The organism is Streptomyces sp. NPDC058457 (genome assembly GCF_042720695.1).
Lineage (GTDB): Bacteria > Actinomycetota > Actinomycetes > Streptomycetales > Streptomycetaceae > Streptomyces.
This window is the reverse complement of the sequence record NZ_JBHXLU010000030.1, coordinates 57,302-110,448: the sequence shown is the minus strand read 5'-3', so window position 1 is coordinate 110,448 and position 53,147 is coordinate 57,302. Positions and strand designations below refer to the sequence as shown.

47 protein-coding genes, 1 pseudogene and 1 riboswitch (1 of these 49 cut by a window edge) are annotated in these 53,147 nt (G+C 72.0%); of the genes and pseudogenes, 23 read left to right on the top strand and 25 right to left on the bottom strand.

Features of this window, described 5'->3' with window-relative positions:
• Nucleotides 1-1,769 (bottom strand): annotated as a pseudogene (locus ACFWPS_RS24095) (hypothetical protein); the annotation flags it as partial.
• Nucleotides 1,770-1,779: 10 nt separating this feature from the next.
• A riboswitch (cyclic di-AMP (ydaO/yuaA leader) is annotated at nt 1,780-1,956 on the bottom strand.
• A gap of 417 nt (nt 1,957-2,373) precedes the next feature.
• Between ACFWPS_RS24095 and ACFWPS_RS24090 the strand changes: the two are divergent.
• From ACFWPS_RS24090 to ACFWPS_RS24070, 5 genes are all read left to right on the top strand, one after another.
• Entirely contained in the window at nt 2,374-4,329 is a 1,956-nt protein-coding gene (locus ACFWPS_RS24090) for a DUF1996 domain-containing protein (protein WP_383708216.1), read from the top strand.
• A gap of 292 nt (nt 4,330-4,621) precedes the next feature.
• Nucleotides 4,622-5,938, top strand: a complete 1,317-nt coding sequence (locus ACFWPS_RS24085) for a lipase family protein (RefSeq protein WP_383708212.1) — start codon at nt 4,622-4,624, stop codon at nt 5,936-5,938.
• Between the two features lie 53 nt (nt 5,939-5,991).
• Complete coding sequence (locus tag ACFWPS_RS24080) at nt 5,992-6,450, top strand: flavodoxin family protein (RefSeq protein WP_383708211.1); 459 nt, start codon at nt 5,992-5,994, stop codon at nt 6,448-6,450.
• A 102-nt stretch (nt 6,451-6,552) separates the two neighbouring features.
• Nucleotides 6,553-8,685, top strand: a complete 2,133-nt coding sequence (locus ACFWPS_RS24075; RefSeq protein WP_383708210.1) for a hypothetical protein — start codon at nt 6,553-6,555, stop codon at nt 8,683-8,685.
• 27 nt (nt 8,686-8,712) lie between these two features.
• Complete coding sequence (locus tag ACFWPS_RS24070; RefSeq protein WP_383708209.1) at nt 8,713-8,964, top strand: hypothetical protein; 252 nt, start codon at nt 8,713-8,715, stop codon at nt 8,962-8,964.
• 196 nt (nt 8,965-9,160) lie between these two features.
• Here ACFWPS_RS24070 and ACFWPS_RS24065 read toward each other — a convergent pair whose 3' ends face one another.
• A complete protein-coding gene (locus ACFWPS_RS24065; RefSeq protein WP_383708208.1) occupies nt 9,161-9,838 on the bottom strand; it encodes an ATP-binding protein in 678 nt (225 codons plus the stop codon).
• A gap of 327 nt (nt 9,839-10,165) precedes the next feature.
• Here ACFWPS_RS24065 and ACFWPS_RS24060 point away from each other — a divergent pair, with 327 nt between their 5' ends.
• The 4 genes from ACFWPS_RS24060 (at nt 10,166) to ACFWPS_RS24045 (ending at nt 12,430) form a co-directional block, all read left to right on the top strand.
• A complete protein-coding gene (locus tag ACFWPS_RS24060; RefSeq protein ID WP_383708207.1) occupies nt 10,166-11,041 on the top strand; it encodes a helix-turn-helix domain-containing protein in 876 nt (291 codons plus the stop codon).
• 1 nt (nt 11,042) lies between these two features.
• The gene (locus ACFWPS_RS24055; protein WP_174856016.1) at nt 11,043-11,279 is read left to right on the top strand and encodes a DUF397 domain-containing protein; all 237 of its coding nucleotides are present in this window, start codon (nt 11,043-11,045) and stop codon (nt 11,277-11,279) included.
• Between the two features lie 120 nt (nt 11,280-11,399).
• On the top strand, nt 11,400-12,215 hold the full coding sequence (locus ACFWPS_RS24050) for an SAM-dependent methyltransferase (protein ID WP_383708206.1): 816 nt from the start codon (nt 11,400-11,402) through the stop codon (nt 12,213-12,215).
• Between the two features lie 59 nt (nt 12,216-12,274).
• Nucleotides 12,275-12,430: a hypothetical protein gene (locus ACFWPS_RS24045; protein ID WP_383708205.1), complete on the top strand. Its 156-nt coding sequence runs from the start codon at nt 12,275-12,277 to the stop codon at nt 12,428-12,430.
• 1 nt (nt 12,431) lies between these two features.
• Here ACFWPS_RS24045 and ACFWPS_RS24040 read toward each other — a convergent pair whose 3' ends face one another.
• On the bottom strand, nt 12,432-13,217 hold the full coding sequence (locus ACFWPS_RS24040; protein ID WP_383708204.1) for an NPP1 family protein: 786 nt from the start codon (nt 13,215-13,217) through the stop codon (nt 12,432-12,434).
• Between the two features lie 232 nt (nt 13,218-13,449).
• Between ACFWPS_RS24040 and ACFWPS_RS24035 the strand changes: the two genes are divergently transcribed.
• Nucleotides 13,450-15,099: a carboxylesterase/lipase family protein gene (locus ACFWPS_RS24035; RefSeq protein WP_383708203.1), complete on the top strand. Its 1,650-nt coding sequence runs from the start codon at nt 13,450-13,452 to the stop codon at nt 15,097-15,099.
• A 6-nt stretch (nt 15,100-15,105) separates the two neighbouring features.
• On the opposite strand, the gene ACFWPS_RS24030 is transcribed toward ACFWPS_RS24035, so the two are convergent.
• Entirely contained in the window at nt 15,106-16,326 is a 1,221-nt protein-coding gene (locus ACFWPS_RS24030; protein ID WP_383708202.1) for a PP2C family protein-serine/threonine phosphatase, read from the bottom strand.
• Nucleotides 16,327-16,380: 54 nt separating this feature from the next.
• On the bottom strand, nt 16,381-17,370 hold the full coding sequence (locus ACFWPS_RS24025) for an aldo/keto reductase (protein ID WP_383708201.1): 990 nt from the start codon (nt 17,368-17,370) through the stop codon (nt 16,381-16,383).
• A gap of 148 nt (nt 17,371-17,518) precedes the next feature.
• Between ACFWPS_RS24025 and ACFWPS_RS24020 the strand changes: the two genes are divergently transcribed.
• Together ACFWPS_RS24020 and ACFWPS_RS24015 are read left to right on the top strand one after the other, a co-directional pair.
• Complete coding sequence (locus ACFWPS_RS24020; protein WP_383708200.1) at nt 17,519-18,454, top strand: LysR family transcriptional regulator; 936 nt, start codon at nt 17,519-17,521, stop codon at nt 18,452-18,454.
• A 105-nt stretch (nt 18,455-18,559) separates the two neighbouring features.
• On the top strand, nt 18,560-19,723 hold the full coding sequence (locus tag ACFWPS_RS24015; protein ID WP_383708199.1) for an NAD-dependent formate dehydrogenase: 1,164 nt from the start codon (nt 18,560-18,562) through the stop codon (nt 19,721-19,723).
• On the opposite strand, the gene ACFWPS_RS24010 is transcribed toward ACFWPS_RS24015, so the two are convergent.
• The 7 genes from ACFWPS_RS24010 to bla form a co-directional block, all read right to left on the bottom strand.
• Nucleotides 19,720-20,946, bottom strand: coding sequence for a cytochrome P450 (locus tag ACFWPS_RS24010; protein ID WP_383708198.1), 1,227 nt, complete (start codon nt 20,944-20,946; stop codon nt 19,720-19,722). The genes ACFWPS_RS24015 and ACFWPS_RS24010 overlap by 4 nt on opposite strands.
• A gap of 70 nt (nt 20,947-21,016) precedes the next feature.
• Nucleotides 21,017-22,225, bottom strand: a complete 1,209-nt coding sequence (locus ACFWPS_RS24005) for a cytochrome P450 (protein WP_383708197.1) — start codon at nt 22,223-22,225, stop codon at nt 21,017-21,019.
• Complete coding sequence (locus ACFWPS_RS24000; protein WP_383708196.1) at nt 22,222-22,848, bottom strand: ATP/GTP-binding protein; 627 nt, start codon at nt 22,846-22,848, stop codon at nt 22,222-22,224. The genes ACFWPS_RS24005 and ACFWPS_RS24000 overlap by 4 nt, the downstream gene beginning before the upstream one ends.
• Entirely contained in the window at nt 22,829-23,176 is a 348-nt protein-coding gene (locus ACFWPS_RS23995) for a DUF742 domain-containing protein (RefSeq protein WP_383708195.1), read from the bottom strand. Before ACFWPS_RS23995 ends, ACFWPS_RS24000 begins: the two co-directional genes overlap by 20 nt.
• Nucleotides 23,173-23,580, bottom strand: coding sequence for a roadblock/LC7 domain-containing protein (locus tag ACFWPS_RS23990; protein WP_089103557.1), 408 nt, complete (start codon nt 23,578-23,580; stop codon nt 23,173-23,175). The genes ACFWPS_RS23995 and ACFWPS_RS23990 overlap by 4 nt, the downstream gene beginning before the upstream one ends.
• On the bottom strand, nt 23,577-25,163 hold the full coding sequence (locus tag ACFWPS_RS23985) for an ATP-binding protein (protein WP_383708194.1): 1,587 nt from the start codon (nt 25,161-25,163) through the stop codon (nt 23,577-23,579). Before ACFWPS_RS23985 ends, ACFWPS_RS23990 begins: the two co-directional genes overlap by 4 nt.
• 180 nt (nt 25,164-25,343) lie before the next feature.
• Nucleotides 25,344-26,219 (bottom strand): class A beta-lactamase, encoded by an 876-nt coding sequence (bla, locus tag ACFWPS_RS23980; RefSeq protein ID WP_383708193.1) that lies wholly within the window; start codon nt 26,217-26,219, stop codon nt 25,344-25,346.
• Between the two features lie 228 nt (nt 26,220-26,447).
• Between bla and ACFWPS_RS23975 the strand changes: the two genes are divergently transcribed.
• Together ACFWPS_RS23975 and ACFWPS_RS23970 are read left to right on the top strand one after the other, a co-directional pair.
• Nucleotides 26,448-27,248 (top strand): hypothetical protein, encoded by an 801-nt coding sequence (locus tag ACFWPS_RS23975; RefSeq protein WP_383708192.1) that lies wholly within the window; start codon nt 26,448-26,450, stop codon nt 27,246-27,248.
• Between the two features lie 192 nt (nt 27,249-27,440).
• Nucleotides 27,441-30,815 carry a pyruvate carboxylase gene (locus ACFWPS_RS23970; protein ID WP_383708191.1) on the top strand — a complete coding sequence of 1,125 codons (3,375 nt, stop codon included), beginning with the start codon at nt 27,441-27,443 and terminating at the stop codon, nt 30,813-30,815.
• 52 nt (nt 30,816-30,867) lie between these two features.
• Here the strand turns inward: ACFWPS_RS23970 and ACFWPS_RS23965 are convergent, their stop codons facing one another.
• From ACFWPS_RS23965 to ACFWPS_RS23935, 7 genes are all read right to left on the bottom strand, one after another.
• On the bottom strand, nt 30,868-31,842 hold the full coding sequence (locus tag ACFWPS_RS23965; RefSeq protein WP_383708190.1) for a hypothetical protein: 975 nt from the start codon (nt 31,840-31,842) through the stop codon (nt 30,868-30,870).
• Between the two features lie 154 nt (nt 31,843-31,996).
• Complete coding sequence (locus ACFWPS_RS23960) at nt 31,997-32,452, bottom strand: hypothetical protein (RefSeq protein ID WP_383708189.1); 456 nt, start codon at nt 32,450-32,452, stop codon at nt 31,997-31,999.
• Between the two features lie 41 nt (nt 32,453-32,493).
• Complete coding sequence (locus ACFWPS_RS23955) at nt 32,494-33,291, bottom strand: DUF4389 domain-containing protein (protein ID WP_383708188.1); 798 nt, start codon at nt 33,289-33,291, stop codon at nt 32,494-32,496.
• 87 nt (nt 33,292-33,378) lie between these two features.
• A complete protein-coding gene (locus ACFWPS_RS23950) occupies nt 33,379-34,155 on the bottom strand; it encodes a polysaccharide lyase family 7 protein (protein WP_383708187.1) in 777 nt (258 codons plus the stop codon).
• Between the two features lie 129 nt (nt 34,156-34,284).
• Complete coding sequence (locus tag ACFWPS_RS23945) at nt 34,285-35,499, bottom strand: carbohydrate-binding protein (protein ID WP_383708186.1); 1,215 nt, start codon at nt 35,497-35,499, stop codon at nt 34,285-34,287.
• 116 nt (nt 35,500-35,615) lie between these two features.
• Nucleotides 35,616-36,359, bottom strand: coding sequence for a YqjF family protein (locus tag ACFWPS_RS23940; RefSeq protein WP_383708185.1), 744 nt, complete (start codon nt 36,357-36,359; stop codon nt 35,616-35,618).
• A 143-nt stretch (nt 36,360-36,502) separates the two neighbouring features.
• Nucleotides 36,503-36,832, bottom strand: a complete 330-nt coding sequence (locus ACFWPS_RS23935; protein WP_383708184.1) for a hypothetical protein — start codon at nt 36,830-36,832, stop codon at nt 36,503-36,505.
• A gap of 174 nt (nt 36,833-37,006) precedes the next feature.
• On the opposite strand from ACFWPS_RS23935, the gene ACFWPS_RS23930 reads away from it, so the two are divergent.
• From ACFWPS_RS23930 to ACFWPS_RS23910, 5 genes are all read left to right on the top strand, one after another.
• Nucleotides 37,007-37,684, top strand: coding sequence for a response regulator transcription factor (locus ACFWPS_RS23930; protein WP_383708183.1), 678 nt, complete (start codon nt 37,007-37,009; stop codon nt 37,682-37,684).
• 40 nt (nt 37,685-37,724) lie between these two features.
• A complete protein-coding gene (locus ACFWPS_RS23925; RefSeq protein ID WP_383708182.1) occupies nt 37,725-39,008 on the top strand; it encodes a sensor histidine kinase in 1,284 nt (427 codons plus the stop codon).
• Nucleotides 39,009-39,080: 72 nt separating this feature from the next.
• Nucleotides 39,081-39,950 carry an alpha/beta fold hydrolase gene (locus ACFWPS_RS23920; protein WP_383708181.1) on the top strand — a complete coding sequence of 290 codons (870 nt, stop codon included), beginning with the start codon at nt 39,081-39,083 and terminating at the stop codon, nt 39,948-39,950.
• A complete protein-coding gene (locus ACFWPS_RS23915) occupies nt 39,947-40,666 on the top strand; it encodes a hypothetical protein (RefSeq protein WP_383708180.1) in 720 nt (239 codons plus the stop codon). The genes ACFWPS_RS23920 and ACFWPS_RS23915 overlap by 4 nt, the downstream gene beginning before the upstream one ends.
• A 142-nt stretch (nt 40,667-40,808) precedes the next feature.
• Nucleotides 40,809-41,540 (top strand): GntR family transcriptional regulator, encoded by a 732-nt coding sequence (locus tag ACFWPS_RS23910; RefSeq protein WP_383708179.1) that lies wholly within the window; start codon nt 40,809-40,811, stop codon nt 41,538-41,540.
• Here the strand turns inward: ACFWPS_RS23910 and ACFWPS_RS23905 are convergent.
• The 6 genes from ACFWPS_RS23905 to ACFWPS_RS23880 all read right to left on the bottom strand — a co-directional run bounded on the left by ACFWPS_RS23905 (nt 41,530) and on the right by ACFWPS_RS23880 (nt 47,689).
• Nucleotides 41,530-41,853 carry an L-rhamnose mutarotase gene (locus ACFWPS_RS23905; protein ID WP_383708178.1) on the bottom strand — a complete coding sequence of 108 codons (324 nt, stop codon included), beginning with the start codon at nt 41,851-41,853 and terminating at the stop codon, nt 41,530-41,532. The two genes, ACFWPS_RS23910 and ACFWPS_RS23905, sit on opposite strands and share 11 nt — an antisense overlap.
• Complete coding sequence (locus ACFWPS_RS23900) at nt 41,850-43,373, bottom strand: sugar ABC transporter ATP-binding protein (protein ID WP_383708177.1); 1,524 nt, start codon at nt 43,371-43,373, stop codon at nt 41,850-41,852. The genes ACFWPS_RS23905 and ACFWPS_RS23900 overlap by 4 nt, the downstream gene beginning before the upstream one ends.
• Nucleotides 43,370-44,389, bottom strand: coding sequence for an ABC transporter permease (locus tag ACFWPS_RS23895; RefSeq protein ID WP_383708176.1), 1,020 nt, complete (start codon nt 44,387-44,389; stop codon nt 43,370-43,372). The genes ACFWPS_RS23900 and ACFWPS_RS23895 overlap by 4 nt, the downstream gene beginning before the upstream one ends.
• Complete coding sequence (locus tag ACFWPS_RS23890; RefSeq protein ID WP_383708175.1) at nt 44,386-45,450, bottom strand: ABC transporter permease; 1,065 nt, start codon at nt 45,448-45,450, stop codon at nt 44,386-44,388. The genes ACFWPS_RS23895 and ACFWPS_RS23890 overlap by 4 nt, the downstream gene beginning before the upstream one ends.
• Nucleotides 45,447-46,535, bottom strand: a complete 1,089-nt coding sequence (locus tag ACFWPS_RS23885) for a mandelate racemase/muconate lactonizing enzyme family protein (protein ID WP_383708174.1) — start codon at nt 46,533-46,535, stop codon at nt 45,447-45,449. The genes ACFWPS_RS23890 and ACFWPS_RS23885 overlap by 4 nt, the downstream gene beginning before the upstream one ends.
• A 62-nt stretch (nt 46,536-46,597) precedes the next feature.
• A complete protein-coding gene (locus ACFWPS_RS23880; protein WP_383708173.1) occupies nt 46,598-47,689 on the bottom strand; it encodes a sugar ABC transporter substrate-binding protein in 1,092 nt (363 codons plus the stop codon).
• Between the two features lie 386 nt (nt 47,690-48,075).
• Here ACFWPS_RS23880 and ACFWPS_RS23875 point away from each other — a divergent pair, with 386 nt between their 5' ends.
• The 4 genes from ACFWPS_RS23875 to ACFWPS_RS23860 form a co-directional block, all read left to right on the top strand.
• Entirely contained in the window at nt 48,076-49,887 is a 1,812-nt protein-coding gene (locus ACFWPS_RS23875) for an FAD-binding dehydrogenase (protein WP_383708172.1), read from the top strand.
• Between the two features lie 252 nt (nt 49,888-50,139).
• The gene (locus ACFWPS_RS23870; RefSeq protein ID WP_383708171.1) at nt 50,140-51,243 is read left to right on the top strand and encodes a GNAT family N-acetyltransferase; all 1,104 of its coding nucleotides are present in this window, start codon (nt 50,140-50,142) and stop codon (nt 51,241-51,243) included.
• A 142-nt stretch (nt 51,244-51,385) separates the two neighbouring features.
• Nucleotides 51,386-52,213: a PP2C family protein-serine/threonine phosphatase gene (locus tag ACFWPS_RS23865; RefSeq protein ID WP_383708170.1), complete on the top strand. Its 828-nt coding sequence runs from the start codon at nt 51,386-51,388 to the stop codon at nt 52,211-52,213.
• An 80-nt stretch (nt 52,214-52,293) separates the two neighbouring features.
• Nucleotides 52,294-53,147: the 5' portion of an MASE1 domain-containing protein gene (locus ACFWPS_RS23860; RefSeq protein ID WP_383708169.1), read on the top strand. The gene runs 160 nt beyond the window's last position; only the first 854 of its 1,014 coding nucleotides appear in the window; it begins with the start codon at nt 52,294-52,296; its stop codon lies beyond the right edge, outside the window.

Below are 53,147 nucleotides of genomic sequence, written 5' to 3'. Positions count from 1 at the left end.
GCCGCCATGGGCGCCGCCATGGGCGCCGCCATGGGCGCCGCCATGGGCGCCGCCATGGGCGCCGCCATGGGCGCCGCCATGGGCGCCGCCATGGGTGTCGGCATCGGTGCCGCCACAGGTGCCGACATGGGCGTGGGCATCGGTGCCGCCATGGGCGCCTGCATGGGTGCCGCCATCGACGCGGGCATCGCGGCAGGGGGCGTTGCCATCGCTGTGGGCATCGCGGCGGTGGCGTAGGCGTAGGCGGCCTCGGTGGGCGGCATGGCTCCGGCGTAGGCGTAGGCGGCCTCGGCGGCTGGCACGGCTCCGGCGTAAGCGTAAGCGGCCTCGGCGGGCGGCATGGCTCCGGCGTAGGCATACGCGGCGTCGGCGGGCGGTATGGCTCCGGCGTAGGCATACGCGGCGTCGGTGGGCGGCATGTCTCCGGCGTACGCGTAGGCGGCGCCGGTCATGTCGGGGGCGGGCGCCGTGGCGTAGGAGGCGGCCGGCTGCATGGGGGCCATGGGCGCGGGGGTGGCGGGGGCCGCCGTGGAGTACGCGCCGGCGGCGTAGGCGGTGTCGGCGGCGGCCTGGGGCATCTCGGCGTAACCGGCGGTCGCGTTCGGCGACATGACCCGGAAGCCGCCCATGTCCATCGGAGCCGGGGCGGGAGCAGCGGCGGCGGGCGCCGCGGTCGGGAAGGCGCCGGAGTCGGTGGGGGCGGCGGTCGGGAACACGCTGGTGCTCATGGGGTCCGCGGTCGGGAAGGCTCCCGCGTCGGACGAGTTCGGCATCGGGAACGAGCCCGTGGCGCCCGGCGTCATGATGCGGAAGGAACCGCTGTCCCCCACAGCCGGAGCCGCGGCCTGGGCGGTGCTCATGTCCATGGGAGGCACACCCGGGAACGCCCCGGCGCCCGAGCCGCCCGGGGTCATGATGCGGAAGCCGCTGGTGTCCGCCGGAGTCGGAGCCGCGGCCTGGGCAGGGGCGGGGGCGGGGCCCGCGTCCATCGGAGGCGTACCAGGGAAGCCGCCGGTGCCCGAGCCGCCCGGGGTCATGACGCGGAAGCCGGTCGGGTCCGCCGGGGGTGTGGCACGGCTGGCGCCGGTACCGCCCGGGGTCATGATGCGGAACGTACCGGTGTCGGTCGCGGACACGATCGGGATGCCGCCCGTCTCGGTCACCGCGGGGATCGCGCGGGTGGCGGCGAGGGCGTCGGCCCGGAAGGAGCCGCTGTCGGTCCGCTGGCTCGGTATGCCGACGGCGGGAGCCGCCGCCCACTGCTGCGCCGCGGCCTGGGCCTCGGGTGTGGGCCACGGGGTCTGTGCGGTCGGCACGGGCTGGGCTGCCGGGGCCGGTTCGAGCGCGGCCACCGCGCGCTGCTCCAGCCTCGGGCGCTGCGGCTCGCGGACGACCTCGATGTCGGTCTGCGCGGACGGACCCGCGGTCAGCTCCAGCCGGGCCGGGCCGGAGCCCTCCAACTGGCCGAGCAGGTCGGCGGCCATGGCGCTGACGGGCCGCCGCGGACCGGGCCGGGCGGGTTGCCGGTCGGAGGGGAGTGCGGCCGGGACGCTCGGCCCCAGCTTCGAACGGGCGCCCTCGAACCACTCCCGGGCGATGTTGTCGAGGCCCGGGTCGTCGCGACGGGACCGCTTGAACAGCGGGACACCGCGGGAGCGCGAACCCCCGCTCATCGCGCGCGTGGCGTTGTAGTTCCCGGTGGCGTTCTCGGCCTGGTCGTAGAGGCTGTCGATCCGCTGTCGAACCTCGTCACGGCTCTCGGGCGCCATTGAGGGGTCGTGCTCCTTCCGTACTCCGCCTACCGAGTTAGCTGTCGGGTTCGGGCGGTGAAGTCCGGAAGGCATGCCCTACGGCCGCCGTCCTCACGGACGTTCGGCCGATTCACCCCAGTGGTTCGGTTGGGTCCCCGGTTCCGGATACGCCCCTGGGAGGCGCCGGATTCGGCGGAGGCCGCGCGGCCCGACGGGATTCGCCGGGGGGAGCCGAGCGGCTTGCCCGTCAACTTAGCCAACTTGTGTCACTCGTGTGAAGGTTGAAGTGCGTAATGTCCGATACGTATTTGTGATGTTCGTCTTAGCGTTCGGAACTCGACCGCACGGGACGGCATTTCGCGCGCATCCATTGCTTTCTCTGGGTCACCGGGGCGTTGCCGTCGGTCGCGTCGCCCTGTTCCGGAACTGTTCCGGAACACGCGCTTTCTGTGAGGTCGCCGTGAATTCGTGGGTCTGTTGAACACAGTGGCGCCGCGGCCCGTATAAGGCCGGGGATTTCCATGTCCGGCCGACCACGAGACGCAGGGGAACGACCTTGAGACGCAACAGGCGCAGACGCCCGACCGGCGCACAACGCGCGACCTTCGCAGCGGTCGCCCTGATGCTCGGCGGCGGAGGACTGGTCGCGGTGAACGTCTATGCCTCGGCCACCGAGGGCGGCGGGGACCAGCAGGCCCAGGTCGCCACCGGCCAGGTGCTGTCCGCGCCCACCATCTACTGCCCCGACGTCGGCGGCCGGCTGACGGCGGTACCCGACGGGGCGCGGGCCGACGTCGACAACGAACTCGCCCAGCTGGACCAGCAGATCGTGGCGGCCTACCAGCAACTCACGGAGTCCGCCGCGGCGATCGAGCAGAACCCCGGCCTCGCCGACCAGACGATCATGAACCCGCTGAAGGAGAAGCGGTCCGAGTCGCTCCAGCGCATCGCCGACGCCATCGGCCGTGAGGGCGACCGCCCGCAGGGCCTGGACGACCTCGCCGCCTGCACCCTGCGCTCCTCCAACCAGGGCGACGGGCAGTCCGCGGCCCCCCAGGGCAGTGCCACGCCGAGCCAGAGCGGGCAGGGCAGTGCCGCGCCGAGTCAGGGCACCGGCGCCGGCGGCCAGGGCGGCAACGGCCCGGTCGCCGCCGACTACGCGGACATCACCTCGGTGCAGCCCAATGCCAACACCCCGGCCGAACAGTCCGGCGGCTCCACCGGCACCTTCTCCTCCAGCTGCGGCGTCAACGCGAACGGCCTGTTCAACTCCGACAACGTGATCGTCGCGCCCGGTGTCTCCAACGGCGCCCACCACTTCCACGACTACATCGGCAACCAGTCCAACAACGCCTTCGCCAGCGACCAGGACCTGGCGAACGCCGCCACCAGCTGCGCGGACCAGGGCGACAAATCCACGTACTACTGGCCCGTGCTGCGGCTGCAGAACGGCAAGGAGGAGCGGGACGCCGACAAGCCGGGCGGCGGCACCGAGGGCAACGCCGGACAGATCGTCACGGCCAAGGAGGTCACGCTGACCTTCGAGGGCAACCCGACCTCCAAGGTCACCGAGATGCCGCGGCTGCTGCGCATCATCACCGGTGACGCCAAGGCGTTCGTCAACGGCCCGGCCAACGCCAACGCCTCCTGGAGCTGTACCGGTTACGAGGACCGGCAGCTCAAGGACAAGTACCCGCTCTGCCCCTCGGGCAGTGACGTCGTGCGCACGTTCAGGTTCCAGAGCTGCTGGGACGGCCGGAACATCGACAGCGCCAACCACCGCACCCATGTGGCCTTCGAAGCCCCCGACGGCAGCTGCCCGGCCGGATTCCAGGCCATCCCGCAGCTGGTGCAGCGCATCGTCTACGCCGTGGACGCGCCGAGCCTCCAGGACGGCGGCCGCACGGTCCCGCTGTTCGCGGTGGACTCGTTCCCCGAGCAGCTGCACAAGCCGGTCACCGACCACGGCGACTTCATCAACGTCTTCGACGAGAGCCTGATGCGGAAGATGGTCGACTGCATCAACTCCGGCCGCAAGTGCGGTGCGGGGGCCGACGAGCAGCCGCCGGCCGAGAGTGCGGAGCCGTCCGAGCGGAGCGACACCGCGAGCCCGGTCGCCCCGCCGGCCGAGACGCAGAGCGCGGAGCCGTCCGAGCCGGTGACCGAGCAGCCGTCGTCCGAGCCCCCGGCCGACACCCCGGTCACCGAGACCGCCCCCGCCTCGGACAGCGCCTCCACCCCCGCCGCCGGCGGCACCGAGCTGCCGAGGGTCTACGCGACCGCGTCGCCGAAGAAGACGTCGACCACGAAGTCGTCGGGCGGCGGCGTCATCAGCAAGCCGACGCAGCGGCCCGACACCGAGGCGCCGACCACTGCTGCCGCCGCCACGCCGACCGACACCGCGGTCGCCGCCCCGGCCGGTCAGGAGACCCCGGCCACCGGCTCCCAGACCGAGCCCCAGGCGGTCCAGGGCGGTCTCGCCGAGACCGGCGCCCACCTGTGGCCCGCGGTCTTCGGCGGGCTGCTGCTGGCCTCCGGGGGCGCGCTGCTGTGGCGCACCCGGCGCAACTCGGTCTGACCCTTCTCGAACGCCGCGCGCGGCGCGTCCCGGGCGGGCTCGAACGCGCGGAGCATCTCATCGTGCTCCGCGCTGTCGGGCCCGCCCGGGTGCATGTCGACGGGGCTCTCGGGCGAATGTGCGTCCACGGGACCGCTGTTGACTGCGCGTCACATTACTGAACCGTAACCTGACGGCTGCTACCGCCGGTAAGGCATTTCTCGTTACCGTCGGGTAAACCGCACCCGCCCCGTCGGCCGCTCCGGGGACGTCCTCCGCACCTCCCACGTCCAGCACGTCCAGGAGGTTCCCCATGCCTGCCCGCGTTCGCCTGCTGGCCACCGCCCTCGCCGCTGCCGCCTGCCTCTGCCTCCAGACCCTGCAGGCCACGGCCTCCCAGGCGGAGGTCTCCAGGGGTGTCACCATCCCCGCCTTCTACGACCCGCCGGCCCCCCTGCCCACGGCCGACGGCGCCCTCGTCCGCAGCGAACCCCTCCCGCTGGCCCTGAGCCTGCCGAGCCTGCCCGGCCCGCTGCCGGGCAGCGCGACCCGGCTGATGTACAAGTCCACCGACTCGGCGGGCGACCCCGTCGCCGTCACCGGCGCCTACATCGAGCCCACCGCACCCTGGCTCGGCCCCGGCGCCCGCCCGCTGGTCGCGCTGGCCCCCGGCACCATGGGACAGGGCGACCAGTGCGCCGCCTCCATGGGCCTGCAGTACCCACTGGTCCTCAACGGCCAGACGGTGTCCGTCGGTTACGAGGACCTGTCGATCTACCGGCTGCTGGCCGAGGGCGTCGCGGTCGTCGTCACCGACTACGTCGGGCTCGGCGCCACGGACCGGCTCCACACCTACGTCAACCGGCTCGACGGCGCCCACGCCGTCCTGGACGCCGTACGCGCCGCCCGGAACCTCCCCGGCGCCTCGGTCACCGCCGCCTCGCGGGTGGGCCTGTTCGGCTACAGCCAGGGCGGCGGCGCGGCCGCCGCGGCCGCCGAGCTCCAGCCCGCCTACGCCCCGGACATCACCCTCTCCGGCACCTACGCGGGGGCCCCGCCCGCCGAACTCACCGCCGTCACCGCGGCCATCGACGGCAGCGACCTGGCCGGCGCCCTCGGCTGGGCGGTCAACGGCTTCGTCCAGGCCGACCCGGCGCTCGGACCGATCGTCGACGCCCACCTCGGCGCGGCGGGCCGGGCCGCCCTCGCCGACCTGTCCACGATGTGCGTCGGGGACGCGCTCCTCGCCTACGGCTCCGTACACAGCTCCGCCTGGACGAACGACGGCAGCTCCATCTCCGAGGTCGTCGCCGAGGAGCCCGCCCTCCAGACCTTCCTCGACGAACAGCGCATCGGCAGGACCGCGCCGACGAGCCCGGTCCGGCTGGCCACCGGCGTCAGCGACGACCTCGTCCCGCACGCGCAGGCGCGGCGGCTCGCGGTGAACTGGTGCGACGAGGGCGCGAACGTCACCTACGTGCCGGTCCTCCTGCCGGACGCGGGCCGCGCCCTGCTGAACCACCTCGAACCCCTCCTCACCGACCAGGGCGACGCAATCGCCTGGCTCACGGCCCGGCTGTCCGGCGTACCGGCCGTCTCCAACTGCTGGAGCATGCCCGTACAGCCCTGAGCGCCGCCCGCAGCCGTTTGCCGTCGGCGGGCACCGCACGGCAGGGTGCCGGTGTGCCCACCTTGCTGATCGTCCATCACACGCCCTCACCGCACTGCCAAGCCATGTTCGAGGCCGTGGTCTCCGGGGCGACCACCCCGGAGATCGAGGGCGTGCGGGTCGTACGGCGGGCGGCGCTGTCCGCCACCGCCGCCGACGTGCTCGCGGCCGACGGATACCTCCTCGGCACCCCGGCCAACCTCGGCTACCTCTCCGGAGCCCTGAAGCACTTCTTCGACCAGATCTACTACCCCTGCCTGGACGAGACGCGCGGCCGCCCCTTCGGCGCCTATGTGCACGGCGGCAACGACGTCACGGGCGCCCTGCGCGCCCTCGACTCCATCACCACCGGCCTCGGCTGGCGCCGGGCGGCCGAACCGGTCACGGTGACCGGTGAGCCCGGCAAGGCCGACATCGAGGCGTGCTGGGAACTGGGCGCGACGGTCGCCGCCGGCCTCGCCGCCGACGCCTGACCTGTCTCCGGGGGCGGGTCACCCGGACGGACGAAGGTGCGGGCGCCGGATCCAGGGCACACGATGGGACCAGGCCATGTCGTCGATCCCAGGGAGCGTCGGATGGCAGCGCATCGCCGTGCCTCCGGGCCGCCCGCGAAGGAGATGCTGCGGGACCGCGCCCGTGACGTGGTGGCCGTCGCCGAGGGTATCCGCGAGGTCTCCGCGCGGACCAGCTCCGTCCTGTTCTCCCCGGCGCTGACGGGTTCCGCGCGCCGCCGCCCGCGCACCGGCCTGGCCGCCCGCTGGGCGCTGCTGCGGACGCTCACCAACAAGCAGGGCCTCGGCGGCTCGGCGATCGTCGCGCCGGACGGCGTCGGACATCTGCTCGGCGCGGCGGGGGAGGCGCTGGGCCGGGAGAGCCTGGCCGCGCAGGTGGCGGTCAGCTCGCTGCGGCTCAGGATCGCCGCCGTACTCCTGGACCACCCCGAGTTCGGGCACGACCCGGGCATACGACGGCTGACGGACGCCGTCACCGCCGACCACGACCCGGAGGCCGTCCGCGCGCTGCGGGCCCTCTTCAAGGACCAGGGGGCCCAGCGCTCCCTGTCCGCGCTCGCCCCGATCCTGGCCGAACTCCTCGCCGTCCGGGGCCTGCTGGACGAGGACCCGCTGAGCGACGAGACCGCCTGGGCACTGGCCGCGGGCCGGGAGCTGACCGCCGTCCCGGGCGGGGGCCTCGACGCCGCCCGGCTCTCCGCCCCGGGCCGGGGCGAGGGCGCCGCCCAGGTCGTCGAACTGTCCGCCCAGGAGGCCCGGTCCATCGCCACCGAGGGCTCCTTCCTCGGCTTCCTGCGCAACATCGACGTGCTCGCCGGCGACGGCCGCGTCCTCGTCCAGGAGGTACGCGGCCCCGACGGCGTGCTCCGGTACGTCGTCCAGGCGCCCGGCACGGCCCCCGGCCGCCCCCGCGACGACTCCCCGCAGGACTTCGCCGGCGCCTGGCGCAACCTGTTCCTGACCGACTCGCCGTACACCCGCTCGATCCTGCTGGCGATCCGTGACCACGGCATCCCGCGCGGCGCCGACCTCGCGCTGATCGGGCACGGCGAGGGCGGGACCGCGCTGCTGAACCTCGCACAGGACGACGAGTTCTGCCGCGCCTACCGGGTCACCCACGTGGTCGCCGTCGGCGCGCGGGCCGACGACCGCAGACCAGCCGACCCGCGCACCTGGGTCGCCGGCATCACCAACCGGCACGACATCGTCCCGGTCCTGGACGGCCCCGGCGCCCCGCACCCCAACCGGTACCGGGTCGACTACTCCGGCCCTACCCGCGAGTTCCCGCTCTGCCACCTGCTCCGCGTCTACATCGACCACCTGGAGACGGTGATCCCGCAGGCCCGGGCGGACGTCGACCGGGCCCTCGACCCCTACCGGGGCCCGGTGGAACGCACCCGCGTCTACCGGCTCAGGGACCGCGCCCGCCCACCGGAGGGCTATCCCTTCCTGGCGGTCCCCACCACCAGCCTCGCCACCTCGGCGGGTCCGGTCGAGGTGCCGGTGCGCTACTACGACTCCTCGGCCGCGCACCTGTGCTTCCCGGTCGACACGGACGTGGCCCGCAGCCTGCTGCCCGACGTCGCCTGGCTGGTCCCCGCCCGGCTCGGCCGCCGTGCCCTGGCCGTGCTCTCCCTCTACGAGCACCGCTGCACCACCATCGGCCCCTACACCGAGCTGGGCCTCTCGGTGCTGGTCGACGACCTGTGGCGGCCGCACGCGTACGACCTCGCGGCGGACCTGCTGCGCCGCGCCGACCTGCGCCGCACCGGACGGTACGTGGTCGCGCTCGCCGTCGGCACGGAGGAGGCGCGGGCGGTGGCCGAGGAGGTCTGGGCCCAGCCGGCCGTACGCGGAACCGCCGACGTTGATCTGCAGGGGCGGGAACTGCGCGTACACGCACCCGAGTTGGGCGTCTCGGTCGAGGGCCGCCCGGGTCCCGGCGCCCGCTGTCCGGAGGCGGACTGGGTGCTCTACGGGCGCCGCGGCGGGAGCACCGTACGCACCCTGGTCCGCGCGCACGGCAGGCCGCGCATCCATGCCCGCCCCCGGCTGCGGCTGCGGCTCGACGGCGCCCACGGGCCGCTCGCCCGGTACCTCCAGATCCTCGAACTCGACGCCGTACGGCCCGGGTTCGTGCTGTCCAGCCCCCGGTTCACGGCCCGCAGAAGCGCCGGCGCGGTGCTGCCGCGCTAGGCATCCCTCCGACTACAGGTGAGCCCCATGGCGACCGAATCCCGTCCCGCCACCGCCGCCCCGGAACTCCTCGCGTACGTGGACGACCTGAGAGTCGACGCGGACCGGATGGACGGCTACGCCCAACGGCTGCGCGGCGCCGCCGAGACCCTCGGCAACTGCGCCGGGGCGCCGGAGTGGAGCGGCGCCTCCCTGGAGCGGCAGGCGACGGCCTGTGTGACCGCGGCGATACAACTGCGGGCGGCCGCGACCGCGTTGTTGGCGCACGCGGTGGAGTGAGCGAACGGCCCCCGAACCAGCGGTGTGGCGAACACGCGGTGTGGCGAGCGCACGGTGTGGTGAACATGCGGCGCGGCCGGGACGGTGGCGTCCCGGCCGCATCGTGGCGGTGCCGGCTCAGCAGGCCGGAGCGGTGTGGGGTTGTTCCGGGCCCGGCTTGGGGCGGGTGCGGGTCCAGGACGGGTCGGCGGCGGAGTCAGGAGTGGGGGGACGGTCCATGGGTCGGAGGGCCTCCTGAGGCGTGGGGGGTCGTGAGCGGTGCGTCCGGCGCCGTCGACAGTTCGGCCCAGACGACGCGGGCGGAGGACCGTCCCTCCGGCGCGGCCGTGACACCCCAGTCGAGACTGAGGGCGTCGACGAGGAACAGGCCGCGCCCGTTCTGCTCGTCGGGTCTGGCCCGCCGGGGTGCCGGGAGGGAGATGCTCCCGTTGTTCTGGTCCTCGACCTCGATCCGGATCCGGTCGGCGTCGGCGTGCACCCGGCAGATGATCCGCCGGCCGGCCGAGTGCACGATCGCGTTGGTGACCAGTTCCGAGGTCACCAGGACCGCGTTGTCGCGGGCCTCCTCGCACACGCCCCACGAACCGAGCAGTTCGCCCACGCTCCGGCGGGCGTTGCCCACCGCGCGCGGCGTCGGCGCCAGGTCGAAGGCCCGGCTGAGCACGGCGGTACGGTCCCCGGAGGCGAACCGGTCGAGGCCTTGCGGCCCAGGGAGTCGACCGAGGCGTTCGCCTCCGGGTGGTCTGGGGATGCCCGTCGCGTCCGACGGGCGGTGCGGGCCCTCGGCCGCGGCGGCCAGGGCCGGCCGCGGCAGGCCGGGTATGTGGTCCTCGGGCAGTCGGTCGAGTGGCTGGGGGAGAGAGGGCGGGGCCATCGCCGTGCGCCTTTCGTCCGGCTTCGCAGCGTGGGGGCTGAGCGTTCGCGTCCGCCCCGGGCCGCTCGGGGGCAGACGACGACCCGTGCCTGGGCGGCGCCGGGCCGCAGCTCAGTCTCCCCCAACTGGACTGCTTCGCCTGCTCCTTGGTCGGCCGGAGCAGTAAGTCCACTCTGGCATCTGCCAACATCGCCTCGCAACCGGCAAGTTGAAAATTGCAAGAAGCGAAGTGCATGCTGCTCCCGACAGGAAGTGATCGAACGAGTCCGTGAACGATCACAACCACGTGAGACGGTGACCCTGAAACCTGGTGCGAGGGGGTAGGGCGTGACCTCGGAGACCGACTGGGGCGGAGCCCCTTCCGTCCTGCGCATGATCCTCGGCCGGCAGCTGGAGGAGATGCGGACCCGGGCCGGCCTGACCTACGAGCAGGCGGCCGGCGCGATCGGGGTGAGCCACTCCACGATCCGCCGGATGGAGGCCGCGAAGGTGGCCCGGCTCCGGCTGGCCGACGCCGAGAAGCTTCTGCAGGTCTACGGTGTGACGGACCGGCAGGAGGTCGACACCTTCCTGCAGTCGGTGCGCGAGGCGAACAAGCGCGGCTGGTGGCACACCTACCGCGACGTGATGCCGGACTGGTTCGCCGCGTATCTCAGCCTGGAGCAGGCGGCGTTGCAGATCCGTGCCTACGAGAACCAGTTCGTGCACGGCCTGTTGCAGACCCGCCAGTACGCCGCCGCCCTGCTCGGCGCCGGCAACCCGCACGCGCCCGGCGAGGCGACCGAGCGCATGGTGGCGCTGCGCATGCGCCGCCAGGAACTGATCACCCGGGAGGCACCCCCGCGGCTGTGGGTCGTGATGGACGAGACGGTGCTGCGCTGGCCGGTCGGCGGGTCCGAGGTCATGCGTGCCCAGGTCGACCACCTGATCGAGATCAACCGGCTCCCCAACGTCACCTTGCAGATCATGCCGTTCGCCAACGGCCCGCACCCCGCCATGCGCGCGGGTGCGTACCACCTCTTCCGGTTCCGGGCCCGCGAGCTGCCCGACATCGTCTATCTCAACGGCCTGGTGGGCGCCGTCTACCTGGACAAGAGCGACGACGTCGTGGTCTATCGCGAAGCCCTGGACCGGTTGGGCGCGCAGGCAGCGCCCGCCAGAAAGACCGAGGCCCTCCTCGGTGCGATTCGCAAGGAGCTCTGACGTGCACCACCCGATACACAACGGCATTCCGTCCCGGCAACTCGGCGCGCGCGGCTGGTCCAAGCCGTGGAGCGACGACGCCGGCGGCGCCTGCGTGGAAGTGAAGAAGCTCGCCGACGGCCGGGTCGCGGTACGCCAGTCGACCGACCCCGACGGTCCGGCGCTGGTCTTCACGCCCCGTGAGATGACGAGTTTCCTGTCCGGCGTGAAGGCGGGTGACGCCGACTTCCTGATGTGACCCCTGTTCCCGGAACTTCCTTGCTATAGCTGATCGTTCAACCAACCCCCCACACTCGAAGCACCACAGCGCAGCCCCCCGAACACCCCCGCATCCCTCACCTGAATGGGAGACACGGCGTTGCCCGACAACGGATGGCCGGCCGACCGCATCGACACCGAGAACGCGCACTCCGCGCGGATCTACGACTACATCCTGGGCGGCAAGGACTACTACCCCGCCGACCAGGAGGCGGGTGACGCGATGGCCCGGGAGTGGCCCGCGCTCCCGATCCACATGCGCGCCAACCGCGACTGGATGAACCGCGCCGTGCGCTGGCTCGCCGAGGAGGCGGGGATGCGCCAGTTCCTGGACGTCGGGACGGGCATCCCCACCTCCCCGAACCTCCACGAGATAGCCCAGGCGGTGTCCCCCGACTCCCGGGTCGTCTACGTGGACAACGACCCCATCGTCCTCACCCTGTCCCAGGGCCTGCTCTCCAGCACGCCGGAGGGCCGGACGGCGTACATCGAGGCGGACTTCCGCGACCTGACGGACCTCTTCGACGCTCCCGAGCTGCGCGAGACCCTCGACCTGGACAAGCCGGTCGCCCTCACGGTGATCGCCATCGTCCACTTCATGCTCGACGCGGACGACGCGGTGGGCGTCGTACGACGTCTGCTCGAACCGCTGCCGTCGGGCAGCTACCTGGCGATGTCCATCGGCACCGCCGAGTTCGCGCCCGACGAGGTGGGCCGGGTCGCCCGCGAGTACGCGGCCCGCAACATGCCGATGCGGCTGCGCACCATCGACGAGGCCCACGACTTCTTCACGGGCCTGGAGCTGGTGGAGCCGGGCATCGTCCAGGTGCACAAGTGGCACCCGGACGGCACCGGCGAACAGGGCATCCGCGACGAGGACATCGCGATGTACGGAGCGGTCGCCCGCAAGCCGTGACATGGGCTCCGTGCCGGGGCCCGGCTCACCTTCCCGGCCCCGGCACGGTCGTTCGGCGGGTGTCGGTGACGACCACCCGCAGCGGGGCGGACGGCGCCACGGAGGTCGAGGTCCCGCACCGGGACCTCCCCGAAGGCATCCGCCCCCAGGACGACGAACCGGGCATGCGGACGGCCCTCGACAGGCCGGCCCGGCTCGTCGAGGGCCCCGCCTGACTCAGGCGTTCGGGTCGAACGAGATCCCGGACGGCATGGAGTACCCGAGGTTGGCGTTGAACGAGCCGTCCTTGATCTTGATGGTGGCGTCGCCGAAGTCCGCGTTCATCAACTTGTCGCGGTAGCCGGCCGGGTAGCCGTCCCAGCCCACCAGACGCGGGTAGAACCAGCCGCCGGTCACGTTCTCCGGCGGGTCGTCGTTGGAGTTGGCGAACCGGAAGTCGTGGGTGGACAGGCCGTCCTTGTGGTAGACGATCTTCGGGTGGGTGCCGTCGAACCGGATCGCCGAGGCGGCCGCCACCTGGTAGCTGCTGTGCTGGGACACCGAGACGTACTGCACCTGGTTGTTCTGGATCCACACGATGACGTGTTCCCAGTCGTGCCGGTGTCCGATGGCCAGCGGCCCGTACGTCGCCTGGTCCTTCTCGAAGTAGCTGGCGTACATCACCGCGCACCAGCCGTTGTTGCACTTCTCGCGCGAGTAGGTGTTGGCGTTGGCGAGCTGCGCGTAGTCGTGGCAGTGGCCGTTGACGTCGCCGCCGAGCGCGAGGCCGGGGTTGATGGTGCCGTCGGCGCCGATCGCGGCGGTGGTGTAGCAGCCGTCGCCGTCGTAGTCGTAGGCCGGGGAGAACGTCTGCTCAAGGCCGTCGGCGTTCTGCGGCAGCAGGGTAAGGACGTCGGCGTGCGCGGTGGCGGGCACGGCGACGACCAGCGCGAGCGCGCCGAGTGCGGCTGCGAGGGCCTTGCGCAGCGGCCGTCTGCGGGTGGGGGACTGCAGGTCGGGCATGTGGGCTCCCTGTCGGTGAAAGGCGATGCGGAGTCTGGCAGTCAGCTCGTGCCGGTGACCACCCTCACGACTTAACTTTGACCCAAAGACAATTGAACAGAAGGCCCAACTGCTCAGCTGTCAGAGGCTGTTGACCTGCTGTGAGTCACCCGGTTGCGGTTGCCGTGCGCTCCGCCGGTGGTCAGGCTACTCGTCGGTTCGTCCGCCCCCCACCGCCCGAAAGGGAACCCCCGTGAGCGACACAGACATGCCCTCCGCCCGGCTGAACCGGCGCGGCTTCCTCGGTGCCGCCGCCGCGGCCGGACTCCTCGGCACGCTGGCCACCCCCGCCGAGGCGAAGACCGCGGCCGCCACAGTGATATCCACGGAGTCCGGCCAGGTCACCGGAGTCCAGGGCAGCCTGCGGGGCGTCACCGTCTACAAGGGCATCCCGTACGCCGCCACCACCGCCGGCGCCAACCGCTGGCGCCCGCCGCAGCCGGCCCCCTCCTGGGACGGGGTCAGGGCCGCCGACTCCTGGGGCCCCGCCTGCCCGCAGCCGGTCACGGGCATCCCCGCCGACCAGGTGCCCGAACTGGGCGAGGACTGTCTGAACCTCAACATCTGGACGTCGGCCACCGGTTCGGGAAACAACCGCCCCGTCCTCGTCTGGCTGTACGGCGGCGAGCAGGCCCTGTGGTCGGGCCAGGAGATCTACAACGGCTCCCTGCTCGCGTCCAAGGGCGTGGTCGTCGTCACCCTCGACCACCGGGTCGGCCCGCTCGGCGGTCTCGCCCACCCCGAGCTGACCGCCGAGTCCGCGTACGACGGCTCCGGCAACTGGGGGATCCTGGACGTCGTCGCGGCACTGGAGTGGGTCCAGCGCAACATCGGCGCGTTCGGCGGCGACCCGGACCGGGTCACCCTGGCGGGCTGGGCACAGGGCGCGTCCATCGTGAACATCCTGCTCGCGTCCCGGCGCGCCAAGGGCCTCTACCACCGCGCGCTGCTCTCCTCGGGTGTCCGGTACACGAAGGACCCGGCGCTCGCCCAGGGGACCGGCCGCTACCGGAGCCTCGCCGACGCCGAGGCCGACGGCACCGACTTCGCCGCCGAGTCGGGCGCCGCCGATCTCGCGGGCCTGCGTGCGCTGGCCGCCGACGACATCGTCACCCGGGCCGCCGCCGACACCACCGCCGACTTCGGCCACGTCCTCGACGGATACGTCCTGCCCGACAGCTACACCGCCGTACTGAAGGCCTGTGCCGAGACCGACGTGCCCGTCCTCACCGGCGTCTGCAAGGACGCGAACGGCGCCTCGCCCGACCTGAAACTGACGCTCGACGCCTTCAAGGCCCACGCCCGGTCCGAGTTCGGCCCGCTGGGGCTCGCGGACACCTTCCTGGACCTGTACCCGGCGGACAGCGACACGGCGGCCGCCCAGCAGTACAGCGCCTACGCCCGGGACGAGGAACGCGTCTCCGCCTTCCTGTGGGCGGCCCAGTTCAAGGACACGGCCGCCAACTCCAGCGCCGTGCACACCTACTTCTGGACCCGGGTCCCGCCCGGCTACGACGACACCAACCCGGTCGTCGGCACCGCCGCGGCCGGCGCCTTCGAGGGCTCCGACGTCTACTACCTGCTCGGCTACCTCTACAACACCGACCGCCCCTGGACCTCCAAGGACTACGACATCGCCGACACCACGGCCTCCTATGTCGCCCGCTTCGCCGCCAACGGCGATCCGAACGGCTCCTCCCTGGCCAACTGGCCCGCCCTCGCCACCGACACCCCGCAGACCATGGAACTCGGCGCGGACTTCGGCACGCTCGCGGTGGCCGACAGCGACGCCAAGCTCGCCTTCCTGAAGACGTACCTGGAGTCGCAGACCAAGGAGTTCTGAGGTCCGTTACGCCCGGGCGGAGTCGCGGGCCGATCCGTGGACCGATCCGTGGACCGATCCGTGAACCGATCCGTGAACCGATCCGTGGCCGAGGATGCCGTGGTGGTGACGCTGGTGCACGGTCGGGGTGCGGTGCAGCGCGATCAGGGCCGCGTCGTCGCCGAGGTGGCCGCCCGCATGCGCCAGCAGGTCGCGCCGGATGTGGTGCATCAGCGCCTCCGGAGCGGCGTCGGTCCACTGCGCGACCCGCTCGGCGAGCGGGTAGAAGCGGCGCTGTGCGTCCCGGGCCTCGACGACACCGTCGGTGTAGAGCAGCAGGGTGTCGCCGGGCTCGAAGGAGAACACGTCCAGGGTGTGCTCGGCGCCGCCCGCCCCGGGCACGCCGAGCGGCGGCGACGGGTGCAGGCTCGGCACGGTGACCGCGTGCCCCGGGCTCAGCAGCAGGGGCGGCGGATGGCCGGAGCTGGTCATCCGGGTGACCGGGTCCTCGTCGGGGATCTCGACCAGCAGCGCGGTGGCGAACCGCTCGCCCACCTCCTCCGGGGGCTCCAGGTCCGCCGCGTACCGCTGCACGCTCTGGTCCAGGGCGGCGGCCAGTTCCGGCAGCGTGACATGGCGGTGCGCGGACTCCCGGAAGGCGCCGAGCAGCAGGGCCGCCTCGCCGATCGCGGACAGCCCCTTGCCCCGCACGTCGCCGATCAGGACCCGGACCTCGCCGTCGCAACGGGTGGCCGCGTACAGGTCACCGCCGATCTGCGCCTCGTCCTCGGCGGCCAGGTACAGCGAGGCGATCCGCAGCGGGCCGATGTGCTCGGGCAGCGGCCACATCAGGACGTGCTGCGCCGCCTCGGCGACCGTGCGCACCTGGGCCAGCTGGGCACGGCGCCGCTCGCGGACCGCGCTGTAGACCACCACCATCACCGAGAGCACCGCCAGGGTGACGATCTGCACGATGTGGTTGGCGGTGGTCAGACCGCCGTGGAACACGGCGATCACCACCTGGGCGGCCACCGCCAGCGCCCCGACCAGCGCGGTCGACCGGGGGCCGGCGAACGACGGGGTGAGCGCGGGCGCGATGACCAGGGCGGGACCCAGATGGATGTCGTCGGGCGCGCGGAGGTCCGCCACCGTGATCACCAGGATGAGGGCGATCGGGAGCAGCAGCAGTGCGTGCGACGACTGCCACGACCGCCGCAGCCCCGTCGCACAGCTCTGCAGCTTGCCCATGCCACCAGCGTGCGCCACGGCCGGGGGACCGGCCACCGCGCGCCGGGCGGCGCTCTAGAGGTCCACGGAGCGCATCCCGGCCTCGTCGTAGCGCTCGCCCGCCGCCCGGGGGACCTCGGCCTCGATACGGGCCAGGTCCTCCTTGGTCAGCTCGACGTCGACGGCGCCCGCGTTCTGCTCCAGGTAGGTGATGCGCTTGGTGCCCGGGATCGGGACGATGCCGTCGCCCTGCGCCAGCACCCAGGCGAGGGCCAGCTGCGCGGGCGTCACGTCCTTCTCGGCGGCGATCTCCTGCACCTTGGCGGCCAGCCGCAGGTTCGCCTCCAGGTTGTCGCCGGTGAAACGGGGACCGGTGCGGCGCCAGTCGTTCGCGTCGAGGTCGTCGGGGGAGGAGAACCGGCCGGCGAGGAAGCCGCGGCCCAGCGGCGAGTACGGGACGAACCCGATGCCCAGCTCCCGGCAGGTCGGCAGCACCCCGTCCTCGGGGTCGCGCGACCACAGCGAGTACTCGCTCTGCACGGCCGTGACCGGGTGGACCGCGTGGGCCCGCCGGATCGTCTCGGGACCGGCCTCGCTCAGCCCGATGTGCCGCACCTTGCCCTCGGCGACCAGCTCGGCCAGCGCGCCGACGGTCTCCTCGATCGGTACGTTCGGGTCGACGCGGTGCTGGTAGTACAGGTCGATGTAGTCGGTTCCCAGGCGCTGGAGCGAGCCGTGGACCGAGCTGCGGACGTGCTCGGCCGAGCCGTCCTGCGGGCCGATGCTGCTCATGTCGCCGGGGACGGCGTGGTCCATGCGGTAGTTGAACTTCGTGGCGATAACGTACTCGTCCCGGTGGCCCCGGATCGCCTCGCCGACGAGCGACTCGTTGGTGAGCGGCCCGTAGAGCTGCGCGGTGTCGAGGAAGGTCACGCCGAGTTCCAGCGCGCGGTGGATGGTCCGCACGCCCTCGTCCTCGTCGGCGGTGCCGTAGAAGGCGGACATGCCCATGCAGCCGAGGCCGATGGCGGATACCGGCAGATCTCGCAGATTGCGCTGTTGCATGTGACTCCCAGCCTTTCCCGCTGACGCGTTCTCCTCATGGACGCTACGACTTCAAGAGCACTCGAAGTCAAACGCGCGGCGCCGATCCGGTACACCTGGACCCGGAGCCGTACCAGAACCCGTCGCCGAGCCCGCCCGCGGAGGCCGCATGCTGCTGCGTCAGCTCGAATACCTCGTAGCGCTCGCCCGGGAACGGCACTTCGGCCGGGCGGCCGCCGCCTGCCACGTCTCGCAGCCCTCGCTGTCCGCCGCGATACGACGGCTCGAACACGAACTGGCGGTGCCGATCGTGCGCCGGGGCCGCCGCTACGAGGGACTGACCCCCGAGGGCGAGGTCGTCCTGGCGTGGGCGCACCGCATCCTCGCCGAGGGCGACGCGCTCCGCCAGGAGCTGTCGGCGCTGCGGGACGGCCTCACCGGCACCCTGCGCCTGGGCATCGTCCCCACCGCCGTCCCCGTCGCCTCGCTCCTCACCGGCCCCTTCTGCGACCGGCATCCGCACGCCCGGGTGGCCATGGAGTCCCTGTCGTCCGCCGACATCCGGCGCGGTCTCGCCGAGTTCGAGCTCGACGCGGCCATGACCTACCTGGACGACGACGAACTGCGCCAGGTCCGCCGCTTCCCGCTCTACGAGGAGCGGTACGTCCTGCTCACCCCCGTCGGCGGCCCCCTCGGCGACGCGGTCACGGCCACCTGGTCCGAGGCCGCCGCCCTCCCGCTGTGCCTGCTCGGACAGCGGATGCGCAACCGGCGGATCATCGACGACTGCTTCGCCGCCGACGGCGCCGCCCCCGTCCCGGCGATCGAGTCCGACAGCGTGGCCGGGCTGTACGCCCACCTCCCGGGCGGCCGTTGGTCCAGCGTGATCTCGCACGCCTGGCTGCACATGTTCGGCGTACCGGAGGGCATGCGCGTGGTCCCGCTGGAGGGCCCGGCCCACGGCCCACGGGTCGGACTCGTCGTCGCCCGCAGCGAACCCCAGTCCGTGCTCGCCCGCGCCCTGGTGAAGGTCGCCCGGGAGGCGGGCCTGAGGGACGCCCTCGACAGCCGGCTGCACGCCGTCCTGGACGGCCGCGGCCGATGATAGAAGCGGGCTATCACGGCATAGCAACGTTCGCTTTGACCTGCGCAGTTGTCCCCGAGGATCGTGAAGGGCGCCCATCCGCAACGGAGTTGAGGAGCCGCCGCCATGGCCAAGGTGCTCTGCGTCCTGTACGACGACCCGACCGACGGATACCCGAAGAGCTACGCCCGCGACGACATCCCCGTCATCGACCACTACCCGGGCGGCCAGACCGCCCCGACCCCCGAGGCCGTCGACTTCACCCCCGGCCACCTGCTGGGCAGCGTCTCGGGCGAACTCGGCCTGCGCTCGTTCCTGGAGAAGGCCGGCCACACCCTCGTCGTCACCTCCGACAAGGACGGCGCGGGCTCGGTCTTCGACCGTGAGCTGGCCGACGCGGACGTGGTGATCTCGCAGCCGTTCTGGCCGGCGTACCTGACCCCCGAGCGCATCGCCGCCGCGCCGAACCTCAAGCTCGCGGTCACCGCCGGCATCGGCTCCGACCACGTCGACCTCGACGCCGCGATCGCGCACGGGGTCACCGTCGCCGAGGTGACCTACTGCAACAGCATCAGCGTCGCCGAGCACGTCGTGATGATGATCCTGGGGCTGGTCCGCAACTACCTGCCCTCGCACCAGGTGGTGCTCGACGGCGGCTGGAACATCGCCGACTGCGTGAGCCGGTCGTACGACCTGGAGGGTATGCACGTCGGGACCGTCGCGGCCGGCCGGATCGGGCTCGCGGTGCTGCGCCGCCTGGCGCCCTTCGACGTGAAGCTGCACTACACCGACCGGACCCGGCTGCCCGAGTCCGTCGAGCGCGAGCTGAACCTGACCTTCCACGAGAGCGCGGCCGCCATGGCCCCGCACTGCGACGTCGTCACGATCAACGCGCCCCTGCACCCGGAGACCGAGGGCCTGTTCGGCGACGAGCTGCTGGGCGCGATGAAGCGCGGCGCCTACCTCATCAACACCGCCCGGGCCCTGATCGTCGACCGGGATGCCGTCGACCGGGCGCTGCGCAGCGGGCAGCTGGCCGGCTACGCGGGCGACGTCTGGTACCCGCAGCCCGCGCCGGCCGACCACCCCTGGCGCACCATGCCGCACCAGGGGATGACCCCGCACATCTCCGGCTCCAGCCTCTCCGCGCAGGCCCGCTACGCGGCGGGCACCCGGGAGATCCTGGAGTCCTGGCTCGCCGGCCGGCCGATCCGCGACGAGTACCTGATCGTCGACGGCGGGAGGCTGGCCGGCACGGGAGCCAAGTCGTACTCCGTCAACACCCGTTAGGGGTTCAGCCGGACGGGCAGTTCGAACAGGTCGTTCTGGGTGACCACCGGCTTGTTGCGCAGCTCGGACGCCGGTACCGCGAGGTCGAGGCCGGGGAAGCGGTCGTAGAGCGCGGGCAGCGCGACGCCCGCTTCCAGGCGGGAGAGCGCGGCACCGGGGCAGACGTGCGGGCCGTGCCCGAAGGAGATGTGCCGGTTCTGCGTCTCCCGGGTGACATCGAACTCCCCGGCGCTCGGCCCGTGCGCGTTCTCGTCGCGGCCGATCGCGGCGTACGACACGATCAGCGCGTCGCCCGCCGGGAGCACCTTGTCGCCGACCGGCACGTCCTCGGTGGCGAACCGGATCAGGACGTGCGAGGTCGGGGTGGACCAGCGCAGGGTCTCCTCGACCACCGCCGACCAGTCCACCTCGCCGGAGAGCACCCTGGCCCGCTGGTCGGGGTGGGCGGAGAGGTTGACCACGGCGTTGACGATCAGGGAGATCGTCGTCTCGTGCCCGGCCGCCACCATCAGCTGGAGGGTGGAGACGATCTCCTCGTCGGTGAGGTGGTCGCCGTCCTCGGACGCCAGGATCAGTGCGCTGGTGAGGTCGTCGCCGGGCTCGGCCCGCTTGGCGGCGACCGTCGCCGCCATGATCCCCGCCAGCTCGGTGAGGGTCGCGATGACCTCCGCGGGCGGCGTCTGGGTCGAGAAGAACTTCTCGAACAGCACCTGCAGACGCGGCAGTTCGGCCTGGTCGATACCCATCAGGTCGGCGATGACGTACATCGGCAGCGGGTAGGCGAAGGCCGCCTTGAGGTCGGCGCTCTCCTCGTCCGCGGGGAGCCCGTCGAGCAGGTCCTGGGTGAGCTTCTCGATCCGCTCCCGCATCTGCTCCACCCGGCGCGGGGTGAGCGCCTGCGCGACCAGCGTGCGCATCCTGCGGTGGTCGGCGCCGTCCACGGTCAGCATCGAACGGCCGGGGTTGGCGAGGCCGATCAGCGGCCAGTCCGGCGCTATCTCCCCGCGCTGCCAGGCGCCCCACACATTGATGTCCTTGACCAGGCGCGGGTCGTTGAGCAGCGCCTTGGCCTCGGCATGGTGCGTGACGGCCCAGACGGGAACCCCGCCGGGCAGTTCCACGGCCGCGAGGGGACCGGCGGCACGCAGCCGCGCGCTCTCGCCGTCGAGGTCGGTGACGAAGGGGTCGAGGGCGATCCGGGCTTCTTCGGTACCGGTCGTCATCGTGACGTGCCTCCCAGGGCAGGGTCGGAGTACTGCGCCAATCGGTGCTGCGCCTGACTGTCGGTGGCGATCACAGGGTGGGTACGGGCGTGAACCGGACGGGGAGTTCGGTCAGCCCTCGCAGCCACGGCGAGGGCCGGCGGGTGAGGGCGGCGGCGGGCACCGCCAGGTCGATGTCCGGGAGCCGGTCGAGGACGACCTCGATGCCGGTCCGCGCGACTACCTCGGCGACCTCCTGGGCGGGGAACGGGCAGCGGTGCTCACCGTGCCCGAAGGAGAAGTGCGCGTTGTTGCCGCCGGTCAGCGCGGAGGCGTCGGTGCGGACCTGCGGGTCGGAGTTGGCGCCCTGCAGGCCGAGGATCAGCAGGTCGCCGGCGCGGATCCGGCGCCCGCCCAGCTGGGTGTCGCGGGACGCCCAGCGGCCGGCGATGTTCTGGCTGGGGGTGTCCTCCCACAGCACCTCGTTCATCGCCTCGGCGACACTGTTGCGGCCGCCGAACAGGGAGGCGGCGAACCGGTCGTCGGTGAGCATCAGGCGCAGCGAGTTGCCGATCCAGTCGGCGGTCGGCTGGTGCCCGGCCGCCATCATGACCATCAGGTCCTGCATGATCTCTTCGTCGGTGAAGCCGCTCTTGTCCTGGAGCATCCGCGACACCACGTCGTCGGCCGGGTCCGCCTTCCGGTCGGCCAGCAACTGCGCCATGGACGTGGCCAGATGCATCTGCCCGTCGAGCGCCCGCTCACGCCCGTCGACCATGTCGTTCAGCGCGGTGACCAGGCCGGGACCCTCCTCGTCGGCGAAGCCGTACAGCCGTGCAAGGACCCGCACCGGCAGCAGCATCGCGTACTGGCCGATCAGGTCCGCCTCGCCGCTGGTGCACAGCCCGTCGATCAGCTCGTCCGCGAACCGCTCGGCGTGGCCGCGCAGTTCGAACGGGTCGACGGCCTCCAGCGCGTCGCTGATCATCCCGGCCCGCTCGCGGTGCCGCTCGCCGACGGTGTAGAGGATCGACGGCTGCTTGCGCCCGATCATCGGCAGCAGCGGCCAGTCGTCGGGGATCACGTCCCACTGGTTCCACAGGTCCGAGTCCCGGCTGAACAGCACCGGGTCCCCGGTCACCTGGTGCAGTTCGCGGTAGCCGACGACCAGCCAGGCGGGCACGTCACCGTCGAGCACGACGGGGGTGACGGCGCCGTGGTCGCGCCGCATCTCGCGGTACAGACGCGCCGGTTCGGTCTGGAACCGGGGGCCGCCGAGCGGCACGGCTTCGGGGGTCACACGAACTCCTGTCGGGGCAGGTCCGCCGGTGCGGACGGGCCGGCGTACCGGTTCTTGACGTGCTGGACGAGCGTGATCAGCACCTGCTTGCCGGACTCCCGGGAGCGGGCGTCGCAGTCGACCAGCGGGACGTGCGGGTCCAGGTCGAGGGCGTGCCGGACGTCCTCGGGCGTGTGCACGGGGCCGCCGAAGTGGTTGCAGGCCACGATGAACGGCGTGCCGTGCTTCTCCAGCCGGTCGATGGCGTACCAGGAGTCGCCGATCCGCCGGGTGTCGACGAGGACGACCGCGCCGAGGGTGCCGGAGAACAGCCGGTCCCACAGGAACCAGAACCGCTCCTGGCCCGGCGCCCCGAACAGGTACAGCACGTTGCGGGCGTCCAGGGTGATCCGGCCGAAGTCGAAGGCGACGGTGGTCGCGGACTTCCCGCGCACCTCCCGGATGTCGTCGACCTCCTCGCCGGCCTGGGTCATCGTCTCCTCGGTGTTGAGGGGACGTATCTCGCTGACCGAGCGGACCAGGGTGGTCTTGCCGACGCCGAAGCCGCCCACGACCACGATCTTGAAACCGTTGTCGGCGGAGGCACCCAACGGGGTGCGCGCGTCAGAGGTTGCGGAGTCCAACGAGCACCTGCTCCAGGATGTCGGGGTCGGTGATGGCAGGCCGGTAGGGATGTCGGGCGCTGACCCGGCCGGCCGCCTGCAGGTCGCACAGCAGGACCTTGGTGATGCTCACCGGCAGCTTCAGCTCCGCGGCGATCTCCACCACCGAGGTCGGGAACTCGGCCAGGCGCAGGATCGCCACGTGCTCCGACTGCATCCCGGCCGCCGGCTCCGACTCCGCGACGACCAGGGTGACCAGGTCGAAGGGGCTGTCGGGGCCGGTGCTGCTGCGGCCGCCGGTGATGGTGTACAGACGGTCGGGCGCGTCGTCCCTGCCGGGGCGGCTCATGACGTGCGGGGCTGCGCGGTCAGGTGTTCGCCGAGCTGCTCGACCAGTTCGCTCATGTTGTGCCCGACCAGCCCGGGTTCCGCGTCCTCGCTGGTCACCACGGCCAGGTGGGCGCCCTCGCCGGCCTCCACGATGAACAGCACGCCCCCGTAGAACTCGGTCATCGCCGACCGCACGCCGCCGCTGCCGTCGCCGAACTCGACGGACGCCCCGTGCGACAGCGACTGGATGCCGGCGGCGATCGCCGCGAGCTGGTCGGCCTGGTCGACGGAGAGCTCCGGGGTACGGCAGAGCTTCAGCCCGTCGCGGGAGAGCACCAGGGCGTGCCGCGCGCCGGGGGTGCGCTCCAGGAGGCCCTCGATGAGCCAGGTGAGCTTGTCGTCGGCGGTGGTCCTGCCGGTCATGAAGTGGTGTCGCCTTCCGGGTACGCGTGCGGGTGGGAGGTGGGCTCGGGCTCGGACTCCGGGTGGGGCGCGGGGACCGGGTCGTGTACGGGGGTGGGGGCGTACGGGGCTGCTTCGCCGACCGAGCCGGAGGTCTCCGCGAAGGGCTCTGCGACGGGCTCCACGGTGTCGGGCGCGGCCGGGCGGACGGCCTGCCGGAAGCTGTTGAAGCGGGCGGCACGGACCTCGGCGTCCGCGGCGCCGGGCGCGGGGCGCGGCTCCGCGGGCTGGGGCGCCGACCGGCGTTCGGCCTCGGCCAGGGTCCGGCCACGGCGCCGCCTGGGCAGCCCGGTGGGCCCTTCCTCGTCCTCGTCCGGCTCGGCGGACTCGTGCACGGGTACGGGGTCCAGCGGGGCCGGCGGCGGTGCGGCCGGCTCCGTCTCCTTCGCCGACGCGGGTTCGTCGGCGACCGGGCGGGTCAGCAGGTCCTGCGGGACCAGCATCAGCACCCCGGTGCCGCCGCGCGCCGACGGCCGGAACGACACCTTCAGGCCGTGCTTGCGGGCCAGCCGGCCCACCACCGCGAGCCCGAGCCGGGTGCCGGAGAGGCCGCCCAGCTCGGTGCTGTCGCCGGTGACCGCCCGCTCGGCGCGGCGCAGCTGCACATCGCCCATCACCAGCCCGCTGTCCTCCACGGACACGATGACCCCGGCCGGCACCTCCTCCACGTACACATGGACCTCGGCCGTGGGGGGCGAGAAGTTGGCCGCGTTGTCGAGGAGTTCGGCCAGCGCGTGCATGACACCCTCGGCGGCGTGGCCGGCGACGGCCGTCTCGCTCACCGAGTGCACCCGCACCCGGCGGTAGCCGCTGATGCGCCCCATCGCACCGCGCAGGATGGACTCCATGCTGATCGGACGCGCCCAGCGGCGGCCCGAACGCGCCCCGGTCAGTACCGCGATGGAGTCGGCGAGCCGGCCCGCCTGGGCCGTGCGGTGGTCGAGGTGCAGCAGGTCGGCGAGCACGTCCTCGTCGGTGTGCCGGTCCTCCATGGCCCGCAGGTCGGCGAGGGTGGCGGTGGCCAGGGCCTGCATCCGCCCGGCCGCGTTGCTCGCGGCGGCGATCGCGGCGGCCCGTTCCCTGGAGGCCCGCTCCAACTCGGCGGTGAGCCGGGCGTGCTCCTGCTGGTACCAGTCCAGTTCCTGGCCGCTGTCCTGGTGGATCCGCGCCCGCTCCTGCTCGAAGGAGTCGGCGAACTCGCTGCGCTGCTGGGCCAGTTCGTCGATCAGCCGCTGCTGCTCCTGACGCGCCTCCTCGGTGGTCCGGGCCTGCTGCTGGAGCAGCCGCCCGATGTCCTGACTCACCGCCTCCAGCCGGCGCCGGGCGCCGCGGGCGGCCCGTGCCGCGTGCACGGCCCAGGTCACCGCCGCGCACAGCAGCAGCGCGGCGGCGCTCGCGCCGAGGGCGAGGGGAGTGCGTACCGAGGCCGGCGCGGCGGTCACCGCGGCGACGACCGCGAGGGCCGACACCAGGGCGGTCAGTGCGAAGGTCGGAACGAGCGTGCGGAGGGACGGTCGGTCGCCGGGATGCGTGGGCGCGGTCATCGGTCCGGTCAGGTCCTCGGAGCGGTAGGGATGTGTGTCCGGTAAAGGAGTTGTGACGCTCGGTGCTGAAACTGCGCGTCACTATACGAGAGTTCGTGATCGAAACAGAACGGTTCCGGTCTCATTGCAGAAAACCGGCTGCGGGGAAGGCGACTTGCTGTGTCCCGGCTGTGAACGATCTTATTCAGCACCCTGCCCGAAGATGTCCGCCACCACCGTGGCGGCCGCCCTGACCAGCGGAGAGTCGGCCTCGGCGGTGGCGTCGGCATGGGTGGAGAGGACCGCGACGACGACGGGCGCCCGGCCCGGGGGCCAGGCGACCGCGACATCATTGGCGGTGCCGTGGGCACCCGTTCCGGTTTTGTCGCCGACCGTCCAGTCGCCGGGGAGCCCGGCGCGGATCCGTTCCCCGCCCGTGGTGTTGGCGAGCAGCCAGCCGGTGAGCCGCCGCCGGTCGGCGCCGTCCAGGGCGTGACCGACGGTCAGCCGTGCGTAGGTCGTCGCGACGGCCAGCGCAGTGGTGGTGTCGGTGACCCGGCCGGGCTCCGCCGAGTTGAGCTCCGGCTCCCACCGGTCCAGGCGCGTCACCCGGTCCCCGAGCGAACGGCACAGTCGCGTCACCGCCACCGGCCCGCCCAGTTGCTCCAGCAACAGGTTCGCCGCGGTGTTGTCGCTGTACGAGATCGCCGCCGCGCACAACTGGGCGACGGTCATTCCGGCGGCGAGGTTCTCGGGCCTTCCGGTGACCGGAGCACCGCCCGCCCGCTCGACATCGCCCTCCTCGTAGTGCACGACCTCGGTGAGCACGTCCTCGTCGAGGTCGCGCAGGACGGCGGCGACCGCGAGCGTCTTGAACACCGAGCACATCGGGAAGCGTTCGCCCGACCGGTACCCGAGCCGGGCCCCCGAGCCGGTGTCCCAGGCGAACACCCCCAGCCGGGCGCGGTGTTCGCGCTCCAGGGCACGCAGTCTCGTGGTCACCCCCGGGGCCTGAGGCGCGGTCACCGCCGCACCCAGAGCCGTGGCCAGCACCGTGCGACGCGAGGGTTTCCGCATTACCGCTCCTTTACCGGGACGCCGGTGAGGGGGACGCGAACGGGGCCGCGCGGGTTCAGCCGTGGACGGGTGATAAATCCGACGTCGGCATTCGACCGGCCGTAGCTCCCGCATCGTCGCAAATGATCCAAACGTCTATACGATGACGCGTGGAACGGCCTGGGCGCGGAGAACCTCCTGGAGGGCGCAGGCCGATGACGGGGGCGGTGTCGAGGGGGCGATGCCTTCATGGAAGGCGACTGGAGCCGGGTGGCCGCGCGGGCGGTTCGTCTCGTGCGGCGCACGCTGCGCGACGAATGGCACGCGATCGTGCTGGAGCCGGTACGGCAGCTGGTGCGGCGCGGGCTGTCCGGGCTCGTGCTGGCGTTCGTGGCCGCGTTCGGTGTCATCTTCTTCCACGGCATCGCCCAGCACCCCTTCGGCAGGAGACTGGTGTGGCACCTCGGCGGTGTCACCGCCGACCTGCCCCTGTGGCTCTCCCTGCTGCGCACCCCGGTGTCGCTCTACGTCCCGGCGCTCGACCTGCCGGTCTGGGCGGGCATCACCCAGCTCTTCCTCGCCTTCGCGCTCGCCGAACTCACCCTCGGCCGCGGCCGCACCCTCGCCGTCGCGTACTTCACCACCCTCGCCGGCACGATGACCGCCCGGGTGATGGTCGCGCTCGGCCCCGGCTGGTGGGGCTTCGGCCTGCCCCCGGAGGTCGGCCGGATCCTCGACACGGGGCCGTCCGCCGCCGTGGTGGGCCTCTTCACCTACCTGGCGGTGGTCCGGCGTGCCCCCGTCGTCTTCACCCTCACCGGCGGCTCGATGGTCTGGGAGTCCGTCGCGGTACCGAACCTCGCCGGCCGTGAGCACCTGATCGCCGTGGCCTCCGCGATCGTCCTCGGCCTGCTGCACGGCCGCCGACTGCCGCTCACCGCCCGCCTCGTGGAACGCCTCGACGCCACATCCTCGCCGCCCAGGTCGGACCCACCGCTGCCCCGCCCGGGCCCACCGCGCCACCCCGCACCGTCCTTCCGGCTGCCCTGAGACTCCCCGACCTTCCCGACTTCCCCGAAACCCCATAGGTCACGCAGCCGACCCGCCGAAGTGCTCAACGACGTCAATGTGATGGTTTTCGCACTTCAGCCGGTCCGGGCAACCCCTAATGTTGCGGCGAGCTACGGAGGGGCGCGGCTGACACCATGGTGTTCGTCGCCGGCAGGCTGAAGGGATCCAGGGATGTTCCGCAAGGTGCTGGTCGCCAACCGTGGAGAGATCGCCATCCGCGCTTTTCGCGCGGGCTATGAGCTGGGTGCGCGCACGGTCGCCGTGTTCCCGCACGAGGACCGCAACTCGCTGCACCGGCTGAAGGCCGACGAGGCCTACGAGATCGGGCAGCCCGGGCACCCGGTGCGCGCCTATCTGTCCGTCGAGGAGATCGTGGGCGCGGCCCGGCGGGCCGGGGCCGACGCCGTCTACCCCGGCTACGGGTTCCTGTCCGAGAACCCCGAACTCGCCCGCGCCTGCGAGGAGGCGGGCATCACCTTCGTCGGGCCGAGCGCCCAGACACTGGAGCTGACGGGCAACAAGGCCCGCGCGGTCGCCGCCGCCCGCGCCGCCGGCGTACCGGTGCTCGGCTCCTCCCAGCCCTCCAACGACATCGACGAACTCGTCCGCGCCGCCGACGAGATCGGCTTCCCGGTGTTCGTGAAGGCCGTCGCCGGCGGTGGCGGCCGCGGCATGCGCCGGGTCGAGGACCCGGCCGCGCTGCGCGAGTCCATCGAGCAGGCCTCCCGGGAGGCGGCCTCCGCGTTCGGCGACCCGACGGTCTTCCTGGAGAAGGCCGTCATCGACCCCCGCCACATCGAGGTGCAGATCCTCGCCGACGGCGAGGGCAACGTCATTCACCTCTTCGAGCGGGACTGCTCGCTGCAGCGCCGCCACCAGAAGGTCATCGAGCTGGCCCCCGCGCCCAACCTCGACCCCGGGCTGCGCGACCGCATCTGCGCCGACGCCGTCCGCTTCGCCCGCGAGATCGGCTACCGCAACGCCGGCACCGTCGAGTTCCTCCTCGACCGGAACGGCAACCACGTCTTCATCGAGATGAACCCGCGCATCCAGGTCGAGCACACGGTCACCGAGGAGGTCACCGACGTCGACCTGGTCCAGGCCCAGATGCGGATCGCCTCCGGCGAGACCCTCGCCGACCTCGGACTCTCCCAGGAGACGGTGAAGCTGCACGGCGCGGCCCTCCAGTGCCGTATCACCACCGAGGACCCCGCCAACGGCTTCCGTCCCGACACCGGCCGGATCAGCGCCTACCGCTCCCCGGGCGGCTCCGGCATCCGCCTGGACGGCGGCACCACCCACGCGGGTACCGAGATCAGCGCGCACTTCGACTCGATGCTGGTCAAGCTCACCTGCCGGGGCCGGGACTTCAAGTCCGCCATCGGCCGCGCCCGGCGTGCCGTCGCCGAGTTCCGGATCCGCGGTGTCGCCACCAACATCCCCTTCCTCCAGGCCGTTCTGGACGACCCGGACTTCCAGGCGGGCCGGATCACCACGTCGTTCATCGAGCAGCGCCCGCACCTGCTCACCGCCCGCTCCTCCGCGGACCGCGGCACCAAGCTGCTCACCTACCTGGCGGACGTCACCGTCAACAAGCCGCACGGCGAGCGCCCCCACCTGATCGAGTCGACCACCAAGCTGCCCCCGCTGCCGGACGGTGAGCCCCCGGCCGGGTCCCGCCAGCGGCTGGTCGAACTCGGCCCGGAGGGCTTCGCCCGCTGGCTGCGCCAGTCGCCCACCATCGGCATCACGGACACCACCTTCCGCGACGCCCACCAGTCCCTGCTCGCCACCCGGGTGCGCACCAAGGACCTCCTCGCCGTCGCCCCGGTCGTCGCCCGCACCCTCCCCGAACTGCTCTCCCTGGAGTGCTGGGGCGGCGCCACCTACGACGTGGCGCTGCGCTTCCTCGCCGAGGACCCCTGGGAGCGCCTCGCCGCCCTGCGCGAGGCCGTCCCCAACATCTGCCTCCAGATGCTGCTGCGCGGCCGCAACACCGTCGGCTACACCCCGTACCCGACCGAGGTGACCGACACCTTCGTCCACGAGGCCGCCGCCACCGGCATCGACATCTTCCGCATCTTCGACGCCCTCAACGACGTCGGCCAGATGCGCCCCGCCATCCAGGCCGTACGCGAGACGGGCACCGCGATCGCCGAGGTCGCCCTCTGCTACACCGCCGACCTGTCCGACCCCGACGAGCGGCTCTACACCCTCGACTACTACCTGCGGCTCGCCGAGCAGATCGTCGAGGCCGGTGCGCACATCCTCGCCGTCAAGGACATGGCGGGCCTGCTGCGCGCCCCGGCCGCCGCCAAGCTGGTCTCGGCGCTGCGCCGGGAGTTCGACCTCCCGGTCCACCTGCACACCCACGACACCGCGGGCGGCCAGCTGGCCACCTACCTGGCCGCAATCCAGGCGGGCGCGGACGCGGTGGACGGCGCGGTGGCCTCCATGGCCGGTACTACCTCGCAGCCCTCGCTGTCGGCGATCGTGGCCGCGACCGACTACTCGGAGCGTCCCACAGGGCTCGACCTGCGGGCGATCGAGGACCTGGAGCCGTACTGGGAGAGCGTCCGCAAGGTCTACGCCCCCTTCGAGGCGGGCCTCGCCTCACCGACCGGCCGCGTCTACCACCACGAGATCCCGGGCGGCCAGCTCTCCAACCTGCGCACCCAGGCCGTGGCGCTGGGTCTCGGCGACCGCTTCGAGGAGATCGAGGCGATGTACGAGGCCGCCGACCGCATCCTGGGCCGGCTGGTCAAGGTCACCCCGTCCTCCAAGGTGGTCGGCGACCTCGCCCTGCACCTGGTCGGCGCCGGGGTTCGGCCGGTGGACTTCGAGGCGACCCCCGACAGGTTCGACATCCCCGACTCGGTCATCGGCTTCCTGCGCGGCGAGCTGGGCACCCCGCCCGGCGGCTGGCCCGAGCCGTTCCGCACCAAGGCCCTGCAGGGCCGCGCCGCCGCCAAGCCGGCACCGGAGCTGACCGCCGAGGACCGCGAGGGCCTGGCCAAGGAGCCCCGTACCACCCTCAACCGGCTGCTGTTCCCGGCCCCGACCCGCGAGTTCGACACCCACCGCCAGACGTACGGCGACACCAGCGTCCTCGACAGCAAGGACTTCTTCTACGGGCTGCGCCCGGGCAAGGAGTACTCGGTCGACCTGGAGCCCGGCGTCCGGCTGCTGATCGAGCTCCAGGCCGTCGGCGAGGCCGACGAGCGCGGCATGCGCACGGTGATGTCGAGCCTCAACGGACAGCTGCGGCCGATCCAGATCCGCGACCGGGCGGCGGCCTCCGACATCCCGGCCACCGAGAAGGCCGACCGGGCCAACCCCGGCCATGTCGCGGCCCCGTTCGCCGGAGTCGTCACCCTCGCGGTGGAGGAGGGCGCGGAGGTCGAGGCGGGCGCCACGGTGGCCACCATCGAGGCGATGAAGATGGAGGCCACCATCACCGCCCCGAAGGCCGGCCGGATCTCCCGGCTCGCCATCAACCGCATCCAGCAGGTGGAGGGCGGCGACCTGCTGGTCGAGATCGCCTGAGGCCGGACGCCCCAGGGCGCGGGGGAGGGCCGGGCGACCCGGCCCTCCCCGGCTACGAGCGGGAGAAGTGCGCGCCCAGCCGGGCCTTCAGCAGATTGGGATCGCGCTGGGTGAAGTAGGCGGCGTTCGCCACGAAGACGTCGCTGTCGCGTACCGCCAGCGAGGTCGGGTTGGACAGCCCCTCCTGCACGGAGAGGACGCTGCCGTGGCTGCCGTCCGGGCTGACCAGCGCGACCTCGTTGGACGGGTTCAGCGCGGCGAGCACCAGGTCCGAGTGCCCGGGGAAGACGAAGTCGTCGACCCCGGTGAGGCCGGTCGCCCTCGTCTCGGCCGCCCCCGCCGAGCCGTCCGCGCCCACCGGGATGCGCAGCAGCGTGCCCCGGTCGGTGTTGGTCACCCACACCGCGTCCTGGTGCACCTTGATCCCGTTCGCGCCGAAGCCGGTGGCCGACGGGAGCCCGGCGAGCTCGGGGCCCGCGGCCCAGGCCGTGGGCGTGCCGCCCGACTCCGGGACGCGCCACACCGTGCCCAGCGCCGAGTCGGCGGCGTAGAGCACACCGCGCTTCTCGTCGAGGGCCAGCCCGTTCGGCAGGCTGTCCGCCGGCAGCTGGGCGATCTGCTCGGGCGTGCCGCCGCCCGCCGGGATGCGCCAGACTCCGGTCTTCCCGGCGCCGGTGGCGTAGTTGACGTACAGCGTGCCGTCGTGCGCGCGGGCCAGCCCGTATGTGACCGCGCTGTTCACCAGGGGCGTCCGGGTGTTGTCCTCGTCGGGCAGGGTGGCGAGGACCCGGACCCGGCGCTCCCGGGTGACCTTGACGACCTGCCGGGCGAACGCGAAGGAGACGTCGACCGCGCCGCCCCGCTCGGCGACGACGCTCTCGGGCGTCTGTCCGTGGACCAGGTCGAAATGGGCGACGGTGTGGGGACGGGAGAGAACCGGCTCGTCGCCCGCGGCCGGAACCGCCGCGAGCAGGCCGATCGCGACCGCGGCCGGGGCGGCGACGGCCCGGCGGGGGAATCGGGGCATGTGACCTCTTTCGACGGGAGCGCGGAGCTCCGGCGTACCGGTCACACCAACATGAGGCTTCGCCGTCCCCGGGCCGCGGCAGCCGTGGCCGCGGCGTCGCCCGCCCGGCGCACGGCGTGGCCCCGCATGCCGCGCAGCCGGGTGACGGCCCCGCTCAGTTCCACATCGGGTAGCTCATGACCTGCGTGTATCCCTCCGGCTTGGCATCGGAGTAGGTCAGGTTCATGCGCGTGAAGTGCTGCACGTTCGGGTGCTTCGTCCAGGCCGTCGGGCGGTCGAGCCGTACGGTCACCGGATACTTGTGGAACTTGCCGGCGGCGCAGTACGGCTTGCAGTCGTTCACCACGTTCACGCCCTGGGCGACCGCGGTGTGGTCGTTCCACTGGGTCCAGCGCATGCCCGTGAGGATGCTGTTTCCGTCGCCGCAGGCCAGCAGGAAGTCGGTCGGCCTGAACCGCTGGTGCCAGAGGCAGTCCACGAGCACGGGGTGCTGGGCCGACGCCGGCGACGCGGACGGTGTCGGCGGCGTCGCGGAAGCAGTCGTCATGCCTGCCGTGAGCAGCAGGGCCGCCCCGAGTCCGATCGCCGTTCCCACCACTGGTCTGCGCATGGTCGCTCCCGCCCGTTCCGCCGTACATGTTCCCTTCGACGCTACGACCGTCCTGCGAGATGTACCACTTGCAGCGTATTCGCCAGCCTGTTGTCGTCGGAGTTCCCGGTACTGCGGGAGCCGACCTGGGCGACCAGGCCGAGCACCAGGAAAACCCAGATCAGGACCTTCGCGGCGGTGTCCAGGACCAGGGGCCGGGTGGCGGAACGCACCTCGTCCTCGGCGGTCGGCGCGTCGCCCAGCAGCCCCTTCGGGTAGACGGGCGACAGCATGCTGGTGTAGGCGCCGAACCGCATCCGGTAGCGGGCGACCGCGGCCGTCGCCCCGAAGACCGGCCCGGGCAGCCGTCCCAGCACGATCCCGATGATCCAGAAGATCCAGCCGACCGCGAGCCAGCCGGTCGCCGCGAGGTTCGCGATGATCGCCGCCGGGATCATCAGGATCAGCCGGAACAGCACCGCCAGCCGGTTCAGGGTGGTGGGCCGCAGCTCGATCTGCACCGGGTAGTCGGGCGCGGTGAGGGCGAACGGCGGGTACCGGTCGACCAGCAGCATGGAGCTGGCCGCGATCCGGGTCTCGTAGGCGAGGTACTTGCCGAGGAACGAGGCGATGGAGTCGGGCAGCCGGCCCAGCACGAGTGCCGCGAACCAGCCGGCGACCGTCACGAAGAACGCCGCGATGCCCAGCAGACCGAGCACGACGAACTGCGGGACCAGCAGCAGCCAGCGCAGCAGCACCGTCCAGCGGCGCTGCTGCCCGGGCGCCGGGATGTCCAGCTCCGGCCGCCACTCGGGGCCGTCGGCCGTGGCGGGAGGTCGTGGCCCCCAGCTCTGCGTCATGAGTCCTCCCGTCGTTCGGCCGCGGCGCGGATGGCCTCTCCATCGTGCGGCGGAACGACGGCCCCCGCCAGGGTGGACCAGCCGAACTCAGCCGTGTGTGACGGTCAGACCGTAGAACGCGACGCGGGCGCCGTTGGTCGTGCTGTCGGAGGACGACTGGTTGTACGAGCCCGCCTTGAAGTACTGCTTGTACTGGTTGAAGGAGGACGGAATGGCGTAGTGGGTCGTAGTGCCGTTGACGGTCAGGTTGATGGTGTTCCCGCCGGAGACGGAGATGGTGTACGTCCAGGTCTTGCCGACCGATACGTTGCCCACGCTGTGCGTGGTCTGGCCGCCGTCCGGGGAGTTCTCGGTGCCAAGGACGATGTCGCCGTTCGAGTGGTAGTACAGCTCCAGCAGCGGCTTGGTGGACGAGCCGCCGGTGCCGAGGTGGATCTGGCCCACGCACACGTTCTTGGTCACCGAGACCACCCGCAGGGTCGCGCTCATCTTGTGGCTGCCGCTGAGCGACCAGTTCGCGGCGCTGCCGTCCCGGTTCATCTCGCGCAGCTCGGAGCGGGCGTAGTTGGAGTTCGGGGTGGTGACGCCCTTCTCGGGCGCCCAGAAGGTCATCGCGCCGTCGCGGGTGTCGGTGTAGAAGTACGCGTCCTGGTAGCCGTTGGCGCCCTGGAGCCGGGACGAGGAGATGGTGGTCGGCGAGCCGGGGGAGCCGACCGGCTCCTGGAGCTGCCATATGGACAGGTCGAAGTTGCCGCCGGGTGCGACGTTCGGGTTCGCCGCGTCCGCGCTGCCGCCGAACAGGACGGTCAGGGCGAGGGCGAGGCCCGCGGCGGTCGGCGCCGCGAGCAGCCGGGATCGGTTCACGTGGGGGGTCCTTTCGTCAGAGGGATGTGGCCGGAGCCCACTCCCGAGTTCATGTATGTGAACTCCGGCCGCATCCATAACCGTCGATGACCGTGAAGCTAAAGGTCCGGACCAATCCCGTCAAGAGGGTCAGCAGGCGCCCTCGTCCTGCCAGGGACCCCACTCGGAGGCGCCGGGCACCTCGTTCTGGGTCCACCACTTGGCTTTCCAGTTGTGGCTGTTGTACGAGACCTCGTTCCCGGCCGTGTACACCGCTGTCGAGCTCCAGGCGGTCTTGCAGGAGGTGGGAGTGGGTGTCGGGGTGGGCGTGGGAGTCGGGGTGGTGGTCGGCGGGGTGACCCCGGCGAACTTCACCGAGTACTTGGCGAAGTCCCAGGCGCTCTGCGCCACGCTGGAGCAGGTCCCGGACGTGGTTCCGTTGTTGTCGACCGGGGAGCACTGGCGGTCGCGGTTCAGGGACCAGAACGTGAAGCGGTCCATGTTGTGGCTCGTCGCGTAGTCGAGCACGGTCTGGAAGTCGGCCTGGGTGAAGTACTCGCCGGTGTCGCTGCGCCCGTTCATCCCGGAGAAGCCCTCGTGGGCGTAGGCCGTCGCCTGGTCCCAGCCGAAGGTGGACTGCAGGATCGAGTTGAAGTTGGTGAGCGCGCTGGTCTGCGAGGCCGCCCCGCTGAAACCGCCGTCGAACGGCATGATCGAGAAGTTGTTCGGCGTGAACCCCTCGGACTTCGCCTCCAGGAGCATCTGCTTGCCGAACCAGCCGGTGCCGTCCGCCGTGCCGGGGGTCGTCACCGACACGTACAGGCCCGGGTTGTTCTGCTGGAGGATCTTCGCGGCGCCGATCTCGTTCTTGATCGCCGCGGTGTTCTCGTACTCCGGCTCCTCCAGGTCGAAGTCGATCGCGTGCAGCCCGTACTTGGTGATGACCTGCTGGTAGGCCGCCGCCGTGGAGGCCGCGTCCGCGCAGGTCTGGCCCAGCTTGGTGCCGCCGTAGCCGCCGATGGAGACGGAGACGTCGCCGCCCTTGGCCCGGATGGTGTTGATCACCGACTGGACGGCGGTGTCCGAGGAGACCGCCGCCGTACCACCCCAGGTGGGCGAGCAGCCGCCGCCGTTCGGGGCCAGGACGAACGCCAGCTGGAAGGCCTTGAGGCCGCTGGCGTCCATGATGGCGGCCGCGTCCGGCGGGTTGTTGTCCAGCGGCATCAGATAGGGGGCGGCCGCGTACCACCGGTTGCTCAGCGCGGTGGTCGCGCCCGAGGCGTCGCTCGCGACGAGCGCGGTGGTGCCGGCGGCGGCGAGGGTGACGGCGGCCGCCGCGCCCAGACATGCGCGAAGGGGTCTCACTGGTGCCTCCAGGGGGGCCGGGGAGGTGGGGTGGTCCCAGCTTCCGGAGGTGTCGCGGTCACGTCAATGAATTGGACTGGACCAAAGCTCACTTTGGACTAGACCATACGATTTCTTTACCTGGCGTGGCGGAGCAGTTCCATCGTCCCGAACCGCACCTTCACGCCGGGCGACCAGAGCACGCTGACGGGCGGCCCGGACGGCGTCGGCAGGCCGGCCGCTGCCATCAACTCGTCGTTCAGATCCAGCAGTTCGGCCCGGTGCAGCGGCCAGGGCGCATGCTCGTTCGGCAGGTGCGCGGTACGCCCGTGCCAGGTCACGTGCAGCCCCCAGCGCGCGGTCAGGAAGCGCTCCAGCGGCGACGGCTCGGCGATCGGCGGCCCGATCCGTACGACCGCCCGGCTCGCGGCCGCCGGGCGCCGCCGCCGGCAGGTGTACGTGATCACATCGCCCTCGCGGCGCAGCCGCATCGCGGACCAGATGTACGGCAGCCGGAACCCCAGCCGGCCCATCAGTACCGGGAGCAGCCGGGCCGCGTCCAGGGACTTGAACACCACCCCGCGCCGGCCGTGCCCGTCCACCGAGTACAGCCGTACGTTCGTCTCGCAGAAGGTGCCCAGATACGGCAGCCCCGGCCCCGGCCCGAAGCCCGTGCCCCGCATCAGGAACGGGACCAGACCGACGTACGTGACCCCGTCCAGCGTGTCCGGCCGGGTGCCGGCGGGCAGCAGCCCCGCCACCCGCTCCGGCTCCACCGGCCAGTGCAGGAAGGTCAGTTCGTGCCACCCCTGGACCATCGTCGGCCACCGTACGGGCCGTGGCGTGGACGGGGTGATCGGCTCGGTCGGCACGGTCTCCATGGAACAGGGTCATAGCACGCCAGTGCGAGGGGGTGGTGAGCGGGCCGCTCGTGAGAACCGGCGGCGATCGCCGACCGGGAGCGCACGAGGCGCCCGGCCGGGAGTGCCCGGCCGGGCGCCTGTGACAGGGACCCACCCGGCGACTACCGCGTGTGGCCCGGAAGCGTCACGCCGTCGCCGTCGATGACGATCGGCTGATGCGGCAGGGCGGTGGCGTGGCCCGGCTTCACGTCGGTGGGCTTCGCGCCGGGCACCTCGGTGAGGGTGATGCCGTCCGCCGGGGTGAGAGTCGCCGGCGTCCAGTCGGTCGGCGCCGCGCCGGGCACCTCCGTGAGCGTGATGCCGGGATCCTCGGTCGTGCCGTGGTCGCCGGAGGCCGCCGCGGCGACCCCGCCGGAGGCGAGGAGCGCGACGGCGACGCCGGTGATCAGCAGGCCTCGGCGGCGGGGGACGCCACGCCGACGTGTCTTCATGGGATCAGCTCCTTCTGGGGCGACGGGACTCGGAGACACCGGACCCGGTGCGGCATGCGGTCCCGTCGGGATCGAGTGCGTCCCCGACTCTCGCCGCCGTCCGCTGAAGATCCGCTGAACGTCCTGAAGATCCCCTTCAGCACCGCACGGCACCGGTGAGGCAAGGTGTACGGCATGCGTGTGCTGGTGATGGACGACGACGCGCGGCTCGTGGAGCTGCTCCAACAGGGCCTGCGGGCAGAGGGCTTCGCGGTGGACGCCGTGAGCGACGGCCTCGACGGTCTCGCCAGGGCAGCGGCCGACACCTACGACGTGATCATCCTCGACGTCATGATGCCCGGGCTCAACGGCTACAAGGTGTGCGCCCACCTTCGTGCGGCCGGCGACAACACCCCGATCCTGATGCTGACGGCGAAGGACGGTGAGTACGACGAGGCGGAGGGCCTGGAGACCGGCGCCGACGACTACCTCACCAAGCCCTTCTCCTTCGTCGTCCTCATCGCCCGGCTGCACGCCCTGATGCGCCGCGCCCGCCCCGAACGGCAGATCGTCCGGCACTTCGGGGACCTGGAGATCGACACCGGCGCCCGCCGCTGCCGCCGCGCCGGTGCGGACATCGCCCTCACGCCCCGTGAGTTCGACGTCCTGGCGCTGCTCGCGGCGTCCCCGGACGTCGCCATCACCAAGGCCGCCATCCTCGAACACGTCTGGGACAGCGCGTACGAGGGCGGTCCGAACATCGTGGAGGTCAACGTCAGTGCGCTACGCCGTAAGATCGACCGGCCCTTCGGCCGGGCCAGCATCGAAACCGTACCCGGCGGAGCCTACCGACTCCGCTCCGACGGATCCTGACCGCCCGCGCCGCCGGCGCCTGCGCCCTTGGCCGCGCACGGTGCGGGGCCGTGCCACCCTGGCCGTCGCCCTCGTCGCCGGTATCGCCCTCGCCGCCTGCTCGGCGGTCCTGCTCTACGCCGTCCACGCCAACCTGGTCGGCTCCGCCCAGACCGCGGCCCGCGACCACGTCGAGCAGGCCGCCCGCCAACTCGACGCCGGCACACCCGTGGCGAAGGTACTGACCGCCCTGCCGGACGTCACCGTGGTCGCCGGGGACAGTTCCCACGGCGCGCAGACCGGCGAGCCGGACGACGACGGGGCGACCGCCTCCGTCGACACCACTGCCGGGCTGATGGTGGTGCAGGCGTACCCCGACCTGACTCCCGCCCGCACCGCCGTCGTCATCCTGACCTGGGCCCTGGTGCCCGGTACCGCCCTGCTGGTCCTGCTGGTGGCCGGTCTGAACTGGTACGCCATGGGCCGGGCGCTGCGGCCGGTCGAGGACATCCGTGCCGAGTTCGCCGACATCACGGCCCACAGCCTCCACAACCGGGTCCCCGTGCCCGGCTCCGAGGACGAGGTCGCCTCGCTGGCGGAGACGATGAACGGCACCCTCGACCAGCTCCAGCGCGCCGTCGAGCGGCTGCGCACCTTCACCTCCGACGCCTCGCACGAACTGCGCGGCCCCCTCACCACCCTGAAGGCCCGACTCGAACTGGCCCTGGCCCGCCCCGACCGGGCCGAGTGGGCCGCCGTCGGCCGGGAGGCGCTGCGCGACACCAGCCGTCTCGAGGAGATCGTCGACGATCTGCTGCTCCTCGCCCGCCTGGACGCGCACCGGCCGCTGAAACTCCAACCGCTGGGGATGACCGACCTCCTGCGGCGGACCATAGCCGAGCGGTACCCCCACCGGCCCGTCGTCCTCGTCGCACCAGCGGAGCCCGACGAGCCGGTCCTCGGCAGCCGCACCGCGCTCGCCCGCCTCTTCTCGAACCTCCTGGACAACGGCCTGCGGCACGCGCACAGCACCGTGACCGTCGAGATGCGCCACACCGAGGGCGAGGCGGTCGTCGAGGTCCGCGACGACGGACCCGGCATCCCCGAACCCGACCGCGAACGGGTCTTCCACCGCTTCACCCGGCTGGACAACGCCCGTACCCGCGACGCGGGCGGCACCGGCCTCGGCCTCGCGATCGCCCGGGACATCGCGAACGCCCACGGCGGGACACTCACCGCCCAGCCACCTCGCGCCGCCGACCACGGCGCCCGCCTGGTCCTGGTCCTGCCCCGGCCGGTCACCGCCCTCACCCGTTCACGTGAGGGACAGGCAGCCCACGGCTGATCGACCCTGGTGCGGAACCGGCCGAGGAGCCTTCCCGCGGCCGGTCCCGGGCTCCAGGGAGAGGTGGATCCGATGGTGCAGAGCTACACCGAGGCGCCGATCAGCAGGGTGACGGCCGCGGGCGGCGTGGAGTACGTGTACCGCGAAGTCGGCGAGGGCGGGGTGCCGTTGGTCCTGCTGGTGCACTTCCGCGGCAACCTCGACAACTGGGACCCCGCGCTGGTGGACGCCCTGGCGCAGGGCCGGCGCGTCATCGCCTTCGACAACACCGGAGTCGGCGGATCCAGTGGCACCACGCCGGGCACGGTGGCGCAGATGGCTGTGGACGCCATCGCCTTCATCGAGGCGCTGGAACTGGACCACGTCGACGTCCTCGGGTTCTCGCTGGGGTCCTTCGTGGCCCAGGAGATCGCGCTGATCCGGCCGGCACTGGTACGGCGTCTCGTACTGGCCTCGTCCGCGCCCCAGGGAGCGCCCGGTATGCACGGGTGGGCGCGGTGGGTCATCGACTCGGTCGGGCAGGTCGAGACCGCCCCCGCGAAGATGCTCGACGTCTTCTACACCCGGTCCCCCGAGAGCCGGAAGTCGGGTGAGGCCGCGCTCGGCCGCATGTTCACCCGAGGCGAGCTGGACACGCCGACGACGTGGCAGACGCGGCAGGCGCAGTACGACGCGGTGTGCGCCTGGGGCATCCCCGATGTCGGGCTCCTGGAGCGGGTGACCGCGATCCAGGTGCCGGTGTTCGTCGCCAACGGCGACAGCGACCCGATGATCCTGCCGCGCTACTCCCACCTGCTGGCCGGGCTGATCCCCGGCGCGGAGCTGCGGATCTACCCGGACGCGGCACACGGTTTCCTCTTCCAGCACCACGAGGAGTTCGCCGCCGACGTCACACGATTTCTGGCCCGGCCGCTGATCGGTGAAGGGGACAACGCCGAATGAGCGACCTGCTGGATCTCGTTCTGCACGCCCACGGGGGTCTCCGACGGTGGCGAGAGGCGGAGACCATTCGTGCCACGGCGTCCCTGGGCGGGGTCCTGTGGTCCCAGGTCGGTCAGGACGGCATCCTCGCCGCCGCCGACATGAGCGTCGACGTGCAGCGCCAGCGGCTGGTCTTCGAGGGCTTCACGGGCCCCGGGCTGCGGGGTGTTTTCACGCCCGAACGGGTCGTGGTCGAGCGGCGGGACGGCGACGTCGTCGCCGAGCGGACCGCTCCGCGCGAGGCGCTCGTCGGCCATGACCCGGACACCCCGTGGGACCGGCTCGACGTGCTGTACTTCGCGGGCTACGCCATGTGGAACTACCTCACGGCCCCCTATCTGCTGACCCGGCCCGGCGTGGTCGTGGAGGAGGCGGAGCCGTGGCGGGAGGACGGTGCGGACCGGCGCCGGCTGCGGGCCCGATTCCCGCACGGCATGGCCACCCACTGCGCGGAGCAGGTCTTCCACTACGACCCCTCCGGTCTGCTGCGACGCCACGACTACGCGCCCGACGTCCTCGGCGGCACCCCTGCCGCACACTTCGCCGAGAAGCACGTGCAGGTGTCGGGACTGGTCTTCCCCACCCACCGTTACATCGTGCCCGCACAGGCCGACGGGCACGCCCTGCCCGAACCACGCCTGATCACCATCGATCTCGACGAGATCGCCGTCGTCTGACGACGCGAGAGATCACAGGACTTCAGGGACTCCCACCCGGGTGGCCGGGCCGCACCCGCCTGATCAGGACTTCAGGGCCGCTCACCCCGCCCACCTGGGTAAACTGTGGATGACACACAGGTCTTGAGCAGGAGGGTCCGGGATGCCGCCGCACGCCTCTTCCGCAGCCGGGCTTCCGGGCGAGGGCGACGAGCAGAGCGGTCCTCCCGTCCGGCAGGCGCTGTCGGACAGCGTGTACGAGAGCATCAAGGCGATGGTCATGGACCACGAGATCGCCCCCGGCGCCCGCGTCGGCATCGACGCGCTGTCCCGAGCCCTCAAGGTCTCACCCACCCCGGTCCGGGAGGCGCTGGCCCGGCTGGAGTCCGACGGACTGGTGGTCAAGCGCGCCCTGTCCGGATACCGGGCCACGGAGCTGCTGACCCGTCAGGGCCTGGCGGAGCTCTTCGAGATGCGGCTGCTGCTGGAGCCGAGGGCCGCCGCCCTGGCCGCCGTCAACGCCACCGAGGAGCAGCTGGACGGCCTTGAGCGGATCCTGGAGGAGATGCAGGTCCAGCCCAGCCCGAACGGCCGGTACGCGTCCTACCGCGACTTCGCCGGACTCGACCAGCGTTTCCACGAGGCGATCGGGCAGGCCGCGCACCGGCCGTTGCTGGCCGACGCCGTGGAGCGCCTCCACGCGCACCTGCACATCTTCCGGCTCGGCGACGTGGTCGGGGCCGGCGGCCCGACCGTCGCCGAGCACGAGCGGATCGTACGGGCCGTGCTGCGCCGCAACCCCGAGCGGGCGGCCGAGGCGATGACCGAGCACCTCACCCGCAGCATGGAGCGCCAGCTCGACGACGACGGCGGCGACGAGCCGGCTACTCCATGAGGAACACCTGCTCCGCCGTGGCCCACCACTCACCCGGTGCGGCCTCCGGAACCGGCGTCTGACAGGGCGCGGTGCGCCGCCACCACTCCTGGGTCGCCTCGTCGGCGGCCATCAGCGCCAGGTCGGCCGCCAGGTCGTCGCCGTGGTACTCGAAGTAGGCGAACAGCCGGTCGCCCAACAGGTGGATCGAGTAGTTGGCGATGCCGCAGCGCCGGAGCCGGTCCAGGACCGGCTCCGGCACATCGCGGTGCAACTCCCGGTACACGTCCCGCAGTTCCGGTCGTACGGCGATGACCTGGGCCACCCGTCTCATGAGCGCACCGCGCCGCGGTCGTGGATGAGGCGGATGATCCGGCCGCTCATCCGGTCGTAGTCCCGGTCGTTGTCGACCTCGCCGCGGACGCGGTGGTCGGTCATGACGACGATCCGGTCGGCGAGGGTGACCATCTCCGCGAGGTCGCTGCTGATCAGCAGGATCGGCAGGCCGTCGCGGGCCAGGTCCCAGATGAGTTCGTGGAAGGCGCGTTTGGTGCGGACGTCGACGCCCACCGTCGGCTCGTCGATGACCAGCAGCCGGGTGTCGGCGGCCAGCCACTTGGCGAGGCTGACCTTCTGCTGGTTGCCGCCGGAGAGCTCACCGGCGTTCTGCGCGAGGCCGGTGATCCGGATGCCGAGCCGCTCGACGAGGTCCTGGGCGACTGCGCGCTCCTCGCCGGCCGGGACGAATCCGAGCGCCCTGGCCAGCCTCCGCCACACGGTCACCGTGATGTTGCGGACGATGGGCTGTTCCAGGAAGACGCCCTCCTCCTTGCGGTTCTCGGTCACGTACCCGATGCCGAACTCGTGCAGGGCCTGTCGGGGCGAGCTGATGCAAACCGGCCTGCCGTGCACCCGGACCTCGCCGGCGGTGATGCGGTCGAGGCCGAGCACCGCCTTGACCAGCTCGCTCCGCCCGGCGCCGACCAGCCCGTAGAGACCGACGATCTCCCCTGGCCGCACCGCCAGGTCGATGTCCCGGTGACCGCCGGCCGTGGCGACGCCGGCCAGTTCCAGGACCGGCGCGGCGGACGGGTCGACCGTGCGCGGGCGCATCTCGGCCGCCGCGTGGGCCCGCCCCACCATCAGGCTCACGATGTCGTCGTGGGAGTGGTCGGCCAGGGGCGACGACTCCAGCACCGACTTCCCGTCCCGCAGCACGGTGACCGTGTCGCAGAGGGCGAAGACCTCCTCCAGTTTGTGGCTGACGAAGACGACACACGCACCGCGTTCGGCGAGCCGCCGGACCACCTGGAACAGGCGTTCCGTCTCCTCAGGGGAGAGGGAGGCGGTGGGCTCGTCCAGGAGCAGCACCCGGCTCTCGGTGTACAGGGCCTTGGCGATCTCCACCAACTGCTGCTGAGCGACGGACAGTTCCCGCACCGGCCGGTCCGGATCGAGGTCGACGCCCAGCTCCGTGAGGCAGGCGACGGCCGGTTCGGTCATGGCCGCGTAGTCGACCAGACCACGGCGCGCGGGCGGCTTCTGCAGGGTGATGTTCTCGGCCACCGAGAAGCCCGGGATGAGGTTGCGTTCCTGGTGGACGACGCCGATGCCGGTCCGGGTCGCCTCAAGGGGCGAGCGCAGGTGCACGGGTTCACCGCACCAGGCGAGGGTGCCGCCGTCGGGGGAGTGCACCCCGGTCAGGACCTTGATGAGGGTGGACTTGCCGGCGCCGTTCTCACCGAGGAGCGCGTGCACGGAGCCGGCGGTGAGCCGCAGCCCCACGCCGTCCAGCGCCCGCACCCCGGGAAAGACCTTGACCAGGCCGTGGCATTCGAGAAGGACCGTACTCACTGGGCGCCTCCCGGTTGCGGGGCGGGCGTGCTCTTCGCCAGCCGCGTCTGGTGCAGGTGCCCGCCGGCGACCGTGCCGAGGACGACCAGGCCGATCAGCAGGTTGACCCAGCTCGGGTCCAGCGAGAACTGGGCGCGGGCCGCGTCGATGAGCCGGGTCACGAAGGCCGCGAGGACGGTCCCGAACACCGCGATGGAGCCACCGGTCAGCGCGACCCCGCCGATGATCGGCGCGGCGAAGCTGGGCAGCAGCCAGTCGCCGCCGACGCTGCGGTTGACGCCCGGCAGCGAGGCGGTGGCGGTGACGGCGGCCACGCCGACGAGCAGCCCGGACAGGGTGTGCGCGGCGACGATCTGCCGGTCGGTGGAGATGCCCGACAGCCGCGCGGCCAGCGGGTTGCCGCCGGCCGCGAGGAGCCGCCGGCCGGCGACCGTGCGGTACATGAACGCGCCGAGCAGGGCCGCCGCCACGATCGCCGTGACGAAGACGAGCGGAATGTCCAGCGGCGCCGCGGTGCCCAGGTCGCGCAGCGTGGCGGAGTAGCCGTCGACGGTCCGGGTGCCGACCAGCCGGTACTGCGCGCCCAGCAGGATCGTCATCGTGGCGAGGGTGACGATGAAGCCGTTGATCTGCGTGGCCACGATGACGACACCGGTCACCAGGCCGACGGCCGTCGCCGTCAGCAGCCCCACGAGCACGGCGACCCCGGCCGGCACCCCGTGGTCGGCCATCAGGACACCCGTCAGGCAGGCGGTGAAGCCGCCCAGGGCGCCGACGGCGAGATTCAGCTGGCCCACGCACAGCGCCACCATCTGGGCGAGACCGATCAGGATGGGCGTGGCGAGGTACTGGAGGAAGACCCGTACCGAGGGGCCCTCGAAGAAGGAGCCCGACGACGCCACCTCCAGCGCCACCGCCCCTGCCACGACGACCAGCAGCAGCATGGCCGTCGTCGTACGGGAGAACCGGTGCAGCGCCGCGGCGGCCCGGCTCTGCTGGTCGCGGATCGTGCTCATGTGGAGCGCACCACCTTGCGATAGGACACCACGGTGCGGATCCGGTCGGCCGACAGGGCCAGCAGCAGGATGCAGCCAAGATAGATATTGAGGCTTTCCAGGCCGACGCCGAGCAGGTCGAGCCCCTTGCGGATCACACCGACCAGCGCGGTGCCGAGCAGCGTGCCGAGGACGGACACCACCCCACCGGTGAGCAGGGTGCCGCCGAGCACCGCGCCCAGGAAGGACGGCAGCATGAAGTCGTCGCCGATGGAGGCGCGGAACGTGCCCGTCCCGGCGGCGGCCATGAACCCGGCGAGCGCCGCGAGCAGCCCGGAGAGGGTGTGGGCGAGCAGGACCCGGCGTCCGGTGGGGATGCCGGACAGCTCGGCGGCGGCCGGGTTCGCCCCGGTCAGCAGCAGCTCCCGGCCGATGCGGGTGCAGCCGTACAGGAAGCCGAGACCGGCCATGGCGAGCACGGTGAACTGGGCCAGCTGCGGGACGGCGGGCGAGCCGCAGATGGGGCCCGCGCAGATGTCGGCCAGCGAATAGGACCGCAGTGCGTCGATGCCGGCCGGGCGGGTGGTGAAGGCGGCGTCCTCGGTGAGCGCCGAGTACATCAGGGACACCAGGCCCAGCAGGGCGAAGTCCATCGCCAGCGTGACGACGAAGGAGCTCACCCCGGTACGGGCGATCAGCCAGCCGGTGACCGCCCCGATCGCCGCGCCGGCGACCAGGCACAGCAACAGCCCGGCCTGCATGGGCAGATGGAGCTTGTCGTAGCCGAGGCCCGCGAACATGGCGCCGAAGGCCGCCATCCGTCCGACCGCGAGGTTCATGTGCCCCACGGACAGGGCGACCAGCTGGGCGAGCGCCACCACGGTCAGCGTGGCGACATCCCGCAGGAGTGGGAAGAGCACCAGGCGCTGGTCGAGGAAGGCGGGCCGCAGCACGCCGAACAGGATGCCCAGCGCGATGACCAGCACCAGCAGGCCGAGCCGCTGGTTGACCCAGAACGGCATCCGGTGGGCGGGTGCCTTCTCCTCCGGGACGGTCTCCGGCGGGCTGACGGACGTCGTCATGCCACCCTCCGGTCGTCGAGGGCGTCCGGGTCCCAGTCGATGCCGATCCCCGGCACGTCCGGGGCCACCGCCAGGCCGTCGCGGATGGTCAGCTCGGTCCGGGTCACGGCCCGCAGTTGCGGGATGTACTCGACGAAGCTGCCGTTGGGCACCGCGGCGGCGAGGCTGACGTGCAGTTCCATCAGGAAGTGCGGGCAGACCATCACGTTGTGGCTCTCCGCCAGGTGCGCGACCTTCAGCCAGGGGGTGATCCCCCCGATCCGGGCCGCGTCGACCTGCACGACGGACGCGGCTCCGGCCTCCAGGTAGCTGCGGAACTGCATGAGCGAGTACATGGACTCGCCGACGGCCACCGGGATCCGGGTCGCCCGCGCGAGCCGGGCGTGGCCGCTGATGTCGTCCGCGGGCAGTGGCTCCTCCAGCCAGTACGGGTCGTACGGCTCCAGCGCGGCCGCGAGCCGGAGCACCGAGGACGCCGTCTGGGACTGGTTGGCGTCGGTCATGATGTGCAGCGAGGGGCCGACCGCTTCCCGCACCGCGCGCATCCGTTCCGCGTCCTCGGCGGGATGCGGCCTGCCCACCTTGATCTTGATGCCCGCCCAGCCCGCCTCCTGGGCCCGCAGGGCGCCCTTCACCAGCTCCTCGGTGCCCAGGTGGAGCCAGCCGCCCTCGGTGTCGTAGACCGGCACCTCCCGGCGGTGTCCCCCGGCCAGCCGCCACAGCGGTTCGCCCGCCCGCCTGCAGCGCACGTCCCACAGGGCGGTGTCCACGGCGGCGAGGGCGAGGGAGGTGATGGCCCCGGTGGTGGTGGCCCGGGTCAGGGCGAACAGCCGCTGCCACAGCGCCTCGACGTTGCGGGCGTCCTGTCCGACCAGGGCCGGGAGCAGATGGTCGCGGAGCAGGGCCAGCACGGACGTGCCGCCGGTGCCGATCGTGTAGGCGTAGCCGGTGCCCGCGAGACCGTCCGCCGTCTCCAGGTCGACCAGGACCGTCTCCTGTTTGACGAAGGACTGCACCGCGTCGGTGCGGTCAGTCTCGACGGCGATGTCGGCCAGCCGGGCGGTCGCGGTCGTGATGATGCTCATCGATGTCCGTTCTCTTTCGCGCTCTTCGCGCTCTTCGCGCTCTTCGGGCTCTTTCGAGGCGGTCAGCCGCACGAGAGGTACTTGTCGGCGAACTCCGTCCTGAGCTGCCTGGTCTTCTCCTGCCGGGCCTTGTCGTAGTCGCCGACGTTCGCCTTGGTGACGACGAACGAACCCGAGTCGACCTTCACCCCGGGATCGCGCATGGTGCACTGCTTCGTCTGGAGCAGCGCGAGCGCCCAGGTGCCGATCTCTGCCTGGCCGGTGGGGTTCTGTACGACGGTCGCCGTGACGGTGCCCTGCCGGATGCCGCTGAGGATCTTGGCGTCGTCGTCGATGGCGATGACCTTCGCCTTGGAGCCGGACGACTTGACGGCGTCGGCGGCGGCGACGGCCGGGTTGTAGGCGGTGGCGACGATGCCCGTGATCTGGTCGCCCTTGGCCGCCATCAGGTCGGACACGGCCTTCTGCGCGGTCTGCAGGTCCGTGTCGATGTCGGTGACGGTCTGCAGGAGCTTCACTTTGCCGCCGGACTCCTTGACGGCCCGGGCCACGCCCTTGATCCGCAACTGGGTGTTGGCGTCCACGTTGTTGCCGGTCAGATGGACCAGGGTGCCCTTGCCGCCCATCGCCTCGATGGCCGCCTTCGCGGCTTTGTAGGCGGCGAGTTCGACGTCCGTGGAGAGGCAGAAGTCGGCCTCGTCCGTGTCCCCGGCCGGGCAGGAGCCCAGCGAGGCCACCGGGAAGCCCTGCGACTTGAGGTCGGCGAAGGTGGTGTTGATGTCGGTGGGGGAGACGCCGAACACCCCGAAGGCGTTGTAGCCGCGGGCGGCGAGCGTGGACAGCAGGTTGTTCTGCTTCTGCTGGTCCCACTCCGCCGTCTCGTCGAACGTGACGTCCCCGAGGCCGTAGGTCTTCTTCGCGGCGGCCCCCGCCGTCTTCCACGGCTGGAAGTACGGATGGGCGCCGCCGGGCACGAGGGCCACCTTGGTCCCCGACCCGTCGGCCAGGTCGGTGCCGTCGCCGGTGCGTCCGGCGGTCGAGGCCTGCCCGGTGGCGGGGGCGGGTGCGTTGCGGTAGGTGCAGGCCGCGGTCCCCGTAGCGAGCAGTGTCGCCGTGAGAACCCCGGACAGGACGGATCTGGTCGGGAAGTGCATCTCCCACCCCTGCGGGATCAGATAGGAAATTGATGCGGTGATCGTGGGGCAGGGAGATGCGTGCGTCAAGGCCTGTGACAAGAACCGTTGTTATCAGGGAAGACTCGGGTTGGGGCGGGATCGTGCCGTAGAGGGCTGGTCGAAATCCTATAGGAAACGTTATCTCGGGCGGGGAGTGTGGGGACGAGGTGCCGACGCGGCGCATGCCGGCATGGGTGGCTCCTTCCCAACTCGGGCCGTCTGTCCGGCAGTTCGGCCGCGATCCGGTCGCGCACGACTCTGGTCGCCGCTCCCACCTTGGGCTACCGTCGGTAACACCCTGCCGTCCCGGCAGTCCCAGTCATGTCTCCCGCACCGCCCGCATCCGTACGGAAGGCACCCCCCCCATGGAGAATCCCAGCGCAGGCACCGGCGCGATCGAGGGCGCCGAGCAGCCCTCGCGGTTCACCCGCCGTCAGGTGCTGACGGTGGCCGGCGGCGCGCTCGCCGGTATGACCCTCGGCCAGGCCGGGGCGTTCGCCGCCGAGGCGCAGGACGCGGACGCGATCGTCGTCGGCCACGGCCTCGCCGGTCTGGTCGCTACGGCCGAACTCGCCGCCGCCGGCCGCAAGGTGCTGCTGCTCGACCAGGAGCCGGAGGCGAGCCTCGGCGGCCAGGCGTTCTGGTCCTTCGGCGGGCTGTTCTTCGTCGACTCCGACGAACAGCGGCTGATGGGCGTCAAGGACTCGCACGACCTCGCCTGGCAGGACTGGCTCGGCACGGCGGGCTTCGACCGGGGTGTCGACGACCCGACCGGCCAGGACTACTGGGCCTACAAGTGGGCCGAGTCGTACGTGGACTTCGCCTCAGGGGAGAAGCGGTCCTGGCTCTCCGGGCTGGGCGTGCAGTGGTTCCCGATCGTGGGCTGGGCCGAGCGCGGCGGCGGCCTGGCCGACGGCCACGGCAACTCCGTGCCCCGCTTCCACGTGACCTGGGGAACCGGTCCGGCCGTCGTCGAGCCGTTCGAGAAGAAGGTCCGCGCGGCGGTCGCCGCCGGGAAGGTGACCTTCAAGTTCCGGTACCGGGTCGACGAGCTGGTGACCACGGGCGGGGCCGTGACCGGAGTGCGGGGCGCTGTCCTGGAGCCCAGCAGCGCGGCCCGCGGCACCGCCAGCAGCCGTACCGTCGTCGGCGACTTCGAGCTGCGGGCCCCGGTCGTGGTGGTCACCTCGGGCGGCATCGGCGCCAACCACGACCTCGTACGGCAGAACTGGCCGGCCCGGCTCGGCACCCCGCCGAAGTTCATGGTCACCGGCGTCCCCGCGCACGTGGACGGCAGGATGCTCGGCATCACCGCCCAGGCGGGCGGCCGGATCGTCAACCCCGACCGGATGTGGCACTACACCGAGGGCCTGCGCAACTACGCGCCGATCTGGCCGAACCACGGCATCCGCATCCTGCCCGGCCCGTCCTCGATGTGGTTCGACGCCAAGGGCCGCCGCTTCGGCACCCCCGACATCCCCGGCTACGACACCCTGAACACCCTCGGGTCGATCACCGCCTCCGGCTACGACCACTCCTGGTTCGTCACCACCCAGAAGATCATCGCCAAGGAGTTCGCGCTCTCCGGCTCCGAGCAGAACCCCGACCTCACCAACAAGAACGTCTGGCAGCTGCTCTCCCGGATCTGGCAGACCCCGGAACCCATCGAGAAGTTCAAGAACAACGGCGTCGACTTCGTGGTCGCCGACAACCTCACCGATCTGGTCACCGGCATGAACAAGCTGACCGGCGACAACCTCATCGACCTCGCCGACCTCAGACGGCAGATCGAGGCCCGCGACCGCGAGATCGACAACCCGTACACCAAGGACGTCCAGGTCCAGGGCATTCGCAACGCCCTCAGCTACATCGGCGACTCCCTCAGCCGGACGGCCTCGATCCACCGGATCCTGGACTCCAGCGCCGGGCCGCTGATCGCCGTCCGGCTGAACATCCTCACCCGCAAGACCCTCGGCGGCCTCCAGACCGACCTCGCCGGACGCGCCCTGAACAGCAGCGGCTCGCCGGTGCCCGGTCTGTACGCCGCCGGTGAGGTCGCCGGCTTCGGCGGCGGCGGGGTGCACGGCTACCGCTCGCTGGAGGGCACCTTCCTCGGCGGCTGCCTCTTCTCCGGCCGGCAGGCGGGCCGCGCGGCGGCCGCGGCGACGGCGACCTGACGGAAAGGGCCGGGAAAGTCCGAGTCACCCCACCCCGAACCCGCCGTGACAGTGGCACCCTTGACAGCGTGCGTACTGTTTCGCGACGTTTGAGCGACACCTCCGGAAGGTGTACAGCGGGGAACAGGAGCTGTTCGTAGAAACGGCAGAACGCGGAATACGCGTTATGGGGGGAGCGGTCGCCCATGCGATCCAGAGGCCAGTGCAGTCATGCGTCACACACCTCGTCAGCCGAAGGGCGGTTGATCTGAGGTGGACATCACGATCCACAGACCCGGCGAGCTGACCCAGTCGCTCTGCCGGGCCTGGCACCGCGCGATGGACGAGTCGCCGGAGTACGCCAACCCTTTTCTGGCCCCGGAGTTCACGATCGGCGTCGGTAAACACCGCCCCGGCGTGCGGGTGGCGGTCCTGCGCGAGGGCGGGGAACCCGTCGGCTTCCTCCCGTACGAGCGCAACGCCCTCGGTGTCGGCCGGGCCGTCGGCCTCGGCCTCTCCGACTGCCAGGCGCTGGTGCACCGGCCCGGAGTCGGCTGGGACGCCCAGGAACTGCTGAGCGCCTGCGGGATGTCCATCTTCGAGTTCGACCACCTGGTGGCCGAGCAGAGACCTTTCGCCCCACACGTCACCGGCACCTTCGCCTCACCGGTGATCGACGTGAAGCCCGGCGACGCCGGCTACCCCGAGTGGCTGCGTGCCACCTACCCGGGCCTGGCGAAGACCACACTGAAGAAGGAACGGCGCCTCGGCCGCGACATCGGCGACCTGCGCTTCGAGTTCGACGAGCGCGACCCCGCGGCCCTGCGCACGCTGATGCGCTGGAAGTCCGCCCAGTACCGGCGGACCGGACGCATGGACCGCTTCGCGCGCCCCTGGATCGTCGACCTCGTGGACCACCTCTTCCACGTCCGCGAGGAACACTTCACCGGCGTGCTGTCCGTGCTCTACGCCGGCGACCGGCCGGTGGCCGCCCACTTCGGGCCGCGCTCGGGCACCGTACTCGCCGCCTGGTTCACCGCCTACGACCCCGAACTGCACTACTACTCGCCGGGGCTGATGATGCATCTGCGCACCGCCGAGGCCGCCGCGCGGGCTGGGATCACCCTCGTCGACCTGGGGCGCGGCGACAAGGAGTACAAGGACTGGCTCAAGACCCGCGAACTGCGCGTGGGCGAGGGGTTCGCCACCCGCACCCACCCGGTGGCCGCGGCCCACCGCCTGTGGCGCCGGCCGGTCCGCGGGCTGCGCAACACCGTCCTCGCCCATCCCCGGCTGCGCGACCCGGCGGACCGGCTGCTCAAGACGGTCGGCACACTGCGCGCGCCCCGCCGCACGGACGGCCCGCACAAGGGGTGAGCCGGCCCGCCCGGCGACGGCCGGCCGCACCCGGCCGTCGCCGCCGCGGCCGACCGCTCGCCCGCCGTTCGCACTATGATCCTGTAAAGGTTAAAACCTAGGGGTTTGCCCTGGTAAGGATGGACCTCGGCCGGAGTGAACCATGCCCCGCAAGCGCTCAACGGACGACGACGAGCTGCTGGCCAGACTCAGGTCGCTCACCGCCCAGGCACGCGAGCGGGCCGAGTACCAGCGTTCGCAGGTGGAGCTGGCCATCGCCCTGCAGCGCGGCATGCTGCCCCGGGACCTGCCCGACACCCCCCGCTTCCATCTGGCCGTCCGGTACGCGCCCGCCTGCTACGGGCTCAACGTGGGCGGCGACTGGTACGACGCCTTCACACTGCCGGACGGGCACATCGGCCTGTCCATCGGCGACGTCCAGGGACACAACATCGAGGCGGCCGCCTTCATGGGCCAGGTGCGGGTGGCCCTGCGGGCGCTCGCCATGGTGACCGGCGAGCCGGGCGAGCTGCTCGCCCGCACCAACGACCTGCTGGTGTCGCTGGGCAGCGACCTCTTCGCGACCTGCACCTTCATGCGGCTCGACCCGGAGACCGGGGTGCTGGAGAGCGCCCGGGCCGGCCACGTCCCGTTCGTCTGGGCCACCGCCGACGGAAAGTCCGGGCTCGGGGAGGACGAGGGCGGACCGCCGATGGGCATCGAGCCCGGCACCGACTACCCGGTGTCCCGGTACCGGCTCACCACCGGTGGCATGGTCGTGCTGCTCACGGACGGGGTGGTGGAGGGGCCGTCGATGCCCATCGAGGAGGGACTCGACCAGGTGGTACGGCTCGCCGGTGTCGCCGCCGTCGCCGGCCTCGAGGCACAGTCCCTGGCCGCCGCCGTGATCAAGGGCGCGGAACGCGTGGGCCACGAGGACGACGCGGCCGTCCTGGTCATGGGCCACGACGGCCTGGACACCACGCCGTAGCCCCCGGGGCACCGGCACCGGCCCCTGCACGCGAGCCGCAGGCGGCGCCCGCCTCGCCGACCCGGCCGCCGCGGTGTCTGATGGCTGGTGTGGTGGGTAACCAGGAGCTGCGCCGGCCGGCCGTCCTCGCTCTCCGGACGCTGGCCGTCGCCACCTGCTACTTCGCGGCAGGACGGCTCGGCCTGCTGTGCCGGCTCACCGTCGAGGGCGCCGTCTTCACCCCCATCTATCCGCCGACCGGCGTGGCGCTGGCCTGTCTGCTGGTCTTCGGGCTGGGCTGCTGGCCGGGCATCACGCTCGGCGCCTTCCTCCTCGTGCTGTCGCTCGGCACGCCCGGGCCCGACGCCGTGGGCATCCTCGTCGGCAACACGGCCGGACCGGTATGCGCGTACCTGATGCTGCGCCGGGTCGGCTTCCGCACCGGACTGAGCCGGCTGCGGGACGGCCTCGCCCTGGTGTTCCTCGGAGCCTTCGCCGCCATGGCGATCAGCTCCAGCATCGACGTGGCCACGCTCATCCTGGCCGGCAAGCTCGACACGACCCACTTCTGGCCGATCTGGCTGGCGTGGTGGGTGGGCGACGCGATGGGAGTCCTGATCGTCACCCCGGTCCTGCTGGTGCTGTTCGAAACCCGCCGTCCGCCGTCCCTGGCCCGCTGGAAGGAGGTCCTGGCCCTCGCGGCCGTCGCAGCGGTCCTGGTCCCGGTGGCCACGCACAGCTCGCTGAGCGCGCTGTTCCTCGTCTACCCGCTGCTGATCTGGGCCGCGCTGCGGTTCCGGCTGGCGGGAAGCATGCTGTGCGTCCTGTTCACGTCGGTGCTGGCGACGGTCGCCGCGACGGACGGCGTCGGCGCGTTCGCCCGGCTGTCCCCTGTCGAGGTGATGCTGAAGCTGCAGCTGTTCAACGGGTCGATGACCCTGACCGCACTGCTGCT

What these genes read in the sequence shown, in the direction of transcription:
- ACFWPS_RS24090 (WP_383708216.1), top strand. Translation starts at nt 2,374, where the DNA reads ATGCTCGGCGGCGGAGGACTGGTCGCGGTGAACGTCTATGCCTCGGCC.
- ACFWPS_RS24085 (WP_383708212.1), top strand. Translation starts at nt 4,622, where the DNA reads ATGCCTGCCCGCGTTCGCCTGCTGGCCACCGCCCTCGCCGCTGCCGCC.
- ACFWPS_RS24075 (WP_383708210.1), top strand. Translation starts at nt 6,553, where the DNA reads ATGGCAGCGCATCGCCGTGCCTCCGGGCCGCCCGCGAAGGAGATGCTG.
- ACFWPS_RS24070 (WP_383708209.1), top strand. Translation starts at nt 8,713, where the DNA reads ATGGCGACCGAATCCCGTCCCGCCACCGCCGCCCCGGAACTCCTCGCG.
- ACFWPS_RS24065 (WP_383708208.1), bottom strand. Translation starts at nt 9,838, where the DNA reads ATGGCCCCGCCCTCTCTCCCCCAGCCACTCGACCGACTGCCCGAGGAC.
- ACFWPS_RS24040 (WP_383708204.1), bottom strand. Translation starts at nt 13,217, where the DNA reads ATGCCCGACCTGCAGTCCCCCACCCGCAGACGGCCGCTGCGCAAGGCC.
- ACFWPS_RS24030 (WP_383708202.1), bottom strand. Translation starts at nt 16,326, where the DNA reads ATGGGCAAGCTGCAGAGCTGTGCGACGGGGCTGCGGCGGTCGTGGCAG.
- ACFWPS_RS24025 (WP_383708201.1), bottom strand. Translation starts at nt 17,370, where the DNA reads ATGCAACAGCGCAATCTGCGAGATCTGCCGGTATCCGCCATCGGCCTC.
- ACFWPS_RS24020 (WP_383708200.1), top strand. Translation starts at nt 17,519, where the DNA reads ATGCTGCTGCGTCAGCTCGAATACCTCGTAGCGCTCGCCCGGGAACGG.
- ACFWPS_RS24015 (WP_383708199.1), top strand. Translation starts at nt 18,560, where the DNA reads ATGGCCAAGGTGCTCTGCGTCCTGTACGACGACCCGACCGACGGATAC.
- ACFWPS_RS24010 (WP_383708198.1), bottom strand. Translation starts at nt 20,946, where the DNA reads ATGACGACCGGTACCGAAGAAGCCCGGATCGCCCTCGACCCCTTCGTC.
- ACFWPS_RS23995 (WP_383708195.1), bottom strand. Translation starts at nt 23,176, where the DNA reads ATGAGCCGCCCCGGCAGGGACGACGCGCCCGACCGTCTGTACACCATC.
- ACFWPS_RS23990 (WP_089103557.1), bottom strand. Translation starts at nt 23,580, where the DNA reads ATGACCGGCAGGACCACCGCCGACGACAAGCTCACCTGGCTCATCGAG.
- ACFWPS_RS23985 (WP_383708194.1), bottom strand. Translation starts at nt 25,163, where the DNA reads ATGACCGCGCCCACGCATCCCGGCGACCGACCGTCCCTCCGCACGCTC.
- bla (WP_383708193.1), bottom strand. Translation starts at nt 26,219, where the DNA reads ATGCGGAAACCCTCGCGTCGCACGGTGCTGGCCACGGCTCTGGGTGCG.
- ACFWPS_RS23975 (WP_383708192.1), top strand. Translation starts at nt 26,448, where the DNA reads ATGGAAGGCGACTGGAGCCGGGTGGCCGCGCGGGCGGTTCGTCTCGTG.
- ACFWPS_RS23970 (WP_383708191.1), top strand. Translation starts at nt 27,441, where the DNA reads ATGTTCCGCAAGGTGCTGGTCGCCAACCGTGGAGAGATCGCCATCCGC.
- ACFWPS_RS23965 (WP_383708190.1), bottom strand. Translation starts at nt 31,842, where the DNA reads ATGCCCCGATTCCCCCGCCGGGCCGTCGCCGCCCCGGCCGCGGTCGCG.
- ACFWPS_RS23960 (WP_383708189.1), bottom strand. Translation starts at nt 32,452, where the DNA reads ATGCGCAGACCAGTGGTGGGAACGGCGATCGGACTCGGGGCGGCCCTG.
- ACFWPS_RS23955 (WP_383708188.1), bottom strand. Translation starts at nt 33,291, where the DNA reads ATGACGCAGAGCTGGGGGCCACGACCTCCCGCCACGGCCGACGGCCCC.
- ACFWPS_RS23940 (WP_383708185.1), bottom strand. Translation starts at nt 36,359, where the DNA reads ATGGAGACCGTGCCGACCGAGCCGATCACCCCGTCCACGCCACGGCCC.
- ACFWPS_RS23935 (WP_383708184.1), bottom strand. Translation starts at nt 36,832, where the DNA reads ATGAAGACACGTCGGCGTGGCGTCCCCCGCCGCCGAGGCCTGCTGATC.
- ACFWPS_RS23930 (WP_383708183.1), top strand. Translation starts at nt 37,007, where the DNA reads ATGCGTGTGCTGGTGATGGACGACGACGCGCGGCTCGTGGAGCTGCTC.
- ACFWPS_RS23920 (WP_383708181.1), top strand. Translation starts at nt 39,081, where the DNA reads ATGGTGCAGAGCTACACCGAGGCGCCGATCAGCAGGGTGACGGCCGCG.
- ACFWPS_RS23915 (WP_383708180.1), top strand. Translation starts at nt 39,947, where the DNA reads ATGAGCGACCTGCTGGATCTCGTTCTGCACGCCCACGGGGGTCTCCGA.
- ACFWPS_RS23910 (WP_383708179.1), top strand. Translation starts at nt 40,809, where the DNA reads ATGCCGCCGCACGCCTCTTCCGCAGCCGGGCTTCCGGGCGAGGGCGAC.
- ACFWPS_RS23905 (WP_383708178.1), bottom strand. Translation starts at nt 41,853, where the DNA reads ATGAGACGGGTGGCCCAGGTCATCGCCGTACGACCGGAACTGCGGGAC.
- ACFWPS_RS23895 (WP_383708176.1), bottom strand. Translation starts at nt 44,389, where the DNA reads ATGAGCACGATCCGCGACCAGCAGAGCCGGGCCGCCGCGGCGCTGCAC.
- ACFWPS_RS23890 (WP_383708175.1), bottom strand. Translation starts at nt 45,450, where the DNA reads ATGACGACGTCCGTCAGCCCGCCGGAGACCGTCCCGGAGGAGAAGGCA.
- ACFWPS_RS23885 (WP_383708174.1), bottom strand. Translation starts at nt 46,535, where the DNA reads ATGAGCATCATCACGACCGCGACCGCCCGGCTGGCCGACATCGCCGTC.
- ACFWPS_RS23880 (WP_383708173.1), bottom strand. Translation starts at nt 47,689, where the DNA reads ATGCACTTCCCGACCAGATCCGTCCTGTCCGGGGTTCTCACGGCGACA.
- ACFWPS_RS23875 (WP_383708172.1), top strand. Translation starts at nt 48,076, where the DNA reads ATGGAGAATCCCAGCGCAGGCACCGGCGCGATCGAGGGCGCCGAGCAG.
- ACFWPS_RS23865 (WP_383708170.1), top strand. Translation starts at nt 51,386, where the DNA reads ATGCCCCGCAAGCGCTCAACGGACGACGACGAGCTGCTGGCCAGACTC.